The 41,400-nt window shown below is 65.3% G+C and carries 36 protein-coding genes and 1 pseudogene; 16 read left to right on the top strand and 21 right to left on the bottom strand.

The window, feature by feature from the left end:
* Positions 1–113: 113 nt before the first annotated feature.
* Entirely contained in the window at positions 114–944 is an 831-nt protein-coding gene (locus ACZBJS_RS36150) for a DUF3108 domain-containing protein (protein ID WP_463439903.1), read from the bottom strand.
* Positions 945–1,298: 354 nt separating this feature from the next.
* Here ACZBJS_RS36150 and rpmB point away from each other — a divergent pair, with 354 nt between their 5' ends.
* Positions 1,299–1,607 (top strand): 50S ribosomal protein L28, encoded by a 309-nt coding sequence (gene rpmB, locus ACZBJS_RS36145; RefSeq protein ID WP_028341882.1) that lies wholly within the window; start codon positions 1,299–1,301, stop codon positions 1,605–1,607.
* Positions 1,608–1,821: 214 nt separating this feature from the next.
* Here rpmB and ACZBJS_RS36140 read toward each other — a convergent pair whose 3' ends face one another.
* Complete coding sequence (locus tag ACZBJS_RS36140; RefSeq protein WP_141341019.1) at positions 1,822–2,103, bottom strand: hypothetical protein; 282 nt, start codon at positions 2,101–2,103, stop codon at positions 1,822–1,824.
* 379 nt (positions 2,104–2,482) lie between these two features.
* Here ACZBJS_RS36140 and ACZBJS_RS36135 point away from each other — a divergent pair, with 379 nt between their 5' ends.
* The gene (locus ACZBJS_RS36135; RefSeq protein ID WP_028336196.1) at positions 2,483–2,710 is read left to right on the top strand and encodes a hypothetical protein; all 228 of its coding nucleotides are present in this window, start codon (positions 2,483–2,485) and stop codon (positions 2,708–2,710) included.
* Between the two features lie 323 nt (positions 2,711–3,033).
* Entirely contained in the window at positions 3,034–4,239 is a 1,206-nt protein-coding gene (locus ACZBJS_RS36130) for an ABC transporter substrate-binding protein (protein WP_463439900.1), read from the top strand.
* Positions 4,240–4,436: 197 nt separating this feature from the next.
* Here the strand turns inward: ACZBJS_RS36130 and ACZBJS_RS36125 are convergent, their stop codons facing one another.
* The 4 genes from ACZBJS_RS36125 to ACZBJS_RS36110 all read right to left on the bottom strand — a co-directional run bounded on the left by ACZBJS_RS36125 (position 4,437) and on the right by ACZBJS_RS36110 (position 11,295).
* A complete protein-coding gene (locus tag ACZBJS_RS36125) occupies positions 4,437–5,399 on the bottom strand; it encodes an alpha/beta hydrolase (RefSeq protein WP_463439899.1) in 963 nt (320 codons plus the stop codon).
* A gap of 29 nt (positions 5,400–5,428) precedes the next feature.
* On the bottom strand, positions 5,429–7,204 hold the full coding sequence (locus tag ACZBJS_RS36120; protein WP_463439898.1) for an NAD(P)-binding domain-containing protein: 1,776 nt from the start codon (positions 7,202–7,204) through the stop codon (positions 5,429–5,431).
* Positions 7,205–7,279: 75 nt separating this feature from the next.
* Positions 7,280–10,750, bottom strand: a complete 3,471-nt coding sequence (locus ACZBJS_RS36115; protein WP_463439897.1) for an acyl-[ACP]--phospholipid O-acyltransferase — start codon at positions 10,748–10,750, stop codon at positions 7,280–7,282.
* Between the two features lie 287 nt (positions 10,751–11,037).
* On the bottom strand, positions 11,038–11,295 hold the full coding sequence (locus ACZBJS_RS36110) for a hypothetical protein (protein WP_092083143.1): 258 nt from the start codon (positions 11,293–11,295) through the stop codon (positions 11,038–11,040).
* Between the two features lie 52 nt (positions 11,296–11,347).
* Between ACZBJS_RS36110 and ACZBJS_RS36105 the strand changes: the two genes are divergently transcribed.
* A complete protein-coding gene (locus ACZBJS_RS36105; RefSeq protein ID WP_463439902.1) occupies positions 11,348–11,968 on the top strand; it encodes a TetR/AcrR family transcriptional regulator in 621 nt (206 codons plus the stop codon).
* Positions 11,969–11,988: 20 nt separating this feature from the next.
* Here ACZBJS_RS36105 and ACZBJS_RS36100 read toward each other — a convergent pair whose 3' ends face one another.
* Positions 11,989–12,987, bottom strand: coding sequence for a winged helix-turn-helix domain-containing protein (locus ACZBJS_RS36100; RefSeq protein WP_463439896.1), 999 nt, complete (start codon positions 12,985–12,987; stop codon positions 11,989–11,991).
* Between the two features lie 150 nt (positions 12,988–13,137).
* Here ACZBJS_RS36100 and ACZBJS_RS36095 point away from each other — a divergent pair, with 150 nt between their 5' ends.
* Entirely contained in the window at positions 13,138–14,316 is a 1,179-nt protein-coding gene (locus tag ACZBJS_RS36095; RefSeq protein ID WP_463439895.1) for an ABC transporter substrate-binding protein, read from the top strand.
* A 159-nt stretch (positions 14,317–14,475) separates the two neighbouring features.
* Here the strand turns inward: ACZBJS_RS36095 and ACZBJS_RS36090 are convergent, their stop codons facing one another.
* Positions 14,476–14,895 carry a hypothetical protein gene (locus ACZBJS_RS36090; RefSeq protein ID WP_028343281.1) on the bottom strand — a complete coding sequence of 140 codons (420 nt, stop codon included), beginning with the start codon at positions 14,893–14,895 and terminating at the stop codon, positions 14,476–14,478.
* A gap of 220 nt (positions 14,896–15,115) precedes the next feature.
* Here ACZBJS_RS36090 and ACZBJS_RS36085 point away from each other — a divergent pair, with 220 nt between their 5' ends.
* Positions 15,116–17,383, top strand: a complete 2,268-nt coding sequence (locus ACZBJS_RS36085; RefSeq protein ID WP_463439894.1) for a DUF2235 domain-containing protein — start codon at positions 15,116–15,118, stop codon at positions 17,381–17,383.
* Between the two features lie 231 nt (positions 17,384–17,614).
* Entirely contained in the window at positions 17,615–19,297 is a 1,683-nt protein-coding gene (locus ACZBJS_RS36080) for a phospholipase D-like domain-containing protein (protein ID WP_463439893.1), read from the top strand.
* A gap of 66 nt (positions 19,298–19,363) precedes the next feature.
* Here the strand turns inward: ACZBJS_RS36080 and ACZBJS_RS36075 are convergent, their stop codons facing one another.
* Both ACZBJS_RS36075 and ACZBJS_RS36070 read right to left on the bottom strand, forming a co-directional pair.
* Complete coding sequence (locus ACZBJS_RS36075; RefSeq protein ID WP_229190799.1) at positions 19,364–20,464, bottom strand: LLM class flavin-dependent oxidoreductase; 1,101 nt, start codon at positions 20,462–20,464, stop codon at positions 19,364–19,366.
* Positions 20,465–20,569: 105 nt separating this feature from the next.
* Entirely contained in the window at positions 20,570–21,208 is a 639-nt protein-coding gene (locus ACZBJS_RS36070) for a TetR/AcrR family transcriptional regulator (RefSeq protein WP_229190798.1), read from the bottom strand.
* 55 nt (positions 21,209–21,263) lie between these two features.
* Between ACZBJS_RS36070 and ACZBJS_RS36065 the strand changes: the two genes are divergently transcribed.
* Entirely contained in the window at positions 21,264–22,775 is a 1,512-nt protein-coding gene (locus tag ACZBJS_RS36065) for an FAD-dependent monooxygenase (RefSeq protein WP_463439892.1), read from the top strand.
* Between the two features lie 21 nt (positions 22,776–22,796).
* Here ACZBJS_RS36065 and ACZBJS_RS36060 read toward each other — a convergent pair whose 3' ends face one another.
* The 5 genes from ACZBJS_RS36060 to cobS all read right to left on the bottom strand — a co-directional run bounded on the left by ACZBJS_RS36060 (position 22,797) and on the right by cobS (position 28,440).
* Entirely contained in the window at positions 22,797–23,909 is a 1,113-nt protein-coding gene (locus ACZBJS_RS36060; protein ID WP_463439891.1) for an NADH:flavin oxidoreductase/NADH oxidase, read from the bottom strand.
* A gap of 137 nt (positions 23,910–24,046) precedes the next feature.
* A complete protein-coding gene (locus ACZBJS_RS36055) occupies positions 24,047–25,129 on the bottom strand; it encodes an esterase-like activity of phytase family protein (RefSeq protein ID WP_463439890.1) in 1,083 nt (360 codons plus the stop codon).
* A 3-nt stretch (positions 25,130–25,132) separates the two neighbouring features.
* A complete protein-coding gene (gene cobT, locus ACZBJS_RS36050; protein ID WP_076824816.1) occupies positions 25,133–27,031 on the bottom strand; it encodes a cobaltochelatase subunit CobT in 1,899 nt (632 codons plus the stop codon).
* Positions 27,028–27,438: a GNAT family N-acetyltransferase gene (locus ACZBJS_RS36045; protein WP_028343272.1), complete on the bottom strand. Its 411-nt coding sequence runs from the start codon at positions 27,436–27,438 to the stop codon at positions 27,028–27,030. Before ACZBJS_RS36045 ends, cobT begins: the two co-directional genes overlap by 4 nt.
* 3 nt (positions 27,439–27,441) lie before the next feature.
* Positions 27,442–28,440: a cobaltochelatase subunit CobS gene (gene cobS, locus ACZBJS_RS36040; protein WP_057015539.1), complete on the bottom strand. Its 999-nt coding sequence runs from the start codon at positions 28,438–28,440 to the stop codon at positions 27,442–27,444.
* Between the two features lie 292 nt (positions 28,441–28,732).
* On the opposite strand from cobS, the gene ACZBJS_RS36035 reads away from it, so the two are divergent.
* Positions 28,733–29,395, top strand: coding sequence for a DedA family protein (locus tag ACZBJS_RS36035; RefSeq protein ID WP_057015540.1), 663 nt, complete (start codon positions 28,733–28,735; stop codon positions 29,393–29,395).
* A 60-nt stretch (positions 29,396–29,455) separates the two neighbouring features.
* Here the strand turns inward: ACZBJS_RS36035 and ACZBJS_RS36030 are convergent, their stop codons facing one another.
* Positions 29,456–30,679 carry a citrate/2-methylcitrate synthase gene (locus tag ACZBJS_RS36030; protein ID WP_057015541.1) on the bottom strand — a complete coding sequence of 408 codons (1,224 nt, stop codon included), beginning with the start codon at positions 30,677–30,679 and terminating at the stop codon, positions 29,456–29,458.
* 76 nt (positions 30,680–30,755) lie between these two features.
* On the opposite strand from ACZBJS_RS36030, the gene ACZBJS_RS36025 reads away from it, so the two are divergent.
* Positions 30,756–31,850 (top strand): citrate synthase/methylcitrate synthase, encoded by a 1,095-nt coding sequence (locus tag ACZBJS_RS36025; RefSeq protein ID WP_463439889.1) that lies wholly within the window; start codon positions 30,756–30,758, stop codon positions 31,848–31,850.
* A gap of 199 nt (positions 31,851–32,049) precedes the next feature.
* Here the strand turns inward: ACZBJS_RS36025 and ACZBJS_RS36020 are convergent, their stop codons facing one another.
* Positions 32,050–32,688: a J domain-containing protein gene (locus ACZBJS_RS36020; protein ID WP_028338207.1), complete on the bottom strand. Its 639-nt coding sequence runs from the start codon at positions 32,686–32,688 to the stop codon at positions 32,050–32,052.
* A gap of 109 nt (positions 32,689–32,797) precedes the next feature.
* Between ACZBJS_RS36020 and ACZBJS_RS36015 the strand changes: the two genes are divergently transcribed.
* Together ACZBJS_RS36015 and ACZBJS_RS36010 are read left to right on the top strand one after the other, a co-directional pair.
* The gene (locus ACZBJS_RS36015) at positions 32,798–33,073 is read left to right on the top strand and encodes a BolA family protein (protein WP_028338206.1); all 276 of its coding nucleotides are present in this window, start codon (positions 32,798–32,800) and stop codon (positions 33,071–33,073) included.
* 184 nt (positions 33,074–33,257) lie between these two features.
* Positions 33,258–33,641 (top strand): hypothetical protein, encoded by a 384-nt coding sequence (locus tag ACZBJS_RS36010; protein WP_229189798.1) that lies wholly within the window; start codon positions 33,258–33,260, stop codon positions 33,639–33,641.
* Between the two features lie 149 nt (positions 33,642–33,790).
* On the opposite strand, the gene ACZBJS_RS36005 is transcribed toward ACZBJS_RS36010, so the two are convergent.
* The 3 genes from ACZBJS_RS36005 to ACZBJS_RS35995 form a co-directional block, all read right to left on the bottom strand.
* Positions 33,791–35,098 (bottom strand): HlyC/CorC family transporter, encoded by a 1,308-nt coding sequence (locus ACZBJS_RS36005; RefSeq protein WP_076824825.1) that lies wholly within the window; start codon positions 35,096–35,098, stop codon positions 33,791–33,793.
* A gap of 117 nt (positions 35,099–35,215) precedes the next feature.
* Complete coding sequence (gene aroB / locus ACZBJS_RS36000) at positions 35,216–36,358, bottom strand: 3-dehydroquinate synthase (RefSeq protein WP_057015544.1); 1,143 nt, start codon at positions 36,356–36,358, stop codon at positions 35,216–35,218.
* A 10-nt stretch (positions 36,359–36,368) separates the two neighbouring features.
* The gene (locus tag ACZBJS_RS35995) at positions 36,369–36,989 is read right to left on the bottom strand and encodes a shikimate kinase (RefSeq protein WP_076824827.1); all 621 of its coding nucleotides are present in this window, start codon (positions 36,987–36,989) and stop codon (positions 36,369–36,371) included.
* Positions 36,990–37,134: 145 nt separating this feature from the next.
* Between ACZBJS_RS35995 and ACZBJS_RS35990 the strand changes: the two genes are divergently transcribed.
* The 4 genes and pseudogenes from ACZBJS_RS35990 to ACZBJS_RS35975 form a co-directional block, all read left to right on the top strand.
* Entirely contained in the window at positions 37,135–37,281 is a 147-nt protein-coding gene (locus ACZBJS_RS35990) for a hypothetical protein (RefSeq protein ID WP_016843561.1), read from the top strand.
* Between the two features lie 16 nt (positions 37,282–37,297).
* On the top strand, positions 37,298–38,281 hold the full coding sequence (gene xerD / locus ACZBJS_RS35985) for a site-specific tyrosine recombinase XerD (protein ID WP_463439888.1): 984 nt from the start codon (positions 37,298–37,300) through the stop codon (positions 38,279–38,281).
* Between the two features lie 203 nt (positions 38,282–38,484).
* Positions 38,485–39,447: an acetyl-CoA carboxylase carboxyltransferase subunit alpha gene (locus tag ACZBJS_RS35980; RefSeq protein ID WP_057015547.1), complete on the top strand. Its 963-nt coding sequence runs from the start codon at positions 38,485–38,487 to the stop codon at positions 39,445–39,447.
* Positions 39,448–39,610: 163 nt separating this feature from the next.
* Positions 39,611–40,186: pseudogene (locus ACZBJS_RS35975) on the top strand (L,D-transpeptidase family protein); the annotation flags it as partial.
* 278 nt (positions 40,187–40,464) lie between these two features.
* Here the strand turns inward: ACZBJS_RS35975 and ACZBJS_RS35970 are convergent.
* Entirely contained in the window at positions 40,465–40,878 is a 414-nt protein-coding gene (locus ACZBJS_RS35970) for a pentapeptide repeat-containing protein (protein WP_463439901.1), read from the bottom strand.
* Positions 40,879–41,400 lie beyond the last annotated feature (522 nt).

The raw sequence follows: 41,400 nt of genomic DNA, 5'->3' as shown, positions 1-41,400 counted from the left end.
TTGTTGTTGGTCCGCGCCTGCCTCTGTCTGTCATTCCGGGGCGCCCGTAGCGCGGACCCGGAATCTCGAGATTCCGGGTTCGCGGTACGCGCGCCCCGGAATGACGGTGCGACTTACTGCGTCTTCGCCACGCGCGGCGGCGCGGCTGTGGTGACGAACGAGGTGGCTTCCAGCATGGCTTGGCCGAGCGGGGTCGGGATCGTCATGCGGAACGGCACCAGAAGGCGAGTGCCGGCGATCGGCACGAAGGCGATCTCGATGTTGCGCTGGGCGGCGAGATATTTGATCACGGGCCGATCCGGGATGTAGCCCGAGATCGGCACGAAATAGAGCGCGCAGACCAGCGCCGGGCCGTGATAGCCGCGCTCGGCCTTGACGATCTCGACCCGCTTGAAATCGAGCTTGAGGTCGTAACGCATGCGGCCGTCAAAGATGCCGGCGCCGCTGCGGCAAATATCCGGGCTCATCAATTCGGCATTGCCGGGCGCGCGCAGGAACGAGCCGGTCATCGGATCGAACACGTTCTTCTTCTGCGCATCGGTCACCGGCAGGCGGTCGGGATCGACCGGCGGCTCCGGCTCGATCGCGGATTCCTTGATGCCGCCATCGGCCAGCACCATCCGGATCGTCTCCGACTTCTTCGAGGTGGTGGTGGTCGCGGTGTAGGAGGTGGCGGCCAGCGCGCCGTTGACGACGCGGCCCTGCGAGGCGCCCGCGCCAGAGCCGCCGGAAAACGCTTTCAGAAGGCCCGCGGTGCCGCCCTGGGCCGAGGCCGAGAAGCTGTCGTCGCCGACTTCGATGGTCCAGCTGCCCTTGCCGACCGGGATACCGGCCAGGGTCGCCTCATACTGGGCGTCGAGCCGCCCCTGCGCGCTGGCGCGCTCGGCGCAGAACAGCAGCAATGCGCCCGCGCACAGGCCGAGCAGCCGGCCGAGCGGGGGCAAAATGGCAATGGCGGTGGTCACTTAACCTACCTGACGGTCCTGCTATCGGCGCTCTATCCATTGTCCATTTCGGCGTTCAATTCGGCCGGACAACAAGGCGCATCTTGTATGGAACCTAGACTTGCAGCCGAATACGCCCTTTATATGGTTGCCATATCCGCCGTTAAGTGGCTGGAAGACCTTATGAACCGGCAATTCCGGTGCCCCGCATGCGGCGATATAATCTTGACGCCCGGGTATTCTCCCCCTATACACCCGCGGTTCCTGGAAAATGGACGCGAATTCAAAACCCCCGCGCGGGCCGTGTGATTGCACGCCCTTCGAGCGGCGGGGATGCAATAAGGATTTTGTAAGATGTCCCGGCGCTGCGAACTGACGGCCAAGGGCCCCCAGACGGGCCACAAGGTGAGCCACTCGAACATCAAGACCAAGCGGCGCTTCCTGCCGAACCTGGCCAACATCACCTTCATCTCCGAAGCGCTCGGCCGCAACGTGCGCCTGCGCGTCTCGACCAACGCGCTGAAGAGCGTCGACCATAACGGCGGCCTCGACGCCTATCTGCTCAAGGCCAAGGCCGACGTGCTCTCGCCCCGCGCCCTCGACCTGAAGCGCGCGATCGAGAAGAAGGTCGGCAAGCCGGCACCGGTGAAGAAGGCGAGCTGAGCGAGACTGCGGGAGCGGAATTCGCGGGAAGAGAGATTTGAACGGCCGGGTCGGATGACCCGGCCGTTTTTGCTTGGCCAACAAACTGGCTACCGAGATGGTCGCTCTGGTTGCATGCGTCGCACATTCATGCGTGAACGCTGGACCAATTTGGGAAGGGGACACGCGGGCTCTCGTGTCAAGCGACGCATCAGTGCATTTCGTCGACTTGGTATCAAAGCAATAGAATTGAAATGAGACCGCGATCGAGGCCCGACGGCGAAGTGGAATCTTCTTTGCGCAATGACGACCGAAGTAAAATCATCCATTGCTCTGCGTAAGGAGAGATGGATTGCTTCGTCGCTTCGCCAAGGCTTCGGCGGACAAGTCGTCGCTTCGCTTCTCGCAATGACGGCGTCACCATGGGTTGCGACAGTTCGCTGACAGCTGCTGCCAATGACAGCGGTGTCATCTCCTCCATCACGCGCACATCACACGAATCTTCTGCTTGATCCATCGAGAGCGCGTGAAGAAACGCTTAACGCGCGCGCCCCGACCCACAAAGAAAGCCTATAAATAAAGGCAAAAGCGGCTTCTCGCGTGGGCTTGTCGCGCCGCAGCCTTGGCGAAGGCGGACGTTAATCACAACCTCACGCGATCAATCACGAGCGCATGAGGCGCATGCAAAACGCCACGATCTCTTCCAGATATTAGTGTGCAAACAAGCCGTCCGACACGAATGCGATTCGACGCGGTACGCCGCATCGTCTCGAAGACCGTGAGGGACATCACGGCCAGCACAACTGATTGTGAGGCATGTGCGCCGCACTCTTGGGAAGAAGCCTGGCCGTTCCTATGTCACGTCCAAAGAACGACCCCGATAAAGGAATTGCTCGATGCAAGTTCGCGCAGCCGATCCGCGCGGAAGACTGGTGCCTGCGATTGCAACCGCCGCCGTGGCGGTGCTCGCCACGGCCGCCCTCGTCATCCTCGAATTCAACCCGCCCCGCAATGTGCAGGCCGCGGCCGAGCCCGGCATGATCACCTCTGCCGCCGCCAGCAGAGCCGGCGCCACCGTGCTGCCGACCGATCCGGTCACGACCGGCAGCGTGCGGGTGCGCTAGAAGTTATTCCCTCGCCCCGCTCTTGCGGGGAGAGGGTTAGGGTGAGGGGCTTCTCTCCACACGTTAGGTCGCCGTTAGACCTGTACCCCCTCACCCGGATCGCATTGCGCTACGCTGCATGCGATCCGACCTCTCGCCGCAAGCGGGGCGAGGTTAAGGAAGCGGCATTCCGCTCCACGGTAGGCCACCGCACATTGGCCGATTTGGCCATCCCGCCGCATTTTCGCATCCCTGCCCCGGCGTCTCACCACAAGCCCAACGTGCGGCCGCTCACGTAAGCTCTCCCTCGCGGACAAAACAAAAAAGCCACAGGGAGGCTCACGATGATCTGGAAGGCCGTCACGGCAGCCGTCGCGCTTGCGCTCGCGACGCAGGTACACGCCGCCGAGAAGAAATATGGCACGGGCGCCAGCGACACCGAGATCAAGCTCGGACAGACCTCGCCATTCTCCGGCGCGGCATCGGCCTACAGCGTGATCGCGAAGACGCAGGCCGCCTACTTCAGGATGATCAACGACCAGGGCGGCGTGAACGGGCGCAAGATCAACCTGATCACGCTCGACGACGGCTACTCGCCGCCGAAGACGGTGGAGCAGACCCGCAAGCTCGTCGAGCAGGAGGAGGTCGCCGCGATCCTCAATCCGCTGGGCACGCCGACGGGCCTGGCCGTGCGCAAATATCTCAACGACAAGAAAGTGCCGCAGCTGTTCGTCGGCGCCGGCGCCACGCTGTGGGGCGACTACGCGCATTATCCGTGGACGATCGGCTTCCAGCCGTCGTACCAGGCCGAGACCGCGGTCTACGCCAAGTATGTCCTGACCAACAAGCCGGACGCCAAGATCGCGCTGTTCTACCAGAACGACGACGCCGGCAAGGATTACGGCAACGGCTTCAAGAAGGGGCTCGGGCCGGAGAACACCGCGAAGATGGTGGTGGCGGAAACGACCTATGAATCGACCGATCCGACGGTCGACAGCCAGATCGTGAAGCTGAAATCATCCGGCGCCAACGTGCTGTTCATGCACGCGATCCCCAAGCAGGCGGCGCAGGCGATCAAGAAGATCGGCGAGATCGGCTGGAAGCCCGACCTGTTCTTCCTCGCGGCGACCTCGACCTCGGTGTCCTCGGTGCTGAAGCCGGCCGGCTTCGAATATTCCAGGGACATCATCTCGTCCTACTCGCTGAAGGATCCGAACGATCCGCAATGGAAGGCGGATAAGGACGTGATCGCCTGGCAGGACTTCATGAAGAAGTATTTTCCGGACGGCAATCTGCAGGACCAGCTGATCGTCTACGGCTATGTGGTGGCGGAGGCGACGGTGCAGGTCTTGAAGCAATGCGGCGACGACCTCACCCATGAAAACATCATGAAGCAGGCCGCCAATCTCGACATCGCGCTGCCGATGTTCCTGCCCGGCATCAAGGTGAAGACCTCACCGACCGACTACTTCCCGGTCGAAGCGATGCGGCTGCAAAAGTTCAACGGCGAGACCTGGCAGCTGTTCGGCGACACGATCGGGAATGATTGAGGGGGTTAAACGCAAATCCATCCACGTCGTCGTCCCGGCGAAGGCCGGGACCCATTACCCCGACTGGATGGAGTGGCGCGACGCTGGGGCCGCAGCCCGCTGCAACAACAGGCTGCGGTGGTTATGGGTCCCGGCCTCCGCCGGGACGACGAGGAGGTTAGAGTCCGTTCGCAAACAAAGGCCGGGACGACGGGAGCTTAGACGCCCCGCTCCAGCAACGCCCGAAAATCCGCCCGCGCGCGCTGCGCCTCGGCGCGTGCGGCCTCCGACGCGTCGCCGAGACCAAAATAGCCGTGAATCAGCCCCTCGCCGGAATGATAGGTCACCGGCACGCCGGCCGCCTGCAACGCCTTGGCATAAGCGTGCCCCTCGTCGCGCAGCGGGTCGAACCAGGCTGTGGTGACCACCGCCGGTGCCACACCCGCGAGGCTCTTCGCGCGCAGCGGCGAGACGCGCCAGTCGGCGCCCTCAGCCTTGCCGGCGAGATAGTGCCCGCAGAACCACTGCATCGTCGCCCGCGTCAGGAAGTAGCCGTCCGCATTCTCGGCGCGTGACGGAAATTTGGCGTTCTCGGCCGCGTCGGCAAAATTGCCGACCACATCGGTGACGGGATAGACCAGCAATTGCCCGGCGAGCCTGATGCCGGCGTCGCGGCAGGCCAGCGCGGTGGTGGCGGCGAGATTGCCGCCGGCGGAATCGCCGGCGACGCCGACGCGGGAAAGGTCGCCGCCGAATTCGTCGATCCGCGCGACCACGTCGCGGATCGCGGCGAACGCATCCTCGAACGCGCCGGGAAAGCGGGTTTCCGGCGGGCGGCGGTAGTCGACCGAGATCACGACAGCGCCGGTGTCGATCACGAGGTTGCGGGCCTGGCGATCATGCGTCTCGAGATCGCCGGCGACCCAGCCGCCGCCGTGGAAGAAGATCACGGTCGGCGCCGTGCCACGGCCGTTGCGATAGAGCCGCGCGCCGAGCTTGCCGGCGGCGCCAGCGACCTCGATATCGCGTGCCACGTCGACCGGCGGCGGCGGCACCGCCTTGCGCGCCTCCGCCAGCGCCCGCAGCGAATCGCGACAGCTCTGCGGCGTCATGGTTTCGGGATCGCGCAGCGGCAGCAGCGGGATGATCTTCTCAATGACGGGATCGAGCGGAAGCGGCATGGGAGTCCTTCAGTGCGAGTGCGTGGAGTTCAGGTGAGTTGCTTGGAAAGCGCGCCGGCCTCGATCGCTGCGATCTGCAGCGCGATGAAGCGGCTGTAGATGCGGGCCTGCGAGAACGCGCCGCCGGCGAACCAAAGGCCGGGCTGCGGCGTGCGTGTCCACATGTTGCGCAGCTCCTGGGTCGCCTCGTCGAAGCCCCAGACGCGGCCGACGCGGGCGGCGACGTCCTCGCCGAACAACCTGCCGACCAGATGGTCCGGGCCCTTGTAGCCAGTGGCGAGCACGAACAGCTCGGCGGCGAGCGACGTGCCGTCCTTCAGCGCAAGGCCGGCGGCGGTGATATCGGCGATGTCGGCGGCCTGGATCAGGCGGATCTTGCCGTCGGCGATCAATTCGGAGCAGCCGACATTGAAGTAATAGCCGCCGCCGCGGGAGCGGAACTTCAGCGGCCAGCCGGTGCCGTCCTCGCCGAACTCGAGCCGGAAGCCGGCGCGCTCCAGCCGCGACAGCAGCGGCGCATCGAGCCGCTTGACCTCGTCGGTGATGATCCTGTGCGCGATCTTCATCACCGGGAGCGGCACGCCGGAATTGAGGATGTCGCGCACCTCGATCGCCGGTCCGTCGCCGAGATAGGTCTTGTCGTAGAGCTGCGCGGGCTCGACATTGACTACCATGGTCGGGCTGCGCTGCACCATGGTGACGTCGGCACCGGCGGCGTGCAGCTCCTGGCAGATGTCATGCGCGCTGGTGCCGGTGCCAAACACGACGACCGAACGCCCCGCCCATTCGCGCCCGGCCGCGAAGGCGCTGGAGTGCAGCACCTTCCCCTCGAAATTCCCGATGCCGTCGATCCTGGGAATGTTCGGCGTGCCGCTGACGCTGGTCGCGAGCACGATGTGCTTCGGATGCAGCGTGCGCGGGCCGCTGGTCCTTTGCAGCGTCACGGTCCAGCGCTGCGTCGTATCGTCATAGCGCGCGCCCTCGAACGAGGTCTCGGTCCAGAAGTCGAGCTCCATGATGTCGACATAGCTCTCCAGCCAGTTCGCGATCTTGTCCTTCGGGATGTAGTCCGGAAAGCTCGGCGGGAACGGGAGGTAGCGAAACAGATTGACCGGCGTCTTGTTGTGCAGCTTGAGCCCGCGATAGCGCAGCCGCCAATTGTCGCCGATGCGCCGCTCGCGATCGACGATCAGGGCATCGAGCCCGATCCGCTTGCACTCGACCGCGGCCGCGATGCCGGCATGGCCGCCGCCGACGATCAGCACATCGGGCTCGCGGTCGGCATAGGCGCGCGAGGCCTGCCGCTGCTCCAGCCAGTCGGGTGCGGCGAAATCGCGCGCATGGGATTGCTCGGCAGCGCCGTCGGCGCGCGCCTCGCAGATGCGGTTGAAGTCGAGCATCGTGGAGAACGTCCACGCCACGGAATTTCCGCCCCTCTCATGCAGCAGGCGGACCGCACCGGTGCCGGGACCATTCGACGTGTCGAAGGTGAAGACCGCCTCGATCGTCTCGCGTCCGGCCACCACGGCCCGCCGCGGTATCAAGGCACGGTCATCGAGACGAAATCCGCTCGCGCCGACCGCTTCAGCGCGCGTCAGCAGTTCGGCAACGACGCGCTGCCGCCCGCTGAAGGTCGCAAATTGCCAGGAGATGCCGAAGATATTGCGCCAGTGGCTCTCCGGCGCAAGCAATGCGGATAGAGCCTCCATGGAGCGGCTCGCGAGCGCCGCATCCAGCGCGCCGATCCATCGCTCGGCGGCAAGTTCAGGCGCGTCCTCCGTAGCCGGGTTCAGTTTGTCCAGCATGATCGTGCTTTCTCGGGAGCAGTTGCCGTCTATCTGACAACATGCTCCCGAAAAGCACAACCATCATGCCAAGCCTCATGCGACGTGTTGCGCCAGCTGCGCGGGCTCGGCCTCGCCCTCATCGCCGGCGGGCTCGGCCTGCGGCGCGGGCGCCGCGGCGAGTTCCGCTGCTATTTCCTTGGCCAATGCAGTGGCACCGACATAGTCGGTCTTGCCGGTGCCGAGCAGCGGCACCTTGTCGATGACGCGGATATCGGCCGGCACCGCGAGCTCGGAGGCGCCGACGCTCTTGGCCTGGCGCTGCATCGCGGCGCGGTCGGCGTCCTTCTGCGTAGTGAGCAGCACGATGCGTTCGCCCTTGCGCTGATCGGGCAGCGTGACCGCAACCGACATGGCCTGCGGCCAGATCGCGGCCGCGATCGCCTCCACCGCGGACAATGAGACCATCTCGCCGGCGATCTTGGCGAAGCGCTTGGCACGACCCTTGATCGCGATGAAGCCCTGCGCGTCGACCGAGACGATGTCGCCGGTGTCGTGCCAGCCTTCGGGCAGCGGCTCGAGCACGCCGGGATTCTCGGCACGGAGATAGCCGAGCATCACGTTCGGGCCCTTCACCGACAGGCGGCCGCCTTCCTCGATGCCGGGGACCAGATCGAGACGGTACTGCATCAGCGGCGAGATGCGGCCGACGGTGCCCTGGCGATTGGCCATCGGCGTGTTCATCGCCAGCACCGGCGCGGTCTCGGTGACGCCGTAGCCCTCGAGGATGCGGATGCCGTAGCGCTCCATGTAAATCTGCCGCGTGCGCTCCTTCACCGCCTCCGCACCGGCGATGACGAGCCGCAGCGTGCGGAAGTCATAGGCATGCGCCGAGCGGGCATAGCCGGTGAGGAAGGTGTCGGTGCCGAACAGGATCGTCGCGCCGGTCTGGTAGATCAGCTCGGGCACGATGCGGTAATGCAGCGGCGACGGATACATGAAGATCGGGATGCCGCCGAGGATCGGCATCATCATGCCGCCGGTCAAACCAAACGAGTGGAACACCGGCAGCACGTTGAACACCTTGTCGTTGGCATTGGCATCGACCCGTGCCAGCGCCTGCGCCGCGTTGGCGAGGATGTTGCGATGGGACAGCACGACGCCCTTCGGTGTGCCTTCCGAGCCCGAGGTGAACAGGATGACCGCGGGATCGTTGGCCTTGCGGGCGACGCGCGGCGCGATGCCGGCGCGGAAGCCCGCGACCTTGTCGGCGAGGCCGATGCCGGCCCTGACATCCTCGAGATAGACGACGCGCGCCTGGCCGGCGAGCGCCGCGATCAGCTTGTCGAGCTTGCCCTTCTCGATGAAGGCCTGCGAGGTCAATACGGTCTTCACCTGCGCCGCCTTCATCGCCGCCAGCACATTGACTGGACCTGCCGAGAAGTTGAGCATCGCCGGCACGCGGCCGATGGTCTGCAGCGCCATGAACACGACGGCAACGCCGGCCGAGTTCGGCAGCAGCACCCCGACATTCTCGCCGACCGCGGTGCCCTGCTCGAGCTTGCGGCTCAGCACCTGGGCGCCGAGGATCAGCTTGCGATAGGTCAGCTTGGTGCCGAGCGCGTCCTCGATGATCGGCTTGCCGGTATCGCGGTCGCGATAGGCGTGGCCGAGGCCCTCGAACAGCGTGTGGTCGAGCATCGCGTTTTGGACCATGGCGTTGATCATTACGTCCTGCAGCGCGGCGCCGGCGGCATTGCGGCGCGCCTTGCCCTTCAGCGACTGGTCGACCGGCAACTTCACCGGCGGCAGGATCGAGATCGTCACCTTGGGGAACCAGGAGCGCTTGATCTCGCCATTCTTGAGATAGCTGAGGTGCGAACGCTGCGCGCCCTCGATGCGGACCGGGACGACGACCGCATCGGCCTTGTCGGCGATCATCGCGGTGCCGTCATAGACCTTCATCAACGAACCCGAGACCGTGATGCGCCCTTCCGGGAAGATCACCACCGGCTCGCCGGCGGCGACCAGCTTGATCAGGTCGCGCGCGGCCAGCGGCTTCGACGGATCCATCGTGTAGTGCTTGATCATCTTCAGGAACGGCTTGGCCCACCACGCCTTGGAGATGCCGGTGTCGACCGCGAAGCTCGCATCGATCGGCAAGGTGGCGTGCAGCAGCGGGCCGTCGACCAGGCTGACATGGTTGGGCGCGATCAGCATCCGCGTGCCCGATGGCGGCAGATTCTCCATGCCGCGCACCTCGACGCGGAACAGCGCCCGGAACAGCAGCGCGCCGAAGTCGCGCACGCCCTCCTTGCCCCACTTGCTCAGCACGAACCAGACGGTGCCGAAGCTCGCGACGGCGAGGCCGAAGAAAATCCAGGCGATCGGCAGGCCGATATATTGCAGGGCGCCGACGAACACCGCGCCGGCGACCATGAAGCCAGCCTGCAGGATATTGCCGGCGGCGATGATGCGGGCGCGCTCGGACGGCGCGGTCCAGGCCTGCACGGCGGCAAACGACGGCACCACGAACAGGCCGCCGCCGAAGGCGAACAGGAAGAAGTCGGCCAGCATGCGGAAGCCGCCGAACGAGGTCGCGAATGCGGCCGCGGTGACATCCTTGCCGAGCGAGGTGGTGGCGATCGCCCAGGCGAGGTCGAGGCCGACCACGCCCATCACGATGGCGCCGATCGGCACCAGCGCGAGGTTCGGGCGGACATGGCTCAGCTGCGCGGCGAACAGCGAGCCGGCGGCGATGCCGATCGCGAACACGGCGAGGCACAGCGTGACCACGCCCTCGGTACCGCCGACGCCTTCCTTGATCAGCGCAGGCAGCAGCGACAGCACGATCGCACCGACCATCCAGAACCAGGACACGATCACCATGCCGTCCCACAGCCGCGGCTCGGCATAGAGCGACTTCAACAGGCGCACGGTCGAGGTCCAGGGATTTTTTGTGATCGGCAGATCCGGCGCGGACGGCTGCGTCACCGGGATCCGTGACGCAAAGCCCCAGGACAGCACCGACAGGCCGACCACGGCGGCACAGATCCAGCCCATGTGGCTGGCGCCGGCGACGAACATGCCGCCCGCGATGGTGCCGATCAGGATCGCCATGAAGGTTGCGCCCTCGACCAGCGCATTGCCGGTCGCGAGTTCGGACACCGACAGCTGGTCGGGCAGAACGGCATATTTCACTGGGCCGAACAGCGCGGCGACGATGCCGAACAGCGCCAGCGCGATGAACAGCAGCGGGATCGAATGAGTGAAGAAGCCGGCGGCGGCAAACGCCGCGGCGAAGATCTCGAAGAACTTCAGCCGGCGGGCGACGACGGATTTGATGTAGCGGTCGGCGAGCTCGCCGCCGAGCGCCGACAGCACGAAGAACGGAGCGATGAACACCGCACCCGCGAGCTGGACCAGCGCCGGCCCCTGCTCGTTGGCGACGCCATACAGCAGCATGATGACGAGCGCGTTCTTCAGCACGTTGTCGTTCAACGCCGAGCAGAACTGCGACCAGAACAGCGGCGCGAAGCGGCGGGACGTCATCAATTCCTTGATCATGACCGGTTCCTTGGGTTAGCGCGCACGGCGCTGGCAGGTCTGCGAATTCGGGTGGCGGAGAATGGTGAGCGTGGAGAAAATGACGGGGATGCCGCAGGCTTTAGTCTTTTCCGCAACGTATCGGTTCGAAGGCGCGCAAAATCGGGCGAACCGGGACGTCGCGACATTGCCCGCCAGAGATGTACGAGACCTTATCCAGACCTGGGGTTGATCGACGCCGGATAGGCTCGCAGGGGACATGGTGAGCGCTTTGTTGAGGTTTCGCGGACAATTGCGGGCCGCGTGCTTCAGGTCAGTTCGCTCAAGCCGCCGAACGGTGACCATCGGCAGTTGCGCGGCTTGCAGCGGCCTCCGCTCGCAGCCGCCTGGCGCGGCGCGCGCCGATCCGCGCGCCGCTGCTCCAGGACGCCTGCGACGTCGCAGGCGCGGGCGATCCGCTCGATCGGCGCGGTCGCCAGATTGAGGACGGCGCGGCCGAAGCCCTTCACGAGCTCGATCGCGTCATCGACAAGGGTGGTGGTCAATTGAAGTGCTAGGGTCTGCATCTGAGTGGCCTCCTATGCCAACTTGAGCAACGCTCAAATTAGTAGTACGAAAATGAACATCGTTCAAGAAGAATCGCGACGAGACCGAAAAAAACTTCAGCGGCGGGCCCTGCTGATCGAGATCGCGGGTCGGTCAATCGCCACTAAAGGCTTGAGATCACTCAAGGTTCGCGATGTCGCCGAGGCCGCCGGTTGCTCCATCGGCAGTGTCTATAATGAGTTCGGCGACTTCGACGGGTTGATCCTGACCGTGAACCGGGAGACCGTTCACGCCCTGACCACACGCCTCAAGGCGGTCCCGGCCGACGATCCCCTGCGCCAGCTGCACGGACTTGCCGACGCCTATCTCGGCTTCGCCACCGAGCACGCCAATCTGCTGCGCTCGCTGTTCGAGCACCGGATGGAGGACGATCGGCCGTTTCCGGAAGACATCCTCACGATGGTGATGGACGCGTTCGCGCTGATGCATGCGCCGCTGCTCCGGCTGCTGCCCGATCGCGATCCCGACGATGTCGCGTTGCTGTCGCGGACGATGTTCTCCGCGGTCCACGGCATCATCTCGCTCGGCCTCGAAGAGCGCATGGTCGCGGTCCCACCCGAGATGCTGCGCGAGCGCCTCGCGCAGTTCGTCGACACGCATCTGGCGGGGCTCGGTGTTTCGCGGCGCGCGTAATCACACCGGGTGCGTCTCGATCAGGTTTGACTGCGTGCAATGCGGCCCGGGTGGGCAAGGGTCCAGAGCGGTTCGAGGAACACGACACCGGTACCTCCATCGCGGAAGACGAGCTTGAACTCGATCCGTCCATCCGCGGTGATGGAGGCGGAGTGCAGTCCGGTATTGCCGTCATAGCGCAAGACGTCGTCGAGGACATATCCGGTGAAGCCGCCGGAAAAGCCGGGCCCGGGTACACGGCTGTGCGGCATCGCCGGGCCGTTCACGAGATAGCCGGTCGCGACACCGTCCCGATCGACATTGGTGACGATCATCATGAATTGGCGGTGCGAATTGATCCATCCCTCGGCGCTCACCCACACGCCGAGAAAGCGGCGGACATTGTCCGGTACGTCACTTGCCGGCGCGCGAACGCGATAGGCGGGAAGCGGCAGCTGCTTCTCGGCGGCCAGCGCGGTGATCCGCTCGACATCCTGCTCCGGCACGATGCCGTGATCCTGCGGCACAAGCCAGTGCGCCAATTCGGCCAGAGGATGCCACATCCCGTTGGCGAGCGGCGGCACGGATGCGAATGATGCGAAGGCGATCACCGACAGGCCGGCGATCAGCGACCATCGGGGAAGCGCGGCCAAGCGTGCTGCGATGCCGCGTGGAGCGGACGTTCGGCGCGAGACGTTCTGCGATCCATGATCGTGCGGCGGCGGCAGCGGCCTGGCATCGAGACGATAGCCGCGGCGAGACACCGTCTTGATGATGCGGTGGTCATCATCGCGCAGCTTCAGGCGCAGCTCGCGGATGCACTGGACGAGCGAGTCGTCGGAAACCGCGACGTTACCCCAGACCGCCTCGTGCAGATCCTGCTTGGATGCCAGCCGCCCGGCATTGCTGGCGAGATAGCCGAGCACCGCGAATGATTTCGGCCTGAGATCGAGATCGACGCCATCCACGCGGGCTACGCCGCGGGCGAGATCAAGCTCAAAGGAATCAAATATCAAAACGGAATCAGTCGCCGGGTCCATAGAGGTCACTCCATGCCCACAGACGGCACCAATCGGGAAAATCTAGCAGCAAATTCGCCGTTCTGTCACTTCTTCATCAGGACTTCCCTGGCGCGAAGCCGATAGTCGCGAACCGGCCCGGCATCATTCCGGGCTCGCGGGAGGTTGGCCATGTCGAGCACCCGGTTTGCCATGTTGGTCGGGGCTGTTCTGTCGCTTGCGGCGGTGCGACCGGGACTCACCCAGGCGCAGGACGTCGTAAGGGTCGGGCTGGTGATGCCATTGACCGGCGTTCTGGGGCCGGTCGGCAAGCAGGCGGTCGCCGGGGCGCGGCTCTACATGGCGCAGCACGGCGACATGGTCGCCGGCCGCAAGGTCGAATTGATCGTCCGGGACGATGCCAGCGTGCCCGACAATGCCAAGCGCATTGCGCAGGAGCTGATCGTCAACGACGGGGTGGCGATCCTCGGCGGCGGGTTGACGCCGAGCGTGCTGGCGCTCGCGCCGCTGGCCAATGAGAGCAAGACGGCAACCGTCGTGATGGTATCGGGCACTTCGATCGTGACCGAACGGTCGCCTTACTTCGTGCGCACCAGCTGGACGCACGCGCAGCAGGCCAGCGTGCTGGCGGATTGGGCGGCGAGAAACGGATCGAAACGGGCCACCATCATCGCATCCGACTGGGCACCCGGGCGCGAAGCCGCCGGCGTATTTTCGGCGAGCTTCACCGCGGCAGGTGGAACGATCGTCGAAGCGCTGAAAGTGCCGCTGGCCAACCCCGATTTCGCGCCGTTCCTGCAGCGCGCGCGGGATGGCAATCCCGACACTCTGTTCATTTTTGTCCCGACAAGCCAGGCCGGTATCCTGGCCAAGCAGTTCGTCGAGCGCGGGCTCGACAAGAGCGGGATCAAGCTGATCGGCCCCGGCGACATCGCCGACGACGAGGACCTGCCGGGCATGAGCGATGCGATGATCGGCATGATCACGGCGGGGTTCTACTCCGCCGCGCATCCATCCGACCTGAACCGCGACTATGTCGCGGCGTTCCGCAAGGCCAACGCGAATGTTCGACCGAACTTCATCAGCGTCAGCGCCTATGACGGCATGCATCTGATCTACGAGGCGCTGAAGGTGACCGGCGGCAAGACCAATGGCGATGCGCTGGTCGAAGCCATGAAGGGCATGGCCTGGGAAAGCCCGCGTGGCCCGATGTCGATCGACCCGAAGACGCGCGAAGTCGTCCACGACATCTACATTCGCAGGGTCGAGAAGGTCGGCGGCGAGCTCTACAGCGTCGAGCAGGAGACGTTCAAGGCGGTCAAGGACCCCGCCAAGGTCGCGAACCGATGAGGGAGGCGCAGTAGCAGCTGATCCGGCTCGGCGTAGGCCTTTGCGGTGTCCCGGCGTAGCGGTGACGGCCGACACAGGACTTGCGTTCAGACCATCCCCCCTGCAACACGACCGATCCCGAGCCAGCAAACCAGCCTCGTCCAACGCCACTCCGACGCTTCACGCGCGCGCCCGCGCGATCGTGCCGCCGACGATCTGCATGGCAACGCCGAGCACCCAGCCCGCCATGATGGCCGCGGTCCAGCCGATGTCCGGCTCGCTGCGCAGCACGACGACGCCAACCGAGAAGAACGCAACCATTGTCGCGAGGAAGGTCCCGATCGCGCCGAGCAGCTCCGCCGCGTCGATCTTGCGCATCGAGGCCGTATCCTTCGGATGGAACAGCTTGGGGGGCGTATCGATGCCGAGATAGAAGCCGATCGCGCCGCCCAGCATCATGATGAGCAGGAACGCCTGCGAGGTCAGCGCCGAGACGCTCGAGCCGACATGGATGGCGACAAACAGACCGCTTGCAGCTCCCGCCAAAGCAAGGCCGAAGCGCTCAAGGACGTGGGCAAATTTTCTGACGTGGCTGCGCATGGCTGTGCCTCATCAATGAATTGCGCCGCTATTAGGCTAGGCCTTTTCGCAGCAACGCGAAAGCGGTCACCTCTCACATGGCCGCGACCACGTGACGCTTTGTGCGCTAGTTCACACCTATCGCGGCATGGAATGATTAAAGAGCGATCAAAGGTAGCAAACGATCCGGTCCCTGCTACGCTGCGCCATCCGCTTCATTCGTTTCAGCGAGCGTCTTTCAATGCCGAGTCCGAAGATCATTATTCTGTCCGATGGCACCGGCAACGCCGCTTCCAGCGTCTGGCGCACCAATGTCTGGCGGATCTTCCAGTCGCTCGATTTGCAGGGCAATACGCAGGCCGCCAAGTATGATGACGGCGTCGGCACGTCGAAATTCATTCCGCTGGCAATCCTCGGCGGCGCCTTCGGCTACGGTCTCAAGCGCAATATCCTCGACGCCTACAAGTTCATCTGCCGGAACTACGACCACGCGAACGATTCGAAGGTCTACCTGTTCGGATTCAGCCGCGGCGCGTTCACCGTGCGCACGCTCGCCGCACTCATCCTCGATCAGGGCCTGATCGTCGCGGACACCGAATCCGAGCTGCACGACGGCGCGGTGAAGGCCTATCGCGCATACCGGGCCGAGGGCTACCACTCGATCTGGCGCATCGAGGTGCTGTTCCGCGCGCTTCGCGACTATGTTCTTGTGCCGCTGTGGGATCGCCTTCGAGGCAACAAGCCGTATGCAAGGATCGCGCGGAAGCCGGTGCCGGCGATCGAGTTCATCGGCATCTGGGATACCGTCGCGGCCTATGGCCTGCCGATCGACGAGATGACGCGCGGCATCTCCAACTGGGTGTGGCCGCTCGAACTACCGAACCGGATTCTAAGCCCGAGGGTCAAGTGCGCGCGCCACGCGCTGGCGCTCGACGACGAGCGCACGACCTTTCATCCGGTGCTCTGGACCGAGCAAGAGCCGGGGCAGCCCGCGCCGGCCGTGCCGACCAGCATCGATGGCGAGCGCCTCGTCCAGGTCTGGTTCGTCGGCATGCACGCCAATGTCGGCGGCGGCTATCCGGACGACGCTGTCGCATTCGTGCCGCTGGCCTGGCTGGTCGACGAAGCCGTCAAGCGCGGCCTCGCATTCAAGAGCGCACCGATCGCCGACCCTGACGCGATCAAGTCAATCAAGTCCTCCGAGGACAAGGATGGCCGCCTCTACGATTCCCGGGCGGGCCTCGGCGCGTACTACCGGTACGGTCCGCGCAAGGTCGCCGACCTCTGCAACGATCCCTATGCCGGCGTCAGCGTGCCGATGCCGAAGATCCACGAGAGCGTGTTCGAGCGGATCGACAGCGGCGCCAATGCCTATGCCCCGATCGGACTTCCGCCGAACTACGTGGTCGTGTCGCGCAGCGGCCAGGTCACCCCGCTCGGCGCCAATACGTTTGAGACGCCCGCGGGCGCACCGGCGCGCTATGCCGCACAGGAGAAGCTGTGGAACTACGTCTGGATGCGGCGGATCGCCTACTTCGCCACGCTGGCGGCGTCGCTGCATCTGGCCGCGTTCTGGCTGTTCCACAACCAGCATAAGGAGCACGAATTCAGCTCCTATGTCAGGATGATTTCGGAGCTGGTGCGCTTCGTTCAATCGTTCCTGCCCGATTCCTTTCATTGGTGGACCGATTGGTACGCCGGCAATCCGGAATGGTTCGCCGGCGGCATCCTTGCTGTCATCGTGCTGATGGGTGCCGGCAGTTCGCTCAGCGCGACGATCAGCGACAGGATGCGGATCATCTGGCGTGACCGCGCGAAGCCGACGCCACTCTCCGGGTTCTTGCACGATGCGATCTATCGATTCCGTACCAGCGCGGTCTATCAGTGGATTCTCAATGTCGGAAAGCGGCATGTCGTCCCTTTCCTGCTCACGGCCCTGCTGGTCTGGTTCAGCGCGACGCTGGTCAGCCACTTCCTGTTCAATCTCGCCGATTCGACGGGGGCATTCTGCAAGGGCACTGCAACGGACAAGCTTGTCGCCGTCGACAAGGGCATCCCGCAGGATGCCGCCGACTTCGACACCGGCGCCATCTGTGCGCCGACCGGCCTCAAGGTCCGCACCGGGTTCAAATACGAGATCGCGATCACGATGTCGGAGCCATGGGAGGACGCCGGCCGCGCGGTGACGCCGATCGGATACCGGACCTCGACCATCGAAGGCACAAAGCAGTTGCGCGGCTATTTCGCGATCTTCCTGCGGCGGATCCTGTTCCGGCCATGGTTCAGGCTGATCGCACGGGTCGGAGAGACCGGCGTCGACGAGTATTTTCTCGACCCCCTGCCGATGTCGAACACCGACCCGCAGGTCTACAAGGCGCGTTTCACCGCCGATCGCAGCGGCGAGATCTTCCTCTACGTCAACCAGGCCGTCATCAGCCTGCCCTGGGTCTGCGGATGGTTCTACGGCGACCATAAGGGCAAGGCGAAGGTCACGGTGCGGTTGCTGTAGGAAGCCGCGATCGGGCCCACAGCATCGCGGCCCAACGGGTGCGCACGACGTGACCGATCTGTGATCCTGCCGACAGACCAGGTTGTAGATTGTCTGGCATACTCTCCTTGCTAGATCAGCTGCCCCGACGCCCGGAACGATCCGACGCGACTTCAGGGATCGCCGGGCGACGTTGACGCGCCAGGTTCATGTCGACCGGATATTTCTCAGCCGCGATTTGGAGGTATCACCATGATTTCCACAATTCAGGCGTTCCCGACCACCGACGGCATCTTCGTGGTCTGGGAGGTCGCGGCAATGATCCCGGACTGCCTCGGCTTTGCGCTGTATCGTCAGCAGCAGGGCAAAAGTGCAACCGTGGTCGACACCTGGGTCGGGTTCGAGGACCAGGCGCAGGATCACAAGCCGGGCGAACATCGGCCGAGCACCGAATGGCCGGTGCAGAAGACGAACTGGACCGATTTCCTGGCGCCAACCGACGCGCCGGTCCGCTATGGCGTCGTTCCGGTTCTCAAGGACGGCGCCGCCAAGGTGAAGCCCGCCTACAGTGCGCCAGCGACATGGACCGAATACGTCTCCGCCATGCCGACGGGCCCGCTCAAGCCGTGGTTCAACCGCGGCACGATCTCGGCGCAATGGCTGTCGCGCGCGATCGGCAAGGACAAGAAGCCGGCGCAAACCCTGGAGAAGGCGATCTCGACCAAGGGCAACAAGATCCGCGACTTCCTCAAGGGCCAGCTCGGCGCCCGCCTGCTGGCGCTGTTGGCCGATGCCAAGAAGGGCAAGCGCGACGTCTATCTCGCGCTCTACGAGCTCAACGACCCTGAGCTGATCGCCGCGCTGACCGCGATGAAGGGCAAGGCGCACGTCGTGCTCGGCAACAGCACAGGCAAGGCCGACGCCACCGCCAAGGACACCGAGAAGAACGCCGGCGTGCTGAAGAAGGCCGGCGTCGACATCGTCCGCCGCAAGATCGCGCCGAGCCGTTACGCCCACAACAAGTTCGCGGTGTTCTGCGACGGCGCGCAGAAGCCGAAGGTGGTCTGGACCGGCAGCACCAACTGGACCCGGACCGGACTGTGCACCCAGAACAACAACGGGCTCGAGATCACCGACGACAAGGTCGCGGCGGCCTATCACGACCATTGGAAAGCGATCTACGCCGACGGCAGCAAGTCGCCGAAGGCGCTGGCCGTGGCCGGCGATCACGAATGGCCTTTCACCATCGGCAAGTCGAAGCTCAGCGTCTGGTTCACGCCCACCACCAGGAGCGGCGACCTCAAGGAAGCCACCAGGATGATCGAGGACACCGAGCATGGCGCGGCGTGCCTGATGCTCAATCCCGGCAACAAGGGCCTGCTCGGCCCGATCCTGGAGAAGGCGCAGGACAAGAAGCTTTATGTGCGCGGGGTGCTCAACAATTTCCCGGCGCAGGGCAAGGACAGCCCGAAGGATCAGCTGCAGCTCCTGGCCGGCGACGGACAGCAGCAGGTCTTCAAGGGCAAGCAGATCGCCGACGTGATCCGGCCCGCCGGCATCGACAAGACCGCGGACTGGTGGGAGCACGAGATCAAGAACACCGGAAAGTTCATGATCGCCGTGCACAGCAAGGTGATCGTGCTGGATCCGGCCGGCAAGAACCCGGTGGTCATGACCGGCTCACACAATTTCTCCGACCGCGCCAGCACCAAGAACGACGACAACCTCGTCATCATCAGAGGCGATTCGCAGCTGGCGCTGACCTATGCGGCGCGCATCGTCAGCATCTACGGCCAGTATCGTTGGCAGGCCTGGCGCAACACGCCGGAGGGCCAGAAGGACAAGGGTCTGAAGCGCAGCGACACCTGGCTGAGCAACCGCATCGGCAAGGGCTGGGCGGAAACCGAAACGCGGTTCTGGCTCGGCACCACCTGACGCCGGCGATCCGTCATGAATACGGGGCAGCGTTACCGCTGCCCCTTGTTATCCTCTCCGCCAAACCTACGCCGCGCGGCCGACCGAGGCGTCGAGATGTTTCAGCCGCGGCAGCACCTCCTGCTTCAGGAGCCGCAGCGAATTGTGCCAGGCTTCCGGCTTGTGCTTGTAGTCGAAGCCGAACACCAGGAGCACGCCGAAACCGCCGACCTCCTGGTAGATCTGCTCGATCTTCTCGGTGACCGTCGCGGGCGAGCCGACGATCCAGTTGTTGCGCGCGCAATATTCGACCGTGACGTCGCTGTCCGGCACGTCGGGCGAGGCCTTCAAGTAATCCTTGAAACCAAAGTGGCCGAGCAGCGGCAGGAAGTACTCGCCCATCATCCGGCCCATCATGTCGCCGGTCGACAGCTTCCATGCTTCTTGATCGGTGTCGGCGACGAATACCTCGCGCACCATTCGCCAATCCTTGCGGCTCGGCGTGCGGCCGGTCTTGGCCGCGCCCGCCTCCACCGAGTCCCAGTGGCTGCCGACATAGGCAGGGTTGAGGTTGAGGCTCATCGGAATGAAGCCGCGCTCGCCGGCGAGCTTCAGCGTATCCGAATTCTTGGAGAGCCCCGCGACGCCGATCGGCGGATGCGGCGCTTGCTGAGGCTTGATGTGCGGCTTGAGGAAATCGAACATCGTGTCCGGCTTGGTCACGGTCCAGAACTTGCCCTTGTGGGTCCAGGGCGCCGGCTCGGTCCACATCTTCAAAATGATCTCGAGCGCCTCGCGGGTCATGTCGCGGTTCTGTCCCGACATGCCGTCGACATTGAACATCGCCCAGTCGCTCGGCAGCCCGGAGGCCGCGACGCCGAAATTGAGCCGCCCGTTCGAGAGGTGATCGAGCATCGCGACGCGGTTGGCGAGCTCGGCCGGGTGATGATACGGCAGCAGGAAGCCGCCGGGCCCGATGCGGATGTTCTTGGTCTGCAGCAGCGCCTGCGCGATCAACAGATCAGGCGACGGATGCGGCTCCCAGGGTGCGGTGTGGTGCTCGCCGATCCAGGCTTCCTGATAGCCGAGCTCGTCGAGCCAGCGCAGCACCTGCAGGTCCCAGTCGTGGCCCTCCTTCAATCCGCACTCCGGCGGATGCGACGGCATCGCGAAGTATCCGAGTTCCATGGGTTTCCTCTCTTTGTTCGATGCGTGTCTTCCGCACGCGCTTCGAGAGTAGCTGCCCCGGCTACGGCAGAACAATGGCCTTGTCGCATCCGGCTCGGCCGGGATTCATGCGTAGGGCGTATCCTTCAGCATGATCGCGATACCGGAAAAGCTTCGCTCCATGATCCGCAGGAAGGTCTCGCGTGACGTCGCAGCCGACCTGCGGGCCTTGTGCTCGCGAAGCCCTTCCGCATAGGCGACGGTCAGCGCCGTGACCACCATCGACGCGGCGAGCCGGGCATCGGCATCGGCGAGCGGGCGCTTGATGGCTGCCGCCAGCACGCTCGCGAGATCATCGATCAGTTCGTCACGCATCTCGCGCGCCCGCGCCGAGAGCGCCGGGCTCTCGGCGACGGTGCGCCAGAATTTCGCCGTTGCGTCGGTGAATTTCGCGAACGGATGCACGCGATCCGCCAGGCTGTGCACCAGCTTGCGGAGCGTCGCGATCGGCGCCTCGCCGGCCGGACGCTCGGCAAAGGCAGTCCGCAGCAACTGACGGCTTTCCTCTTCACGGTCGAAGAACAGGTCTTCCTTGCGTGGAAAGTAATTGAACACCGTCATCCGGGAGACCTCGGCTGCCTCGGCGACTTCGGCCACCGAAACATTGTCGAAGCCCCGTTCCAGGAACAGCTCGGTGGCGACATCCGAGATCGCCTGGCGCGTCGCCTCCTTCTTCCGCTCCCGCAACCCGCCCTGATTTGACATGCGGGAATTTGTACCATAATAAATATTATACTTAGTATAATTTTATGGTGACGGCGTGACGCGTGAACGAACCGATGTGGTTGTGGTCGGTGCCGGGCCGACCGGACTGCTGCTGGCGATCGAACTGACCCTGGGCGGCGCCGACGTGATCGTCATCGAGCGGCTGGCCGAGCCCGACCAGACCATCAAGGCCGGCGCGATCGGCGCGCTGGCAGGCGAGGCCCTCGAGCGCCGCGGCCTCGGCGATGCGATGAATGCGGTCGAACGCAGCATGGCGGACAGCATGTCCAGGCTCATGAAGGGCTCGGGCGATGCGAGCGACCTGCCGTTCAAGAAATTCGGCGGTCACTTCTCGGGCATTTTCCTGATCGACCAGACGCGTCAGCGCGAGCCGGACCGGCGGTTGCGCGGGGTGAACCAGCAAGCCCTGGAAAGCATGCTTGCCGAGCGCACCCACGCGCTCGGCATCGAGATCAGGCGCGGCTGCGAGTTGATCGATTTCGAGGATAGCGGCGACGGCGTCGTGGCGCAAACTAAGGACGCGTCCGGCGATGCCACGCTGCACGCGACCTATCTCGTCGGCTGCGACGGCGGACGCAGCGCCGTGCGCAAGCGCGCAGGCTTCGCATTCCCCGGCACCGAACCGACCCTCACCGGACACCAGGCCATCGTCGATCTCGATCATCCGGATCGACTTCTGCCGGTCGGCTGGCGGCGAACGCCGGTCGGCATGATGGCCTATGGACCGATTCCTGGCCGGGTGTTCCTGGCCGAGTTCGACGGACCGCCGGCCGATCGCAGCGCGCCGGTCACGCGCGAGGAGATCGAGACCACCCTGCGCCGGATCAGCGGCGTCGACGTTCGCGTCACCGCTGTCAAGACCGCGACGCGCTTCACCGACAATGCGCGACAGGCCGACAGCTATCGCAGGGGCCGCGTCCTCTTGGCGGGCGATGCGGCGCATGTGCACTCGCCATTCGGCGGACAAGGCCTCAATCTCGGCCTGCTCGATGCGGTCAATCTCGGCTGGAAGCTTGCGGCGGTCGTGTGCGATCGCATGCCCGACAGCCTGCTCGACAGCTACACCGAGGAGCGGCACCCGATCGCGGCAAGGGTGCTGGCCAACACCCGCGCCCAGGTCGCCTTGATGCGGCCTGACGTCATGACTGATGCCCTGCGCGAGATCGTCGCTGATCTGATGAGCCTCGACGAGGGCACCCGCTATTTCGGCGAAATGATCAGCGGCATCAGGATCCGTTACGATCTCGGCAGCGACCATCCATCGGTCGGCCGGCTCTCCGGCAATTTTGCTCTCGGCGACGACGGCGCGGAAACAACCCTGTTCGATCGGATGGAGGACGGCAGGGCCGTGCTGGTCGATGCGACTGATGGAGCCGCGTCAGCGATCGCGGCACGCTGGGATATCTTCGTGCGATGCGTGCCGCGACGTAGCGGCGCTTCGCTGCTGATCCGCCCGGATGCCTGCATCGCCTGGGCGGCCAACGACGCCGACACGACGGGCCTCGACGCCGCGCTGACGCGCTGGTTCGGGCCCGCCATGCCGTGACCTCGCAAGCGAGATGCGCTGTCAGCGCGTTCCGAACGTGGTCTTGCCGAACAGCGCCTTCTGCGTCGAGGGCTGCGAGCGCCAGTATTGCGGCGGTGCGCTCACCTCGCCGCCGAGCTCGGCGGCAGCGTGCCAGCCCCAGCGCGGGTCGTAGAGCATGCCGCGGGCGAGCGCGACCATATCGGCCTTGCCGGACGAGACGATCTCCTCCGCCTGCTTCGCTTCCGTGATCAGGCCGACCGCCATCGTGGTAACGCCGGTCGCCTCCTTGACCGCCAGCGCCGCCGGCACCTGGTAGCCCGGCCCGAGCGGAATCTTCTGCAACGGCGAGACGCCGCCGGAGGAGACATCCATCCAGTCGACGCCGCGCTTCTTCAGCTCCCTGGCAAACTCGATGGTCTGCGCAAGGTCCCAGGCGCCCTCGACCCAGTCGGTCGCCGACACCCGCATGCCGATCGGCTTGTGATTCGGGAATACGGCGCGCACGGCGTCGAACACTTCCAGCGGGAAGCGCATGCGGTTTTCGAGCGAGCCGCCATAGCGGTCGGTCCGCTTGTTGGCGATCGGCGACAGGAACTGGTGCAGCAGATAGCCATGCGCGCCGTGCAGCTCGAGCGCATCGATGCCGAGCCGGTCGGCGCGCCTCGCCGACGCGACAAAGGCCTCGCGGATGCGCGTCAGGCCGGCGTCGTCGAGCGCCACCGGCGCGGCCTCGCCTTCCTTGTGCGGGACGCTGGATGGTCCGACCGTCTGCCAGCCGCCTTCGGCAATCGGGATCAACTGCCCGCCCTCCCAGGGGCGCTGGCTCGACGCCTTGCGGCCGGCATGGGCGAGTTGCATGGCGACCGCCGCTTTCGAATGCTTGCGCACCGAGGCCAGGATCGGCTTCAGCGCCGCCTCGTTGGCGTCATTGTAAAGACCGAGGCAGCCGGGCGTGATCCGCCCGATATCCTCGACATGGGTGGCCTCGATGCAGAACATCGCCGCGCCCGACAGGGCCAGCATGTTGATGTGGGTGAAGTGCCAGTCGTTGGCGGAGCCGTCGATGGCCGAATACTGGCACATCGGCGAGACCATGATGCGATTGGAGAGTCTCAGGTCGCGCAGTTCGATCGGGGAGAACAGGGTGCTCATGCGGCGGATATCCGGGATCGGGGAGAGGGCCCGGTTAAGATAGAGGCACCACGGCCGATCACCAACCGTCCGGATGGCCGCGCAGGCCGGGGCGCAGATCAGCAATGTCCTGACGGGGTCCCTCCGGGCCGGCGCCCTCAGTCCACCAGCGTGAACTGCAGCAGCAGGTTGCGCTGGATCAGGGAGAAATTGTCGTCGGAGACCATGGTCAGCACGGTCTCGCCCTCCTCCGTGACATGGGCGTCGATGCCTTCCATATTGTCGATCTCGTTGCCGAGATCGGCATTGAAGATCGCGGGGCCGTCGACCACGGCGCCGGGCGCGATATCGGACAGCGCGAGACGGCGGATGCGGATGCCGACGCCGCCGAACCAGGAGAATTTCCGCTCCAGAATCAACAGACCGCCCGACGGCAGCAGGACCGCGTCGCTGATATCGAAATTCTCGCTGCGACGGACGCTGAACTGGCCCGGCGTCTTGCCGCCGACCAGGAAGGCGACCAAATTGCCGCTCGCATCGAGCCCGCGTTCCGAGAATGCGATCAGCGTACCGGCAAGCGGCTGGCCTTTCGGCACGAAGACGAGCCCCTCCAGCCCCTTGTTGTTGGGAAGCTTGCGTGCCGCCGGCGGCAGCGCAATCACCTCGCCGGGCGAGCGGGTAAAGCCCTTGGCGAAATCGAAGCGCAGCACCTGGTTGACCCGCTCGAGACCGACATAGGCGAACGAGCCGTCGAGCGAGAGCGATTCCGAATCATACCAGCCGCGGGTCGCGGTGATCGGCCTGCCGTCGGCGCCGAGCAGCGGTGCCGCTTCGACATCCTCGAGCCCGACCATCTCCCGGCCGCGATAGACGATGCGACCGGTGAACCAGCTGCCCTGGTCGCTGACCGCGATGAAGCGTTCGCCCTTGGCATCGAGCCGTAGCGCGGAGAGGCCGCCGAAACCGGAGAACGACGAGGTCAGGATCAGACCGCTGCGATATTCCAGTGCGCCGAACCGCGTGCGCGCGCGGTCGCGGATATCGAATGACGGCAGCGGCCGCGCGTTGACGTCGATCGAAACCGGTTCGTTGACCCGGTAGGGGCTCGGCCTCGCAGCCGGCCTCGGCGTTGCCGGCGGCTGGGTCGCGCTCTGCGCCTGCGCAAGACGCGGCAATGCGGCGGCCGACAGCCCCGCCGCCATACCCTGGAGGAAACGGCGGCGGCTAGGGGGTGAGCGCATGTCTCACGAGTGGAGACGGCGCCGGACGCCCGGCGCGGGCGCCGAGCCGTGGGTCTCGCTGAACAGCTCGGCGAGCTTTTCGGTGATGGCGCCGCCGAGCTCTTCGGCGTCCACGATGGTCACGGCACGGCGATAGTAGCGCGTCACGTCGTGACCGATGCCGATCGCGATCAGCTCGACCGGCGAGCGGGTCTCGATCTCGTCGATGATGTGACGCAGATGCCGCTCGAGATAGTTGCCGGGATTGACCGACAGCGTGGAGTCGTCGACCGGCGCGCCGTCGGAGATCATCATCAGGATGCGGCGCTGCTCGGGGCGCGCGAGCAGGCGCTTGTGCGCCCAGTCGAGCGCCTCGCCGTCGATGTTCTCCTTGAGCAGGCCTTCGCGCATCATCAGCCCGAGGTTTTTCCGCGCGCGACGCCAGGGCGCGTCGGCCGACTTGTAGATGATGTGCCTGAGATCGTTGAGGCGGCCCGGATTGGCCGGCTTGCCGGCCGCGAGCCACGCTTCGCGCGACTGCCCGCCCTTCCAGGCGCGCGTAGTGAAGCCGAGGATCTCGACCTTGACGCCGCACCGCTCCAGCGTGCGCGCCAGAATGTCGGCGCAGGTGGCGGCGACCGTGATCGGGCGGCCGCGCATCGAGCCGGAGTTATCCAGCAGCAGCGTCACCACGGTGTCGCGGAAGGTCGCCTCCTTCTCATGCATGAAGGACAGCGGATGATAGGGATCGGTGACGACGCGCGACAGCCGCGCCGGATCGAGGATGCCCTCCTCGAGATCGAAATCCCAGGCGCGGTTCTGCTGCGCCATCAGCCGGCGCTGCAAGCGGTTGGCGAGCCGCGCCACGATGCCCTGCAGATGCGCGAGCTGCTTGTCGAGATAGGAGCGCAGCCGCTCGAGCTCGTCGTGATCGCAAAGGTCTTCGGCGGCGATCACTTCGTCGAACTTCGGCGCGAAGGCGTGATATTCCGGACCGCGCGGCTCGTTCTGTCCGCGCGCATTCGGCCGCGTCGCCTCGCCCGGCGTCTCGTCGTCGCCGAGCTCGCCGTCGTCGAACGTGTCCGACGTGGAGGCCTGCGCGCTCTCCATCGCGCTTTCGCTCATCTCTTCCGCCGACGTCTGCGCCTGGTCGGCGCTCATCTCCTGCGCGGCGTCGGAGTCGGGCGAGCCCTCGGCGCCGGACTGATCGCTCTCGCCGTCCTGATTCTCGTCCTGGTCGTCGTCATCGTCCGAATCCATGTTGCGATCGTCGCCGAGATCGAGCGCCGACAGCAGATCATGGACGAGGTCGCCGAACCTCGCCTGGTCCTCGGTGAAACGGCTGAGCTTGTCGAGCCGCGAGCCGATCTTGTCCTCCAGGGTCGGACGCCAGAGATCGACCATCTTCTTGGCGGCCGCGGGCGGGGCCATGCCGGTGAGACGCTCGCGCACCAGCATCGCCAGCGCATCCGACAGCGGCGCGTCGGCGCGGTCGGTGATCTCGTCATACTTGCCGCGGTGGAAATGATCGTCGAGCATCGCGGTGAGGTTCTTCGCGACGCCCGCCATCCGCCGCGAGCCGATCGCCTCGACGCGCGCCTGCTCGACCGCCTCGAACACGCCGCGCGCCTGCGGATTACCCGGCATCAGCTTGCGATGCACCTTGGGATCGTGACAGGCGATCTTGAGCGCGATCGAATCGGCGTGGCCGCGCACGATCGCCGCATCGCGCTTGGTCATCTTGCGCGCCGGCTCCGGCAGCCGCGCCTTGCCGGGCGCGAGCCCGGGGCGCTCGGCGGCGAAGGAGACCTCGAGCTCCGGCTTCTTGGCGATCGCCTTCAGGCACGCCGACACCGAGCGCTTGAACGGCTCGGTCGGCGCTTCCTTGGATCCGGGACGGAATTTGATGTTGGAGGTTGTCATAGCGATTTCGTAAACCAATGGCGCGTTACGCCGCCGGGATACCCCTCAATCGAACCGAACTCTTTATATCCGTTGGCGCGGTAGAAGCCCGGCGCCTGGAAGCTCATCGTATCCAGATAGGATCGCGTCGCTCCGAAGCGCCGCGCCTCGTCCTCGATCGCCTTGATCAGCTTCGCGCCAAAGCCCTTGTTGCGAAACTTCTGCTCCATCCAGAACAACTGGATGAACAACACCGCGGTCCAGACCTCGCCGACGATGCCGCCGACAATCTCGTCGCCTTGCCGCAGCGAGATGGCGAAGCGCTTGTACTTCTGCTTCCCCATCTTCTCGTTGTTGTAGTGGAGCAATCCGCCGAGCACCGCTTTCTTCGTCTGTGTGACTGTGCGCTCGACGGAGATTTTCGGCATGGACTAGCTGAGCGCCACGTTGACCGAGGATTCCGGCAGCTCGACGTTGAAGCAGCGCTGGTAGAACTCGGCGACCAGCGGCCGTTCCAGCTCGTCACACTTGTTGAGGAAGGTGACGCGGAACGCGAAGCCGATGTCGCTGAAGATGTCGGCGTTCTCGGCCCAGGTGATCACCGTGCGCGGGCTCATCACCGTCGACAGGTCGCCGTTGGCGAACGCGTTGCGGGTGAGATCCGCCAGCCGCACCATCTTATTGACGATGTCGCGGCCTTCCTGGGTGCGATAGTGCTTCGCCTTCGCCAGCACGATCTCCACTTCCTCGTCATGGGCGAGGTAGTTCAGCGTGGTGACGATCGACCAGCGGTCCATCTGGCCCTGGTTGATCTGCTGGGTGCCGTGATAGAGGCCCGAGGTGTCGCCGAGGCCGACCGTGTTGGCGGTCGAGAACAGGCGGAACGCCGGATGCGGCTTGATTACCTTGTTCTGGTCGAGCAGCGTCAGGCGGCCGGAGACTTCAAGCACGCGCTGAATCACGAACATCACGTCCGGGCGGCCGGCGTCGTATTCGTCGAACACCAGCGCGATATTGTGCTGCAGCGCCCAGGGCAGGATGCCGTCGCGGAATTCGGTGACCTGCTTGCCTTCCTTGACCACGATCGCGTCCTTGCCGACGAGGTCGATACGGCTGATGTGGCTGTCGAGGTTGACGCGCACGCAGGGCCAGTTGAGGCGGGCCGCAACCTGCTCGATGTGGGTGGACTTGCCGGTGCCGTGATAGCCGGTGACCATCACGCGGCGGTTCTTGGCAAAGCCCGCGAGGATCGCGAGCGTGGTGGCGCGGTCGAAGCGGTAGTCGCTGTCGACTTCCGGCACATGCGGATCGACTTCGGAATAGGCGGGAACTTCCAGGTCGCTATCGATCCCGAAGACCTGCCGGACCGACACCTTCATGTCGGGCAAGCCGACGGGTTCCTGAGCTTTGGTCTGGACGGCGGTCGTCATTCATCCTCCGAGGTCCCGGGCGTTCCCGAAACCAGATTAATCGTTTGGCTGCGGATGGGGTGCTTCGCATAAGCCTAGCAGAGAGCAACGGTTGGCAGAAGCCCGCGAGCAAATCAAAGTTCCGTTGTTCTATCATAAAGATAGGAGCGAGACTCGGTTTTTGGAAGGCTGCCCTGCAAATCCCGCCGTACTTTTGCCGCAGCACCACGACGGCCGGCCCGGGCCGGGCACTTTTCAGCCCGGCGGGGAGTTGTTAGCTCTCAAATCGATAACACCGCCACATGGGAATTTTGTGACTTCATTCCTTGACCCTTTGATCGCGTTCGTTTCGGCCCATGCCTGGCTTGCCTATCTGACGCTGTTTCTGGCCGCCCTGCTGGAGGCGGTGCCGGTGGTCGGCTCCCTGGTGCCGGGGTCGACCATCATCCTGGCGTTGAGCGCGCTGGTGCCGGGCGGCGAATTGAAGCTGTTGCCGGTGCTCGCCGCGGCGGCCGCCGGCGCGATGCTCGGCGACGGCACCGCCTACCTGATCGGCCACCGCAGCCAGCGCGAGATACTGTCGGCCTGGCCGCTTTCCAACTACCCGCGCGTGGTGGCGCAGAGCGAGGCCTTCTTCAACCGCTGGGGCGTGCTCGCGGTGTTCTTCGCCCGCTTCGTGCCGCCGATCCGCGCCTTCGTGCCGATCACGGCCGGCGCGCTCGGCATGCCGCCGGCGCGCTTCTACGCGGTCAACATCCCCGCGATCCTGCTCTGGGCGCCGGCGCATGTGCTGCCCGGCGTGCTCGCCGTCACCGCGCTGCATGACTATGCCGGCCTGCCGCATCATGGCCATGTCGGCAAGCATCTCTGGATGTTTGCGGTCGCGGGCGGCGCCGTGATCCTGGCGCTGGCCGTCTGGACCATCCGCCGCCGGCATGGCGGCAGCCTGATCGAACCGGCCAAGCCGGCGAAATAATTCCTTTCACTTGCGCATGATCTTCTCGGAAAACCGGTCTCCACTTTTCCGGATCATGCGCTAGATGCTGTTGGTCGTTCCCGCCCGCCCGGGTGCCGGACCGACATAGCGCGCGCGAGGCCTGATCAACTTGCCGAGCTGAAGCTGCTCGCTGGCATGCGCGATCCAGCCGACGCTGCGCGCCATCGCGAACAGCGCAAGCTCGCTGCCCGCGGGCATCCGCAGCGCATGCACCAGCACCGCCAGCGCGTAATCGATGTTGACGAATTCGCCCGTTGCCTCCGCGATCCGCTCCGGCACTTCCCTGGTGAATTTGCGCGGCGCGCCGGCCCGCGTCAGCGCCTCGAGCAGCGAGATCGCGCGCGGATCGCCCTTCTTGTAGACGCCGTGCCCGAAGCCGGCGAAACGTTCGCCAAGCGCGACCCGCTCACGAACCACCGGCGCAACGTCATTGTCGAGCATCGTCTTGACGAGGCGCGAGGCGAGCACGCCGGCACCGCCATGCATCGGTCCCTTCAGCGCGACGAGACCCGCGATCACGGCGTCGTACAGATTGAGCCCGGTCGATGCCGCGCAGCGTGCGGTGAAGGTCGACGCATTCAGTTCGTGATCGGCGAGCAGCACCAGCGCGCGGCGGATCAGGTCGGGCGCGTGCTTGTTGCCTGGCGTCCAAACCTGCGCCACCTGCTCGTGCAGCGGCTCGTTCGATGGCGCAGCGTTCAGCATGGTCGCGACCAGCAGCCGCAGGATGCGGCCGCCGACCATGGCGCGGCCGTCGGGCGCGCGCGTGAAGGCGCCGGGATCGGCACTTGCCGCCAGCGCCAGCACCGCCACCGTGCGGTCGATCGGCTGGGCGCGGCGCGCGGCCTCAGCGATCGCGCGCATTTCGTCCGAGAGGTGCGGGCAATTGTCCGGCGCGAACGGATCGACGCCGGTGACATCCCACAGCAGCGTCGCGGTGTGCTCCAGCGTGTCGCGCTCGGCGAGCTCGACGCAGTTGACGCCGCGATAGATCGGGCCTTGCTCGGTGATGGTTGCGATCGCCGAATCCATCACCGGCAGGTCGGCGTCGAAATTACGGAAGCCCCGCGGCTCCGGCGACGGCACGCGGCGCTCCTTCAACCCCCTGATGTCCTCGGCGCGGTAGCGGTGGCTGCGCGAATCCGGCGACGGCTCGGAGCGGATCAGCCCGCGGCTGACATAAGCGTAGAGGGTCGCCGGCGAGATCGCGAGCTCGGCGGCGGCTTCGCGAGCGGAGAGGTAAAGCTCGGCGGATTTTTTCATATTGATTTATATAATCAAGATTGATCAACTCGTCGAGAGGCCTGACCTTGAAGGGGTGAAGCAAGGAGATCAGGCCATGAATATGCACCTCACCAAGAGCCAGATCGGTCTGGACGGCGTTCCTGCCGCCGAGACCGTGTTGAGCCATGTCGACGGCGAGCGCGGCGAATTGATCATCGCCGGCGAGCACGTCGCCGACCTCGCGGGCAAGTCGAGCTTCGAGGGCGTCACGGCGCGGCTGTGGAACGGCGCCACCGGCAAGTCGCTGAGTGAAGCCAATGTCCGCGCCAGCCTCGGCGCCGCCCGCGAACGCGCCTTCGCCCGCCTGCCGGACCTGCTGCCGGCGACGCGCGGCATGTCGATCGTCGACGGCTTCCGGGCCGCGATCGCAGGCCTCCGCGGCGAGAACGGGCTGGAGCACGAGGCGACCATCGTCGGCGCCTTCCCGGTGATCGCGGGCGCCTTGGTCCGGCGCGCCACGGGCAGCGATCCGATCGCGCCGGACCCGAATGCCGGCCACGCCGCCGACACGCTGCGGATGCTGCTGGGCCGCAAGGTCGAGCCGCGCGAGGTCGCAGCGCTCGACGCCTATCTCGTCACCGTTTGCGACCACGGCATGAATGCGTCGACCTTCACCACGCGGGTGATCGCCTCGACGCAGGCCGACCTGTTCGCGGCGATCACCGGCGGCTATTGCGCGCTGACCGGCCCGCTGCACGGCGGCGCACCTGAGCCGGTGCTCGAAATGCTGGACGCGATCGGGACACGCGAGCGCATCAAGCCTTGGGTTGACGGCGCGCTGGCGCACGGCGAACGGCTGATGGGATTTGGTCACCGCGTCTATCGCGTGCGCGACCCGCGCGCCGACGTGCTGAAGGTCGCGATCGAGCGCCTCGAGGCCAGCGGTGCCGACCTGCCATTTGCCGCCGAGGTCGAGGCCTACATCCGCGAGGCGCTGCGGAAAAAGAATCCGGAGCGGCCGCTCGAGACCAATGTCGAGTTCTTCACCGCGATCCTGCTCGACGGGCTGGAAATCCCGCGGCAGGCGTTCACGCCGATCTTTGCCACCGCGCGCGCCGCCGGCTGGACCGCGCACGCCCTGGAGCAGCGGCGCACCGGGCGCCTGATCCGGCCGAGCTCGTCCTATGTCGGGACGGTGCCGAAGGGGTGAGAACTAAGCCGCATCAACGTTTACGATGGCGGAGCCACACACTCCGCCGTCGTCCCGGCGAAGGCCGAGACCCACACGCCGCGGCCCATCGATGGGGCAATCGGGCAGACATCTTGTGCAAACGATAACGGCCGGTGGTTATGGGCCCCAGCTCCGTGCGCAACTGCGCACTAGGCAGGGGCGACGAGGACGAGAGACTTCAGGCCTCGCGCACCACGGTCTTCAGATAATTGTACGCCTTGATGATCTCGATCAGGCGATCCTCGGTGGAGCGGTCGCCGCCATTGGCGTCGGGGTGGTGCTGCTTGACCAGCGCCTTGTACTTCGACTTGACGTCTTCGAGCGTCGCCTCGGCCCCGAGCCCCATCACCTGCAGCGCCTTGCGCTCGGCGTTCATCACCTTGCGGGTCTCGGGCTTGGGCTCCGCGCCACCGGGTCCGGGGCGCCAGCGGCCGCGGCCGTTGAGCTCGGAGAATACGTGGAACGGATCGGAGGCGGCATCGAGACCGCTCTCGCCCTTCTTGCCGTTGTTGGCGCCCATCTTCCAGGTCGGACGGTGGCCGGTCAGCGCGTCCTTCTGGTAGCGCGCGACGTCGTCAGGATTCATACCCTGGAAGAAATTGTAGGACTGGTTGTATTCACGGACGTGGTCGAGACAGAAGTGCCAATACTCGCGCGAATTCTCGCGGCCTTTCGGGGCGCGATGCGCGCCCTTGTTCTGGCAACCCGCCCACTCGCAGGTCACGGCCTGCTCGCCGGCCTGCGCCTGGCGCTTCGCACTGACCTTGGTCGGCTTGATGCGAATGGAGTCGAAGAATTTTGATGAATCGATCGGCATGTTCTCTTTGACTACGCAATGCACAAATCTTCAAGTCTTGACATTGCGCGGACCTCGTTTCCCGCTTGCACCATTGACGAAAAGCTGTCGCGAACCTAACTCCGCCGCCATGAGCACCAAAGACGCTATCATAAACAAGTTGCGTGAAGCTTTCTTGCCGGAAAGCCTCGACGTCGTCGACGAGTCACATCTGCATGAGGGCCACGCCGGCCACAGGCCAGGCGGGGAGACGCACTTTCGGGTATATATTGTGTCTCCGGCCTTCGAAGGGAAGAGCCGGATCGAACGCCATCGCATGATAAATGCGACGCTGGCGCAGGAACTCGCCGGCTCGGTGCATGCGCTGGCGATACACGCCCACGGCCCCGGGGAAAAGCCGCGCTAGTTCGCGCTTGCCTCAAGACGAAGCAGTGGTTTTCCTCTATGAGAACAGGATGGACCTGCTCCCTGCGTGAGCAGGTGAAACTACGGATTGCACCGCCACGCATGATATGGGGCCATTGATGATCCCTTGCTGGCCACGTTTTCGGTCGATCGTCACCGCCGCCGGCCTGCTCCTGATATGCTCGATGCGCCCGGCCTCGGCGCTGGACATGCCGAGCCCGTTCGTCCAGGAGGTGCTGATCAAGAGCATCCTGGTGTCGCTCAACGATGCGGTGGCCGCGAACAATTTCACCGTGTTCCACGCCAAGATCTCAAAGCCGTTCCGCGACCAGTTTCCGCCCGACAAGCTCAAGACCATCTTCAAGGATCTGGTCGACAAGCACGCGGTGTTCGACGCCGTAGTCGCCAAGCCGATCGTTCTCGACGAGGACGCCAAGATCGACGACAAGGGCGTGCTGCGGCTGAAGGGTCATTTCGACACCACGCCCAAGCAGGTGAAGTATCAGCTCGGCTTCATCCCCTCCGACGGCGCCTGGAAGCTGTCGGGTATCTCGATCGATATCGAGTAGCACTGGGGCAGTCGCCAAACCGTCATCCTGAGGTGCGAGCGGAGCGAGCCTCGAAGGATGCACGGCCCGGCTGGTGGCCGTCGACCCTTCGAGACGCGCGCGATGCGCGCTCCTCAGGGTGACGGTACCGGCAGCCTAGCCAACTCGAACTAGAACGCCGTCCCCGCCCGCTTCGGCTTCTTCTCCTCCAGCTCGGTCTCGCGCGGGACGGCGACGATGCGCAGCGCGGTGATGCGGTTGCGCTCGCGGCGGAGCACGCGGAAGCGGAAGCCGTGGAAGGTGAAGCTCTGGCCGCGCTCCGGGATCGAGCGCGCCTCGTGGATCACGAGGCCGGCGACGGTGGTCGCCTCCTCGTCCGGCAGGCGCCAGTCCATCGCGCGGTTGAGATCGCGGATCGGCACCGAGCCGTCGACCACGACCGAGCCGTCCGGCTGCGCCCGCACGCCGGCAACGACGACGTCATGCTCGTCGGAGATGTCGCCGACGATCTCCTCCAGAATGTCCTCCAGCGTCACCATGCCTTCGACCTCGCCATACTCGTCGACCACGAGGGCGAAGTGGGTCTTGCGGCGACGGAACGCCTTCAGCTGTTCGGAGACCGGACGCATCTCCGGCACGAACCAGGGCGGCAGCGCGATCGCGGAGGCATCGATCGCCGACATGTCACCCTCGTTGGCGCGCATCGCGCGCAGCAGGTCCTTGGCGTGGAGCACGCCGACGATGTTCTCCGGCTTCTCCCGCCACAGCGGGATGCGGGTGTATTCGCTCGCCAGCACCTCGCGCACCAGTTCCTCGGGCGGCAGGTCGGCGTTGACCATGGTCATCTCGGTGCGATGGACCATGACGTCGGAGACCTGCAGCTCGCTGAGATCCAGCAACCCGCCGAGCATGTCGCGATCCTGCTTCTCGACCTTGCCCTCGTGATGCAACAGATCGACCGCACCGCGCAGACGTTCGGTCGGCGACAGCACCGCCTGATGCGCCCCGACCTTGATGCCGAGCAGCTTCATCAGCGCCAGCACGATGGTCTCGATGATGGTGAGCAGCGGCCCCAGCACGAAGATCGTCAGCCGCATCGGCCGCGCGACCAAAAGCGAGATGCGGTCGGGCGCGTTGATCGCGATGGTCTTGGGCAGCACCTCTGCAAACACCACGACCATCACGGTCATGACAGCGGTGGCATAGAGCACGCCGACGTCGCCAAACCAGGCGGTGAACACGCCGGTCGCCAGCGCCGAGGCGCCGATATTGGCGATGTTGTTGCCGAGCAGCAGCGCGCCGATCATGCGCTCGCGCATGTTGACCAGCTTGGAGACCACACCGGCATCGGTGTTGCCCTGCTTCGACAGCCGCAGCATGCTGGCGCGCGAGGCGCCGGTCAGCGCCGTCTCACTCGCCGCGAAAAACGCCGAGATGAACAGGCAGAGCAGCACGATCGAGAAGGTGAACCATCCCACTGAACTGATCCGTGGCTAGAGCATGATCCGGTAAAGTGTGTAGCGGTTTTCCGAAAAGATCATGCTCAAATCAAAAAGATAGAGCGGGATGGCGATCCGAAGGAGAGGCATCCCGGTCTAGGCCTTCAGCTTGGCTTGCAGGAAGTCGCGCACCGGCTGCGGCTCGACATTGTTGGCGATCACGGCGCGGCCGACGGCCTCCAGCAGGATGAAGGTGAGCTTGCCGCGCTTGACCTTCTTGTCCTGCGCCATCAGCGCCAGCAGCGCGTCGGCGTCGGCAAGGCCTTCCTGCGCGAAGCCTGCGATATCCTGCAGGCGCGTCGGCAATCCGACCGCGGACAGATGACGCGCGATGCGCCCCGCATCGTCGGACGAAATCATGCCGAGCTGCGCCGAGAATTCCGCCGCCAGCACCATGCCGACCGCGACGCCCTCGCCGTGGAACAGCCGGTCGGAGAAGCCGGTTGCGGCTTCCAGCGCATGGCCGAAGGTATGGCCGAGATTGAGCAGCGCCCGCTCGCCGGTCTCTCGCTCGTCGCGCGAGACGACGCCCGCCTTGGCGCGGCAGGAGGTTGCGATCGCGTGCTCGCGCCCGGCGCCGCCGGCGAAGATGTCGGTGTGGTTCTTCTCGAGCCAGGCGAAGAAGGCTTCGTCGCCGAGGATGCCGTATTTCGCGACCTCGGCGTAGCCGGCGCGGAACTGGCGCGGCGACAGCGTGTCGAGCACCGAGGTGTCGGCGATGACTAGCACCGGCTGGTGGAATGCGCCGATCAGGTTCTTGCCCTGCGGCGAGTTGATGCCGGTCTTGCCGCCGACGGAGGAATCGACCTGCGCCAGCAGCGAGGTCGGCACCTGCACGAAATCGACGCCGCGGCGCAGGATCGCGGCCGCGAAGCCGGCGAGATCGCCGACCACGCCGCCGCCGAGCGCGATCACGAGGTCATTGCGCTCGATCTTCGCCGCGATCAGCGCCTCGCTGACCTCGGTCAGCGTGGCATAGCTCTTCGAGCCCTCGCCCTCCTCGACGACGATCCGCGACGTCGGCACCCCCGCGGCGGCGAGCGACGCCTCGGTCGGCTCCAGCCAGTGCTTGGCGACGGTGCGGTCGGTGACGATCGCGGTACGCACGCCGGGCCGCAGCGCCGCGACACGCTCGCCGAGTGACTGCAGCACGTCGCGGCCGATCACGATGTCATAGGCGCGGTCGCCGAGCGCGACGTCGACGGTAACTGAGGCGGAATGTTTCAAGGGCGCAGTCATGAGGTCGCGTTCAATCCATCACAGGTGGTTGCTCGTCGGCCGGACGCGCACCGCACAGATGCGCATGCAGGGCCTCGAGGCATTCGTCGACGATGCGGTCGTGCGGCACGTCGCGCGAGGCAATCGTCAAATCGGCGGTGCCGTAGACCGGCTCGCGCTCGCTGAGCAGGCGGTTGACGGTCGCCTCCGGGTCGGGGGTGTGCAACAGCGGACGATCGGCGCGGCGGCGCACCCGGCGCATGATGATATCACTGTCGGCCTTGAGCCAGATCGAGATCGCGCGGTCGCGGATCCGGTTGCGGGTCTCCTCGCGCATGAAGGCGCCGCCGCCGGTCGCCAGCACGACCGGGCCATTGCCGAGGATGCGGGCGATCACCCGCGCCTCACCGTCGCGGAAATACGGCTCGCCCTTGCTCTCGAAGATCTCCGGGATCGTCATGTCCGCCGCCGCCTCGATCTCGGTGTCGGCATCGGTGAACGGCAGCTTGAGTCGCGCCGCCACCCTCCGGCCGATGGTCGACTTGCCGGCCCCCATCATGCCGACCAGCACGATCGACCTCGTCCCCAGCGCGGCCGCGATGTCGGCCTCCAGGGTCGGGTGGGTAGGCGCCGGTACGGCTGCGTCGGACATCAAAAAGCTCGGATATTGGGACGAATTGTTCAGAATTCGAGCCACCTATACTACCCCCGGCGACACCCTTACCAGCGACTCTTGCAACCGCGCGGGGAACATGTTGGATGATTTCATTGGTTAATTCGCCGCCCGAGTCGCCTCCATGCCCAGCCTGTTCCGCTTCCTGACGGTCGTCGCCGTGATTTTCGGGATCGGCTACGGCATCGTCTTCGCGCTGGCGAATTTCGTGCACCCGAAACCGCGGGAAATGACGGTGACCATCCCACCGGATAAGTTCCTCAAGAAATAGACGCTATGATTCCGGCATGCCCGCTACTGCCAAAAATCCCGCCAAGACCCTCGCCAAGTCCTCCGACGCCAGACTGACCGCGTTGTTCCTCGACATGCTCGCCGCGGAACAGGGCGCCGGCGCCAACACGCTCGACGCCTACCGGCGCGACCTCACCGATTTCTCCGACTACCTCGCCCATGCCGGCGCCGATTTCACCAGCGCCGACACCGAGACGCTGCGTGGCTACCTCGCCGACCTCGATGTCAGAGGCTTCAAGTCGACCAGCGTGGCGCGGCGGCTGTCGGCGATGCGGCACCTCTACCGTTTCCTGCTCAACGAGCGGGTCCGCACCGACGATCCGGCCGCGATCCTGTCCGGCCCGAAGCGCGGCCGCGGCCTGCCCAAGGTGCTGTCGATCGCCGACGTCGACCGCATGCTGACTCGGGCCAAGGAGCTGACCCAGACCGACGTCTCGCCGGCGCAGCGGCTGCGCGCGCTGCGGCTGTATTGCCTGCTCGAGGTGCTCTACGCCACCGGCCTGCGCGTCTCCGAGCTGGTGTCGCTGCCGGTCTCGGCGGCGCGGCGCGACGCGCGGATGATCGTGGTGCGCGGCAAGGGCAACAAGGAGCGGCTGGTGCCGCTGAACGACGCCTCGCGCCAGGCGATGGCAGACTATCTCGCAGCGCTGGAGGTGATGCAGCCGAAGGCGAAGAAGGCCGCGCCGGCGAAATGGCTGTTTCCGTCCTCCGGCGAGAGCGGCCATCTGACCCGGCAGCATTTCGCCCGCGATCTGAAGGAGCTCGCGAGCGCCTCCGGCCTTGCGCCGCGGCTGGTCTCCCCGCACGTGCTGCGTCATGCGTTTGCCAGCCATCTGCTGCACAATGGCGCGGACCTGCGCATCGTGCAGACCCTGCTCGGCCACACCGACATCTCGACCACCCAGATCTACACCCATGTGGTCGAGGAGCGGCTGAAGAGCCTAGTCCGCGACCTGCACCCGTTGGCGGAGAAGTCCTAGGGATCCGAAGCCCAGAGACCTCGATACCTTCATCTGATCCGCCTTGACTTCCGCTTCGTCTCCGCAGAAAGAGCGTCACCTGCTTGCGATCCCGAAGCGTGCATTCCACCCGGATGCGCGTTAACCGTTTGAAGTTACAAAGCTTCTCTTTCCGACGCCGAAACCGCTTCGCCCCTCGCACCGTTCTTCCCTATATTGAGTTGATGCCCGACCCGATGCGCAGCTATCTCGACTTCGAAAAACCCGTCGCCGAGCTTGAATCCAAGATCGACGAGTTGCGTGCGCTTGCCGCAAGCGGCAGCGACATCGGCGACGAGGTCGCGCGGATCGAGGACAAGGCGGCGCAGGCGCTCACCGAGCTCTATTCCAATCTGACGCCGTGGCAGAAGACGCTGGTGGCGCGGCATCCGCAGCGGCCGCACTTCACCGATTTCATCGGCGGCCTGATCACCGAATTCACCCCGATGGCCGGCGACCGCAAATTCGCCGACGACGAGGCCCTGGTCGGCGGCTTCGGCCGCTTCCGCGGCGAGAGCATCTGCGTGGTCGGCCAGGAGAAGGGCGCCACCACCGAGAGCCGCATCAAGCACAATTTCGGCATGGCGCGGCCCGAAGGCTACCGCAAGGCGGTGCGCCTGATGGAGATGGCCGACCGGTTCGGCATTCCGGTGCTGTCGATCGTTGATTCCGCCGGCGCCTATCCCGGCATCGGCGCCGAGGAGCGCGGCCAGGCCGAGGCGATCGCGCGCTCGACCGACGCCTGCCTGTCGCTCGGTGTGCCCAATGTCGCGATCGTCACCGGCGAAGGCATGTCGGGCGGCGCCATCGCCATCACCACGGCGAACCGCGTCCTGATGATGGAGCACGCGATCTACAGCGTGATCTCGCCGGAGGCGGCATCCTCGATCCTGTGGCGCGACGGCACCAAGGCGCAGGAAGCCGCCAACAGCATGAAGATCACCGCCCAGGACATGCTGCGCTTCGGCGTGATCGACCAGATCCTGAAGGAGCCCTCGGGCGGCGCTCATCGCGACCCGGGCGCGATGATCGCGACCACGGGCGATGCCATCGCCCAGGCGCTCAACGACCTACGAAATCTTGATCCGGACGCGATTCGCAAACAGCGGCGCCAGAAATTCCTCGATATCGGCCGCAAGCTCGGCTGAGGCGCCCAAACCGCCCGATTTTTCGTCCAAATCGACCAATTTTGCCGTAATTGGGCCCCGAGCCGGGTCTTTAACATTCCTTGAACCATGCCTGCTACCGTGAGGGCTGTCCGCCCCGGTTCAGGTTGCGAGCAGGGGTCGTCGAAGGCTAATATTTTACACAATGGCTTCAGGGCATATTCGCCGTGTTGGGGTCGCGAAAATCGCCCGGTGGGTGTGGAGCTCGGACTTGACTCATCGCACGCTCGTACGCGCGCTTCTGACCTCGGCGGTCCTCGCCGCAGGCGTCATGCTCGCCGGTTGTGACAGCGACCAGATCTCGCTCGCGCAGAACGCCAAGGCCAACCAGCCGGTCCCGCCAAAGCTCGTCGCTGCCATGACCGAAAAGGACATGGACATGCAGTCGCCGATCCTGGTGCGGCTGTTCAAGCAGGAGGCCGAGCTCGAGGTCTGGAAGCAGAACCGCTCCGGCCAGTTCGCGCTGCTCAAGACCTATCCAATCTGCCGCTGGTCGGGCGACCTCGGTCCGAAGGTCCGCGAAGGCGACCGCCAGGCGCCCGAAGGGTTCTACTCGATCAACCCGAGCCAGATGAACCCGCAGTCGGCCTATTACCTGTCGTTCAACACCGGCTATCCCAACGCCTTCGACAAGGCGCTCGGCCGCACCGGCTCGCAGCTGATGGTGCACGGCGATTGCTCTTCGCGCGGCTGCTACGCGATGACCGACGAGCAGATCGCAGAGATTTACTCGCTCGGCCGCGAATCCTTCTTCGGCGGCCAGAAGGCGTTCCAGCTGCAGGCCTACCCGTTCCGGATGACGCCGGTGAACATGGCCAAGCACCGCAACAATCCGAACATGCCGTTCTGGAAGATGATCAAGGAAGGCTACGATCATTTCGAGGTGACGAAGCAGGAGCCGAAGGTCGACTTCTGCGAGAAGAAGTATGTGTTCGACGCGGTGAAGGCGCCGGGCGCGACACGCGATCCGGTGTTCGACGCCTCCGCGAAGTGCCCGGCCTATGTGATCCCCGAGGAGATCGCGAGCGCCGTGCACGAGAAGGAGCAGAAGGACGCCGCCGAGACCGCCAAGCTGGTATCCAAGGGCACGCCCGTTGCGCGCCTCAACACCGGCATCGACGGCGGCATGAACGCGATCTTCGCCTCGAAGATTCCGGAAGGAAACACCGGCCTCTCCGAAGGCGGCGACAGCCAGGCGCTGGCCTCGATGTCGCTGGCGCGCGCGCCCGGCACGATCCCCGGTACGGTCAATCCGCCGAAGCCCAATCTCGCGGTCCAGCAGGAAGAGCCGGTCGTGGCGACAACGTCGTCCACCGCATCGTCGGCCAGCACCCGCGTCGCCTCGGCGAACGCGTCCGACAAATCCGCCTCTGACAAATCCGCCTCTGACAAATCCGCCTCTGACAAATCCACCTCTGACAAATCCGAAGGCTTCTTCTCCAGCTTTGCCCGCAAGGTCGGGATCGGCGGCACCGCCGACGCCAGCAAGACGACCGCGCCGGCTCCGGCCGCTGCCGCACCAGCCAAGCCGAAGGTCGCCGAGGCCAAGCCGCAATCGGTGGTTCGCGTCGCCCCCAAGGCTGAGCCGAAGCAGGCCGCCAAGCCCGCGCCGAAGCCGGCAGTGACCACGGCCGCAGCCGCCGCACCGGCCCCGTCGTCGTCGACCCAACTCGCCGGCTCCGCGCCTGTGGTGCAGACCAACTCGTTCGACACCCGCTTCTCGGCGGTGAAGTAGGCGGGGCGCGTCTGCGCGAAGACAGCTCGCTGCCGCTTGTCGCAATGCTGCTGTAGCGCAAACTATTTCCAGCCGTCGTCCCTGCGAAAGCACTAGCGTGTCTACACGGTTTTGGGGCGCGACAGATTGACTCGGTACAGCAAGAAGTGGCGTCTCTGCAGCATGTTGTATGATTCTCTCACTGGCGCTTTGATTCGAAG

The sequence above is a fragment of the Bradyrhizobium sp. KZN70725 genome (assembly GCF_055264925.1).
The sequence above is the reverse complement of the archived record's forward strand: the minus strand, read 5'-3'. Positions and strand labels throughout refer to the sequence as shown.

Bases quoted from the DNA above. Each gene is read 5' to 3' on its own strand.
- rpmB (WP_028341882.1), top strand. From the start codon at position 1,299: ATGTCCCGGCGCTGCGAACTGACGGCCAAGGGCCCCCAGACGGGCCAC.
- ACZBJS_RS36140 (WP_141341019.1), bottom strand. From the start codon at position 2,103: ATGGATCAAGCAGAAGATTCGTGTGATGTGCGCGTGATGGAGGAGATG.
- ACZBJS_RS36135 (WP_028336196.1), top strand. From the start codon at position 2,483: ATGCAAGTTCGCGCAGCCGATCCGCGCGGAAGACTGGTGCCTGCGATT.
- ACZBJS_RS36130 (WP_463439900.1), top strand. From the start codon at position 3,034: ATGATCTGGAAGGCCGTCACGGCAGCCGTCGCGCTTGCGCTCGCGACG.
- ACZBJS_RS36125 (WP_463439899.1), bottom strand. From the start codon at position 5,399: ATGCCGCTTCCGCTCGATCCCGTCATTGAGAAGATCATCCCGCTGCTG.
- ACZBJS_RS36120 (WP_463439898.1), bottom strand. From the start codon at position 7,204: ATGCTGGACAAACTGAACCCGGCTACGGAGGACGCGCCTGAACTTGCC.
- ACZBJS_RS36115 (WP_463439897.1), bottom strand. From the start codon at position 10,750: ATGATCAAGGAATTGATGACGTCCCGCCGCTTCGCGCCGCTGTTCTGG.
- ACZBJS_RS36110 (WP_092083143.1), bottom strand. From the start codon at position 11,295: ATGCAGACCCTAGCACTTCAATTGACCACCACCCTTGTCGATGACGCG.
- ACZBJS_RS36105 (WP_463439902.1), top strand. From the start codon at position 11,348: ATGAACATCGTTCAAGAAGAATCGCGACGAGACCGAAAAAAACTTCAG.
- ACZBJS_RS36100 (WP_463439896.1), bottom strand. From the start codon at position 12,987: ATGGACCCGGCGACTGATTCCGTTTTGATATTTGATTCCTTTGAGCTT.
- ACZBJS_RS36095 (WP_463439895.1), top strand. From the start codon at position 13,138: ATGTCGAGCACCCGGTTTGCCATGTTGGTCGGGGCTGTTCTGTCGCTT.
- ACZBJS_RS36090 (WP_028343281.1), bottom strand. From the start codon at position 14,895: ATGCGCAGCCACGTCAGAAAATTTGCCCACGTCCTTGAGCGCTTCGGC.
- ACZBJS_RS36085 (WP_463439894.1), top strand. From the start codon at position 15,116: ATGCCGAGTCCGAAGATCATTATTCTGTCCGATGGCACCGGCAACGCC.
- ACZBJS_RS36080 (WP_463439893.1), top strand. From the start codon at position 17,615: ATGATTTCCACAATTCAGGCGTTCCCGACCACCGACGGCATCTTCGTG.
- ACZBJS_RS36075 (WP_229190799.1), bottom strand. From the start codon at position 20,464: ATGGAACTCGGATACTTCGCGATGCCGTCGCATCCGCCGGAGTGCGGA.
- ACZBJS_RS36070 (WP_229190798.1), bottom strand. From the start codon at position 21,208: ATGTCAAATCAGGGCGGGTTGCGGGAGCGGAAGAAGGAGGCGACGCGC.
- ACZBJS_RS36060 (WP_463439891.1), bottom strand. From the start codon at position 23,909: ATGAGCACCCTGTTCTCCCCGATCGAACTGCGCGACCTGAGACTCTCC.
- ACZBJS_RS36055 (WP_463439890.1), bottom strand. From the start codon at position 25,129: ATGCGCTCACCCCCTAGCCGCCGCCGTTTCCTCCAGGGTATGGCGGCG.
- cobT (WP_076824816.1), bottom strand. From the start codon at position 27,031: ATGACAACCTCCAACATCAAATTCCGTCCCGGATCCAAGGAAGCGCCG.
- ACZBJS_RS36045 (WP_028343272.1), bottom strand. From the start codon at position 27,438: ATGCCGAAAATCTCCGTCGAGCGCACAGTCACACAGACGAAGAAAGCG.
- cobS (WP_057015539.1), bottom strand. From the start codon at position 28,440: ATGACGACCGCCGTCCAGACCAAAGCTCAGGAACCCGTCGGCTTGCCC.
- ACZBJS_RS36030 (WP_057015541.1), bottom strand. From the start codon at position 30,679: ATGAAAAAATCCGCCGAGCTTTACCTCTCCGCTCGCGAAGCCGCCGCC.
- ACZBJS_RS36025 (WP_463439889.1), top strand. From the start codon at position 30,756: ATGAATATGCACCTCACCAAGAGCCAGATCGGTCTGGACGGCGTTCCT.
- ACZBJS_RS36020 (WP_028338207.1), bottom strand. From the start codon at position 32,688: ATGCCGATCGATTCATCAAAATTCTTCGACTCCATTCGCATCAAGCCG.
- ACZBJS_RS36015 (WP_028338206.1), top strand. From the start codon at position 32,798: ATGAGCACCAAAGACGCTATCATAAACAAGTTGCGTGAAGCTTTCTTG.
- ACZBJS_RS36010 (WP_229189798.1), top strand. From the start codon at position 33,258: ATGCGCCCGGCCTCGGCGCTGGACATGCCGAGCCCGTTCGTCCAGGAG.
- aroB (WP_057015544.1), bottom strand. From the start codon at position 36,358: ATGACTGCGCCCTTGAAACATTCCGCCTCAGTTACCGTCGACGTCGCG.
- ACZBJS_RS35995 (WP_076824827.1), bottom strand. From the start codon at position 36,989: ATGTCCGACGCAGCCGTACCGGCGCCTACCCACCCGACCCTGGAGGCC.
- ACZBJS_RS35990 (WP_016843561.1), top strand. From the start codon at position 37,135: ATGCCCAGCCTGTTCCGCTTCCTGACGGTCGTCGCCGTGATTTTCGGG.
- xerD (WP_463439888.1), top strand. From the start codon at position 37,298: ATGCCCGCTACTGCCAAAAATCCCGCCAAGACCCTCGCCAAGTCCTCC.
- ACZBJS_RS35980 (WP_057015547.1), top strand. From the start codon at position 38,485: ATGCCCGACCCGATGCGCAGCTATCTCGACTTCGAAAAACCCGTCGCC.